We start from the raw sequence: 57,671 nt of genomic DNA on the forward strand, positions 1-57,671 counted from the left end.
TCTCTGCAATCAAAGCCTTGTCTAAAAGCCTTTAAATTCTCACTGAGTGAGCAATAATTTAATGTGATTGGTATTACCCTCAGTCTTTACTGATATCTAATGAACACCTGATTTTTCCCTGTATCCTGCACAGATTAAAGGGGGCTTACGATTGAACAAGTCGTTGTCAAAATTGATTTTTCTATTTTGTACTATACTTGCGGGGTAAAAAATTAATAAACGTTGTTTTATCGCTGTTTTCATATCCCGATGTTTGGAGTTGTAATATGAAATTGATTAACGTTTTCAGGATTTGCCTATTAACGCTGTTGGTCGTATTCAGCTCTGGTACTTTGGCGGAGCTCGTACAACTTGTTGACTTCAAAAAGTTGGCAAACCAACGCATCCTTATAAGTAATTCTCAAAACTTTTCCCTACCGTTAGATATTATCGAACCTGGACTGAGTCTTAGTATTGATAATCCCGCTAATTTTCAAGAATTGCTCGACCCTGCTAATGGTTTACTGGTTTGCAAAGGCAACCGTGGTTGTAGCAATGAGCCTATGGACATTCTTGGGATCGGTGAATTTTTACAATTTACCTTCCTCTATCAAGGTGAAGAATTGGACATTACAGGGCTGGAGTATCAGGTCAAGCACGCGGAGCAGGGCGGCACCCTATTTATAATTGGCAATAACGCCGATGCCAACCCGTTAACTATCGCCCCATATCTGGAAGTAAACTTTGATTACTCAGGCGCCGCAAGCGAAGCAGAAGTCTTTATTACCTCGATTTATACCCGAGTTCCCGATGGTAGTGGCGGCGACTTGACCGGACCGACTATTCCGGGTGGCGGTGATGGTGGTAATCCGGACGGAAATGGTCCAGGTGAAACCGGGCCTCCAACACAGTCGGTGCCAGAGCCAGGCAGCATAGTGTTATTTGCGATAGGGGCTTTATTTGCCGCGAGTCGTTACAGGCGAGTTAACAAGAGGGATTAATACCAATCACATTAAGTTTGTGCACAACTCAGAGTTAGGGTATAAGCCTTAGCAACCATACGCTATAAAGGCGTTCTGCCCGCTAGAGGAGTGATTGTTAAACGAGTTTCGCAGCTTCTATGACCTGCTGCCTGAGCCAGATATGGCTTGGCTCGTGATGAATAAGTGGACTCCAAATCATTTTCAATTCGATGTCAGGTATTGAAAAGGGCGGGTTTTGTACTCTGTAGTTGGGATGCGATGCATGAATGTTTGCCGCTTTGCTAGGCAAGGTAGCTAATAACCGGTCATCGTGGGCTAGTTGCATCGCAACCTGATAATTTCGGGTAAACAGTTTTATTTTACGTTTATGGCCAATCTTCGCCAAAGCTTCATCAACCCAGCCGAGTTTTTGCACATCTTTGGGATTCATACCAACACCGACTCCAAACCCAGTTTTTGACACCCAGACATGCTGCGCTTTAAGGTAGTTTTCAAGGGTAAGCGGTGAGGTAAGAGGGGTGTCGCAATGGGTGATACAGGAAAAGCTGTCTTGCCAAAGCACTTTTTGGTGAAACGACTGAGGCAGCTTTTCGAAGTGATTAATGGCCATATCTATCTTACCATTTTCCACATCAACAAAATCTACATCACTAGGCGTCATGATATCCAGAGTGATCCCGGGGGCAAGTTCATTGAGTTGATTGAGTAATGATGGCAACAGGGTTGAAGCGGCATAGTCACTGGCCATAATACGAAACAACCGCTGACTTGCCTGCGGATCAAAACTATCCACCTTTTGCAGAGCGTCGGTTAAATCGAGCAGGATTTTTCGAAGTTTTGGGGCTAGCTTTCGCGCCCTTTCGGTCGGCTGCATTCCCTCGGACGTTCTCACCAGAACCGGATCATTGAGAAGTTTGCGCAAGCGTTTAAGGTTGCTGCTCATTGCCGGTTGGGTAATATTGAGTTGTGCTGCTGCGCGGCTGACGTTTTTTTCTCGCAGTAAGATATCGAAGGCAACGAGCAGGTTTAAATCGATGTCGGCTAAATTCATGAAATACCCTTGCTCGTTGTGAGATTACCTTGTGCGCTTCTAAATACTATAAACCAATGTAAGTGATGTTTCGGTTCTGGTTTTTTGGATGTTTCCCTGAACTTTACTATTGTAATCCACGGTAAATGCAAACTTGAGTGCTAATGCATCAATCAACTGAGTACTGAATGCCGTTATCGATTTATATTTACTGCTTTCGCCAGCTCTTGGCGCGAATTCCGCACTCACAATTTGTTTAAACTGAATCGATTCGAATACGCGGGTTTCGTACGTTGCTGCGGTACGAACAATGAATGCTTTTTGAGTTTTCTCTTCTTCAGGACCTGGGTTGGTCAGTTCATCAATTTTGTAACCCGGACCAATTTCCGCATCAAAATATGAAATATCGTCTTCAAACCAACGGCGACCCCAACCGGCAGCGACGGAACTTTGATATTCGAAACCATTGAAACGGTCATCTTCGTATGAACCAAATCCGAAACCATAGTTTTTACCACCTCGTTCAAAGGTGTAATTACTTTGAACGGTCGAGGACCATTTTTGGTCAGTGGTTTCATAATCAGTTTCGTTGGTCTGTGAATCGGTTTGCTCTGTTTTACGAATAAATAAATCAAGACGCACATTGGTTCTTAATTTTCCACGTTCATGATCCAAATCTAATCCGGTTTTTGCAAACGCAGAATTTCTGACATCGGTCTTGAAAAAAGCACCAATTTCAAAAGCGCCGCTAAATGACGAAGGAATATTGTTACACTCGGGCAGCGCGATATATTTTTCTGGTGGAATTTCATCGGTGAAGTTATAACACGTTGGCTCTTTTTCATTGTAGAGCGAGCGAACCAATGCTTCATTGGCTTCGGATATGGCTTCAGAATCCTGAGCAGCCAATAATGGTAAAGAAAGGGCGTATAAGCCAATTAAAGTTATTATTTTGTTCATAGCCTTTAACTGATGTTAACCACCAGCCTTTTGGTTTTGTTATTTGGGGGTTAGCGCCATTATATCGAAAAAAAACGAGCAGTCGTCAATTAATTGACGACTGCTCGCGGTTTTTTCGGATTGAGCTAAAAAGTATTAGCGCTAACGAACGTTCAAAGTTCGTTTACTTGATCAGTGCGTTTAACTCACCTTTGCCGTATTTTAAAGCCATGTCATCTAATGAAACTGGCTTGATCTTACTGGCTTGTCCTGCCGTGTTGAACGCTTCGTAGCGCGCTTTACAGATCTCATACATTGCCTGAGTGCTGACTGTCAGGTACTTACGCGGATCAAATTCACTCGGATTTTCAGCCAAAAAACGTCGGATAGCGCCGGTGGAAGCCAAACGTAGATCGGTATCGATATTTACTTTACGGACGCCATTTTTAATACCTTCCTGGATTTGTTCAACCGGAACGCCGTACGTTTCCGGGATGGCACCACCAAATTCATTGATAATGGCCAACCAATCCTGAGGGACCGACGACGAACCGTGCATAACCAAATGGGTGTTTGGAATACGACGATTGATTTCTTTTATGCGGTCAATGGCGAGAATGTCGCCTGTCGGTGGGCGGGTAAATTTATACGCGCCATGGGATGTACCACATGCGATTGCTAAGGCGTCTACCTGGGTCTTTGCGACAAAATCTGCCGCTTCTTCAGGATCGGTTAACAACTGGTCATGGCTAAGCACACCCTCGGCACCAACACCATCTTCTTCACCCGCCATACCGGTTTCCAGAGAACCAAGGCACCCGAGCTCTCCCTCGACACTGACACCACAGGCGTGCGCCATGGCAACGGTTTGCTGGGTGACTTCCAGGTTATATTCATAGCTGGACGGGGTTTTACCATCATCCATTAAAGAGCCATCCATCATCACAGACGAAAAGCCTAACTGAATTGAGCGTTGACAAACCGCTGGTGATGTTCCGTGATCCTGATGCATTACCACAGGGATCTCGGGAAACTCTTCGATAGCGGCTTGAATTAAATGACGCAAAAATGGCGCACCGGCATATTTTCGGGCACCTGCTGACGCTTGTAAAATCGCGGGACTGTTGGTGGCGCTTGCGGCCATCATAATCGCGCGAACCTGCTCCAGGTTGTTTACGTTAAACGCGGGGATACCATAGTCGTGCTCCGCTGCATGATCCAGCATTTGACGCATGGAAATTAAAGGCATAGAAATTCTCCTGCAATAATAAAAGGGCGGTTAAACCGCCACTCGTTTTTCTTTTGTTTTCGCCACACGATTATTTTAATTATTTTAGTTGTGATGCGCGTTCTTCAAGGATGGCTACTGCGGGTAACTTCTTCCCTTCCAGGAATTCAAGAAAGGCACCACCACCGGTTGAAATGTAAGAAACGTTATCGGCAATACCATATTTATCGACAGCGGCTAATGTGTCGCCACCACCGGCTATGGAAAATGCCTTCGATTTAGCAATGGCTTTGGCAACGATTTCGGTGCCTTTACCAAACTGATCAAACTCAAATACGCCAACGGGACCATTCCAAACGATAGTGCCAGCATTTTCCAGGATGTTAGCTAAAGTATTAGCCGAATCCGGGCCAATATCAAAAATCATGTCTTGATCACTGACTTCAGATACGGATTTGGTTGTGGCCGCTGCTGATTCAGAAAATTCACTGGCAACGATAACATCGGTTGGAATTGGAATATCACCACCAGCTTGTTGGGCGGCATCGGTTAAGCGTTTCGCTTCGTCGATTAAGTCGGCTTCGTATAAAGATTTGCCTACGCTGTGCCCTTGAGAAGCAATAAACGTATTGGCGATACCACCGCCGACAATTAATTGATCCACCACACTGGACAAAGAATCTAATACCGTCAGCTTGGTTGATACTTTTGAACCACCAACAATCGCAACCATAGGGCGGGCAGGGTTGTCTAATGCTTTGGTTAATGCTGATAGTTCATTGGCCAATAATGGACCTGCACAAGCAATAGGCGCAAATTGTGCCACACCATAAGTGCTTGCCTGAGCGCGATGAGCGGTACCGAAAGCGTCCATCACAAAGACATCACAAAGGGCTGCCAGTTTCTTGGAAAGCTGGGCATCGTTGTTTTTCTCGCCTTGATTAAAGCGAATGTTTTCGAACAGCAGTACTTCGTCTTGTTGTTGCTCAATACCGTCTAAATAGTCTGTCACGAGACGCACTGGAACATTTAGCGCGTTTTGCAAATATTCGGCAACAGGTTGCAAGGAAAACTGGGCATCGTACTCACCTTCAACCGGGCGGCCGAGGTGCGACATCACCATAACGTTTGCGCCCTTTTCCAAAGCAAGTTTAATTGTTGGCAAAGCGGCCTTTAATCTGGCATCCGAGGTGATCTTTCCATCTTTTACCGGAACGTTTAAATCTTCACGGATAAGTACCCGTTGGTTCGCTAAGTCAAGTTCAGTCATTTTGATGACAGACATGAGTTTTCTCCATTAAGCTACAAATTTTTGATGACACCGATTTACCTGTCGTTGAGCGACGGGCTAATCGGCGATATTAAATATGGCTGATGTTGTATCGAGCATTCGATTGGCAAAGCCCCACTCGTTATCACACCACACCAGTAGTTTAACCAGACGGTTGTGACTGACACGTGTTTGATTACCATCGATAATGCAAGAGTGTGGATCATGATTAAAATCCGAGGAAACTAACGGTTCAGTAGTAAAACCGAGAATGCCTTTTAATACGCCTTGTTGGGCGTTGTTTAGTGCCGCGTTTACGACATCAATATCGACATCGGTATTTAGCGTTACGCTTAAATCCATCGCTGTTACATTGACGGTTGGTACACGTACCGCGATGGCTTCAAATCGACCGGCAAATTTAGGTAAAATTCGCTCGATACCCGCGGCGAGTTTGGTGTTTACCGGAATGATGGATTGGCTTGCGGCTCTGGCGAGTCGTAAATCATCGTGATAGGCATCGATCACCTGTTGGTCATGCATTGATGAATGTATGGTGGTTATCGTGCCTTTTTGAACACCGAAAACGTCATCAAGGACCTGAATAACCGGCACGATACAATTGGTGGTACAAGAACCATTGGAAATTATTTGATCATCATGCTCGAGCGTCTGATGATTTATACCATAGATAATGGTTTTATCGACGTCATTGTATGCAGGCTGCGAATACAATACCTTCTTAGCGCCTTGCTCGATGTGCTTTAGTGCTTCATGTTTGCCTTGATACACACCGGTACAATCCAATACGATATCAACACCCAGCTCTTCCCAGGGAAGGCCGCTAATGTCAGGTTGGTGAATAAGGGCAATGGCATCGGCATCGACATTCAAGTAGCCATGGGATAACGACACGTCAAAAGAGAAACGGCCATGGTTGGTATCATACTTTAATAAATGCGCAATACCTTCAGGCTTTGCTAATTCATTAATCGCGACGATACGAAATTCGTCAGTACGGCCACTTTCATACAAAGCCCGCAAGATAGAGCGACCAATTCGGCCAAAGCCATTTATTGCAATTTTTATTGTCATAATTCAAAGGTCACAGCATCGACCTTTCATTTTAAGTAGAAAAAAATCGGTACGATAGTCTTGTTCAGCATTTAGATGAACTATAGACGAGCCATATCATTTATGCCTATTATCGCTCTTGGTCTGCACATGGGTTCTGTGATGACCTGGTAAAAAATCCGGGGTATTTTCCCTTACCTGGCAGTTAGGTGCAATGAAATTGTGTAGATTTTTTTCATCTATGACTGGTTTGTCCTGTTATAGATTTGTCATCGGCCACCTGTTGCGTGGCAGTTTTAAGGTTTATGACGAGTAAAAACAGGGTGTTGCGTTACTGCATAGTTTTTTGTAGTGGTGGTTGAAAGTTTTCTTTATATTGGTTGGGATGAATCGGATGACGTGTTGTTTTAATCTAGATTGACCGTTTCTCTGAGCTTCACCGCGAATTAACAGTAGGGTGTGTTTATGGCAATCGCATTAATTATTCAGGGCCGGGATGTTGAAGCGTTACGGTCTGGTTTATCGGACGCTTTACCGGGTGTCGAAATTCAGGTTTGGCCTACATTGACGGATTTAGCGGCGATTGAATTCGTTGTTGCCTGGAAGAGTCCGGAAAATTTATTGTCGCAATTACCTAACTTAAAGGCTATCTGTTCGCTAGGCGCTGGGGTCGATGGCATCCTGGCTTTAGCAGATTTACCGGATGTTCCAGTGTGTCGAATTGTTGAAGAGGATCTCACCCGACAAATGTGCGACTACGTGCTGGCTCAGATCTTAAATTTTCAATATCAATTTTCCGCGTATTGCCGTCAACAACATAACAATCAATGGTGTGAACGAGAACCTGTTGCGATCAAATCGGTTGCAATATTGGGAGTAGGGCAGATTGGTCATCAGGTGGCGATGGACCTGTATAGTCGGGGCTATCAAGTTACAGGTTGGAGTAACAGCCCAAAGCCCGATCGGGTTTATTCTTGTGTTTTTGGTATTGAGGCTTTGGCAGAAACTGTTGCAAACGCCGATTGTGTAATCAGTCTGTTACCTGCAACCAAAGAAACTGACAATTTATTTAACCGGAATTTTTTCCAACAGATGCAATCCCATGCGTTATTTATAAATGTCGGGCGGGGCAATTCAGTGGTGGAAGAGGACTTGTACCAAGCGTTACAACATGGTGTTATTCAAAGTGCCTGTCTGGATGTTTTTAAAACGGAACCTTTACCCCAAGAGCATCCATTCTGGGGGCTGCCAAATCTGGTGATTACCCCACATATTGCCGCCGTTACCCGACAACAAAATATTATCAGCCAAATCGTCGAACACTATAAAAAATTGCAATCTGGTCAAACCCTTAATTACATCGTTGATCGCGATAAAGGGTACTAGATAGATGTAATAGCATCCGTTATATGGCTTTTAAACCGACAATCGTTTAACTAGGAGTAGACCAATTTTTTGAATTTACAAATTATTTTGTTAATTAATCAAGTTTCTCCTTGTAACCCGCGATTAAACACGATAAATTGAATCTGCTAATAAATAATTTATCGACTTTTGAAGGCAAACGTAATGAACAAATCGTCTTTAAGGGAAGTCAAGCTGAGTACTGTTTTTATTGCGGTATTGGTATTGGGAGTATCGGCCATGTTTACTTCCTCAAATGCCTCTCAGGATATGGAAGTCAACCTTGTTACCGAACAACAAAAATAAGAAATTGCTTTGAATTTCTTTGAAACCTCACTTTATGTGAGGTTTTTTTTTATACAGGGATGTATTTATCCTCCCGTACCATGGATGGGAGCAAGGGAGGGTTTGCACAGGGATGTATTTAGCCGAGATATTTCCATCCATGATATCTCGACATACCGTAAGTCCATTCACATATCCTCCCGTACCATGGATGGGAGCAAGGGAGGGTTTGCACAGAGATGTATTTAGCCGAGATATTTCCATCCATGATATCTCGACATACCGTAAGTCCTTAACCTAACCAAATTATTGCAGCTGCAGATTTTACGACCTTGCGTTTATTTGGGGTCGCATTGCTTTTAAAAGGCAAGGTTGATGGCGTCCCCTACAGGAATCGAACCTGTATCTAAGACTTAGGAGGTCCTTGTTTTATCCATTAAACTAAGGGGACTGTGTTGGATATTGCAAATATCTAAGCTGAGTAAACGCTTTCCATTAAAGCAATTTATTGTTTAAGTTTCCATTTCAATTTGCACCAGTTAGATCAAAATCGCGACTACCTCTTTATGAAACCCTTATCGATAATAAACCGACGTAAACTCTCTTGGTAACTCATCTTGGTAAATCAATGCTGATGCTCAAAAATTGGAAAGGGGATAGCGAGCGGCAAATCATTGCCGAACCGCGCAAAAACAGCCGATAGAAGCGAGCGGCAATGAATTGCCTCTCAATAAAATATGGATACATGTCTGCAATTATATCCGCCGAAAAACGCTTTTTTTAACTTTTCGCCCTAATGTTATCCACCTATCGTCAATAATATTCGCATGTATTTTGAACATGCGCTTGGGTTACGCAGGGAATTTTGTTTTGTTTGGTTGTTTTTTATCCGAAAGGACTCTGTTTAGGTGATTTTGACGTTTTTTTGGCACGTTAATTGTATGTAAATTTAGAAGGATATATTAAGCGATTATGCTGTGTTCTTATTGAATACGTATTACCGATTGAATTCACCAGGAACAACCAAGCTGTTAATCCAATATGACTATAAATAAAAATATAAATATAAAAATAACAAAGGCAGGATGCCCCTAGATGGCTAGAATTGAACCGTCATTTATAACCTCTATTACCACTGTCATTCGAATCGGTGATTTACTCTCGCGTATTTTGCCAATGCCAAAAGTCGAAGCTGAAGACGATCCGTTAGATATTAAATCTGGCGTTGCTCAGATGCTTGCTGATACGGGTGGCAGACTTAACAATCTTAATCATCAGCATATGCAGGGTTGCGGTAATGCTCTGGCAAAATTTTCATCTTCCAGTGCTGCACTTCAAGCCAGCGCTTTGGTGGGACGTTACCTATTAGCTCAGCAAAACGAAGTGGAGCTGGACGATGCCATGGACGTACATGGACAGATAGAGCTACCGGCAAAAGGTCGGCATATATTGGTTTATGTACAAAATGCTAGCGGTGATATTGTTAAAATGATACCGCTCGGAGATCTACCAAAAGGGAAGGCACTTTTCCGTTGGCAAGGAGATGACAGATTCGGAAAACCGGTAGAGCCTGGTGCTTATCGTTTTATTGTGTCTTCAATTCTCGGTCAGGAATTGCATGCTCTGGCGGTAAGCACGTTTCAAAAAATAATTCGTGTCGCCACCCATCCGGAATCTAACAGGCTACAATTAGTCTTAGAAAATAACACGCAAGTGGATTTTTCGTTAAATCTGTTGATAAGGGATGACAGCATTTAATTTGTCTGAGAATGTCTTGCAAGGCCTTTACAATGTATAGTCCGCCGGGACAATACTCACGAACGATAGGCGCGTTTCCATATGCCGGCATGCTGACCAACGGCTAAGCTGCCGGGCTGAGCGATTTGGTTATAATAATATTCATAGCCCATTCAATTCAAACCATAATCTCTTACCATCGAAGCTAAATTCGGGCGTAGTGCCTGTTTTGCCTAATCTAAAGATATTCCTTTTGCTGATCTTCTATTTACCCTATGATGGTGTTTTGTAGTGAGCAAATCGATTTGCATTTGCATCTGCTAACGTGAACTTTTATTCTTGGTTTGCGAGACAATAATAAATAAAAAATAATTGCAGAGGTACCTTATGGCCGGGGCGGAGCAAGAATTGTCGCAAGCCAACAGCCCAGAGCGCGCAATTGGCGATCAATCTGACGTCAGCTTAAATAGCGAGTCCATTGATTTGAGTGCATTGATGCTTGAATCCAATCAGTTGAATCAATTGTTTGATATTATGCCCGCAGGCGTTGTGATAATCGATGGTGACGGCAAAGTGGTTAAGGCCAATAAAGCCGCACGAAAACTGCTTGATTGCGATTTGCATGCAAAGAATTGGATTGACGTGATCCAAACCGTATTTCACCCTCGCGCAGATGATGGTCATGAAGTTTCCTTAAAAAATGGACGCCGGGTAAAGCTTGATATATCTTCCTTTGATTCCCAAACTGGGCAATTAATCCAAATCACTGATCTAACCGAAACTCGGGTTTTGCAGGAAAAGATCTCTCAGATGCAGAGGCTATCGTCCCTTGGCCGAATGGTGTCAACCTTGGCTCATCAAATTCGCACGCCTTTATCGTCAGCCATGTTGTATTGCGCCAATTTAAAAGCAAAAAATATGACGGTTGCAAAACAGCAGCTGTTCCAGGAAAAGTTACACGCCCGATTACAAGAACTTGAGCAACAGGTAAACGATATGCTGTTGTATGCCAAAAGCGGCGGTAAGCAGGTTGTTGAAGTAGTTGAGGTAAAAAACATCATAGATGATGCCATCGCCGGCGTGGAAGCGCAGCTGGATGAAGCTGGCGCAACCTATAATATTCATTATGCGCAGGTCCACGGTGAGCCGTTAAAATTACTTGCCAATAAAAGTGCACTCGAAGGGGCAATTCAAAACCTGGTGCAGAACGCTTTAGAAGTCATCGAAGAACAACCCCATATTGATATTCGTATCGAAGCCCAAGGGGATTGGGTTAAGGTTCGGGTCAAAGATAATGGCAATGGTATCAGCGCAGAAGACCACGACAAAATATTCGAACCGTTCTATACCTCAAAAATGCAGGGTACCGGTCTGGGGCTTGCTGTAGTAAAATCTGTCGCCAAAGCCCACCATGGTGATGTAGAGCTGAGCTCTGAAGCCTCAGGCGGTGCAGAATTTTGTTTGAAACTTCCGCAGTTTAAAACTGAGCACCAGGAAATTGAAAAATAAGTAAGGGATGACATGAAGCAGAGTCTGGTATTGGTGGTTGAGGATGATCCTGGCTTAAGAGAAGCGGTTGTCGACACCTTGATGTTATCCGATTACCAATGCGTCGAAGCCGACAGTGGGGAATCCGCTTTGTTGGTGCTTAAAAAGCACGCTGTGGACATCGTCGTTACGGATGTACAAATGGGCGGCATGTCAGGTTTAGATCTGCTGCGCAACATCAAACACCATTATGCCGAGTTACCGGTACTTATTATGACCGCTTATGCGACGATTGATGATGCCGTTCAAGCCATGAAAGATGGCGCCAGTAATTACATGGCAAAACCTTTCGCGCCGGAAGTTCTGGTCAATATGATCAGTCAATACTTGCCGGAACCGGAACAGCTAACCGATCAACCGGTTGCTCACGATCAAAAAAGCGTCAACTTATTAGCCCTGGCAAAAAAGGTTGCCTTATCTGATGCCTCAGTAATGGTGCTTGGCCCAAGTGGCTCAGGCAAGGAAGTCTTGTCGCAATATATTCATAATCAGTCTCACCGAGCCGATCAGCCGTTTGTTGCTATCAATTGTGCCGCCATCCCTGAAAATATGTTGGAAGCAACACTGTTTGGCTATGAAAAAGGCGCATTTACCGGCGCGGTTAATGCATGTCCGGGTAAATTTGAACAAGCGCAAAATGGCACGATTTTGTTGGATGAAATTACCGAAATGGATTTGGCACTACAGGCAAAAATACTTCGGGTAATCCAGGAAAGGCAGGTTGAGAGGTTAGGCGGACGTAAGACCATCAGCCTTGATGTGAGAGTGATTGCAACATCAAACCGGGATCTGAAACAAGCGGTCAATGAAGGAATATTCCGGGAAGATTTGTACTATCGTCTCAATGTATTTCCGTTGACTTGGCCACCGCTTAGTGAACGGTGTGATGATATTATCCCTTTGACGGAACATCTGTTGCGTAAATACCATCCACAACATCCGGTACAGATTTCCGATGCCGCGAAACACAAAATGCTTAGTTATGATTGGCCAGGTAATGTCAGGGAGTTGGACAATGTCGTGCAAAGGGCGTTGATTCTCAACCAAGACAATATGATTCATGCTGATGATTTAATGATTGAAGAGATTTGTGTCAGTGATATGCCTGCACCTATAGCGCAAAGCGCTGTCAGCTTAAACAATCCGTCGGCAGATTTGGAGTCTGGCTTGAAGCAACAGGAATTTCAGATAATTCTCGACGCTCTTAAAGCCTGCAATGGTTCGCGCAAAGACGTGGCTGAAAGGCTCGGTGTTAGTGCGCGAACGTTGCGCTATAAGCTTGCGAAAATGCGCGAGCATGGCATAGAGTTTGAGCGCTAGATGCTATCCTATCAGGTTATTTTGCAAGTTTTTTGCGAGATTGACTATCTAGCTTATTACGAAGCAGGTTATAATCCGCAGTTAATTAAGTTTTCGTAGGTATTTCAGGCGACTAGGATGAAATTTTCCCTATTTTCTTTTGCTAAATCTGTTCTGGTGTGTGCCACCCTGGGTTTAACGGCTTGTTCAACAACTAATTCTGGTGACGGTGAATACTCTGACCCGCTTGAACCCGTGAATCGGGCTATCTGGACATTTAACTGGGATTATGCCGATAAATATGTGTTAAAGCCCGCCTCAAAAACTTACGTAACCTATGTGCCGCGACCACTGAGAACTGGCGTTTATAATATTGTGCTTAATATTAATGAGCCGTTTAGCGCAGTGAATAGTCTGTTGCAATTAAAAGTCAATCGAGCTGCACAGACAACTGGACGATTCGTGCTTAACTCCACCGTAGGCTTGCTGGGTTTTTTTGATGTGGCATCTTATGCTGGTCTGGACCGACAGGAAGAAGAGTTTGGTGAGGTGCTAGGTTACTATGGGGTACCCGATGGACCCTATTTAATGTTACCGTTGCTTGGTCCTTCTTCGGTTCGCGATGAAACCGGAGATCTTATCGATGGCCTGTATTGGCCAATGGCGGTTATTGATTTTTGGCCTAATGTCGCTCGCTATATGATTATTGGTCTGGAAACACGGGCACAACTGGAAGAACAGGAAGCATTACTCGAAGACTCTTCCGATCCTTATGAGTTTGTCAAAACGGTCTATTTCCAAAACATTACTTTCCGATTATATGATGGTAATCCGCCGCTTATTATTGACGAAGATGAAGAAGCGGAACTGGATGAAGATCTCGAAGATTTGTTGGATGACCTATAGTGATGCAGTGCTCCTAAGCGGATTTATCGTTGCGATTAATTCCGTTGACCAGGAGCACGCTCAATCCGCATTTATGCTTGTTGCTGGCGCTTAAAGTCGCGTATCGCCTTGTCGATATATTGATTGGCGAAATACAGCGAAAAAGGTCGAAGCACGATAAAATATCCCACCATAACGAATATCAGTGGCAAGATGAACATCCAGGAATCCACTTTGGCCAGCATCATAAATGGTGGTATCAAAATGGCCAGTTTTATCAGGTTTAACACGAATTTCTGAGTCGGCTTAATTTTGTTACCGGCAATGTCGATGATTTGCTTACGATCATGCAGGTTAAATGCTTGTAAAGCCTCGATTTGGTTGCTGGAAAAATAGAATTTCATAGGGTTTGAACTAGACTTTGGAAAGTTTCAGGGTTGAAAAAGAAGGCTATTCTAGCAAATAAACCGATTGTTTACGAAATCTGTCCGTTAAATTCATCACTTAAACATACTATAGGTAAACAAATCGATACCTTATTGATAAAGCTTTTGCTAAAATTGCCGACAATTTTTTTATAGACAGGTTGATAAAAATGAACGTTATTGAAGGATCTTTTGCTGCGCAGGGTAAAAAGTTCGCTATCGTAGTTTCGCGCTTTAACAGTTTTATTGTTGAAAGCTTACTTGAAGGTGCGGTTGATGCATTGAAACGTCAGGGTCAGGTAAACGATGAAGACATTACCGTCGTTCGCGTTCCTGGTGCATACGAGCTGCCGGTTGCGGCGAAGCGCCTGGCGAAAAAAGGTGACTTTGACGCGATTATTGCCATCGGTGCTGTGATCCGAGGTGGTACACCTCATTTCGATTTCGTTGCTGGTGAATGTAACAAAGGACTGGCCCAGGTTGCGATGGAATTCGATACACCTGTTGCTTTCGGTGTTATCACCACCGACACCATTGAACAAGCCATTGAGCGTGCTGGTACAAAAGCTGGCAATAAAGGTGCAGAAGCAGCTTTAAGCGCGATTGAAATGGTCAATGTTCTTGAACAACTATAGGCGGACCCTTAAGTGAAACCATCCCCACGTCGTAAAGCCAGAGAAATTGCTGTACAAGCGGTTTATTCCTGGCAGTTGACCAATAACGATATCAGCGAAATCGAAGCAAATTTTCTTGCCGATAACGCCAAACGTCGTCTTGATACGGATTACTTTTCAGCCTTGTTGCGCGGCGTAGCTGCGAATGTATCAGGGTTGGATGAAGCGATTCGTCCCCATGTTGACCGTCCATTGGAAGACATTGACCACGTTGAAAAAGCGATTTTGCGTGTTGCCGTATATGAACTCAGTCAGGACGATGTGCCGTATAAGGTCGTGATCAACGAGGCGATTGAATTAGCGAAATCTTTCGCCGCAGATGACAGCCACAAATTTGTGAATGGTGTCTTAGACAAAACGGTAAAAACCCTTAGATCATAAGGCTACTCTTAATTTATGAAAGAGTTTGAAGTTATTAAGGAGTTCTTTACGGCTCAACCTGTGAATCGTAAAGACGTAGCCATGGGGATCGGTGACGATTGTGCGCTGATCCACGCCAGCGATCACAAATATATCGCGATCACCACTGACACCTTGGTTAGTGGCGTCCATTTTCCTGAAGATACTCCGGCTCGTGCGATCGGTCATAAAGCTGTTTCGGTGAATCTGAGCGATCTCGCTGCGATGGGCGCAGAGCCTTGTTGGATCAGTGTTGCGATAACCCTGCCAAGTGTTGACAGTGAGTGGTTAGCCGAATTTACGGCGGGTATTTTCGAATTGACGGAATACTTTAATGTACAACTGATTGGTGGCGATACGACCAGCGGTCCCTTAAGCGTTACCATAACTGCGCAAGGCACCGTCCCTAAAGGTAAAGCTCTGTGTCGACATGGTGCTACCAATGGTGATTGGGTTTATGTCACCGGCGAAATTGGTGAAGCGGGTCTTGCATTGCAAGCATTGCGGGAGCAAGTGGTATTGTCGCCCCGGGAAATGCAGCATGCGATGGAAGCGCTCAACTACCCAAAGCCTCAGGTATTGGCGGGTCAGATAATTCGTGAATATGCGTCTTCAGCTATCGATATTTCTGATGGGTTGTTGGCGGATGTGACCCACCTTTGTCGGGCATCGACGCTGGGGGTGAATATTGACGTTAACGATATTCCCATCGCACCTGTGTTAATCGACAGATTAGGGGAAGAAGATGCCGCACGTTTGGCATTGACGGCGGGTGATGATTATCAACTGATTTTTACCGTACCCGATACCAATCGAGTTGCGTTAGAAACCGAACTCAATCATGCCAATATTAAAACGTCCTGTATTGGTCAAATGAACACGTCACAGGAAATCAATATCTCTCGGGGTGACAAGCTATTGTCTTTCGCCGAATCGGGATTTGAGCACTTTAGTTAATAATGAAAAAAAATATTCCCGCTCACAAGTTATTTAAGCTTTCCGATCCTGTCCATTTTCTCGCCGTAGGATTTGGCTCAGGTCTCATCCCTAAAGCCCCTGGGACCTTTGGTACGTTGGCGGCAATTCCGTTGTTATTGCTGGCGTCCTATTTGCCCTTGTATGCCCTTATTATATTGACTATCGCGATGGCAATATTCGGTATCTATGTGTGTGATAAAGCGGCAGCGGATGCCGGTGTCCATGATCATGGCGCTATAGTCTGGGATGAAATCGTTGGTTTTTTTATTTGTATGCTGGGCATCACCATAAGTTGGCAATCCATCTTAGTGGGGTTTTTACTGTTTCGGTTCTTCGATATCCTAAAACCCTGGCCGATAAAATGGATTGATGTCAGAGTAAGAGGTGGCTTTGGCATTATGCTTGATGATGTTGTTGCCGCCTTTATGGCACTGGCAATTATGCATCTCATTTTTTAATTTTTTAATTACGAATTAAGTTTCTAATTATGAAATGCTAAGGTGCTGAAGTTAAACCTTTACTCATGCTGTTCATGTAGCGATGCACGGCATCTAGGTTTGCCTTTTAAAGCTCCTTAAACCTTTTCTGTAATCGCCTGATTACGTTCTTTTAGTCAGGCTTTCCACAGCATTAACCGCTTTGTTTATCGGATATCCCAGCCTATCATCAAATCCCCATTAAACCGTTTTCATTGGTATAATTGCTGTGCCACTCATACCCTAGTCACTCCTAGCTAGAACTATCGAAATCTAACCGATCTCGACAAACACGAATACTAAGTCGTTCAGGGCATATGTCTTTCATACGATGCAATGGTTTTTGTTTTATCAAAACAAGAAGAGGGTGAAGAAATAGGGGATTGGCTAGATGGATGTGCGAAGACGAAGCGATAAAAAATCGTTATGCATAAAAAAGGCAGCGAATGCTGCCTTTTCGAAATTTACGTTATGGAATTACCCAGTTACTAGTCTTTGTCGTCAGTAACTTTCAATTCCTCTTCAATTTTTTCAGTCATCGTCTGAGGTTTGCTATCTTCAGCACCATGCATCCAGTCGACCAGTTTATCGCTTAGAAGCCACAGGATGATACCTGCAACAAAAGCCATAATGGCAACGCCAGAGAATGCTTGAAGCGGTCCGGTTTCACCAACCATTTGACCAACCCAGGCTGCAAGGTAGTTACCCACACCAGAGAAGAAGAACCACATACCCATTAACAATGATGTGTATTTCAGTGGCGCAAGTTTAGTCACCATAGATAAGCCAATCGGAGACAAACATAATTCGCCCATGGTATGGAATAGATACGCTAACACTAACCAAATGACATGTGCCTTAGCCGTATCGGAATCACCAATTTGCAATGCGGCCATAACCATCGAAATAAAACCTAGGCCTAAGAAGAACATACCCAACCCGAATTTCTTCGGCGAGTTTGGTTCCGCAGCACCCATTTTAAGCCAGGTCGCGGCAAAAATCGGGGCAAGGATGATGACAAAGATCGGGTTTACGGTTTGTAACCAGGACGCTGGCATTTCCCAACCAAAGAACACAAGATCGGTCTTATATTTTGCGAACAGGTTCATCGAACCGGCAGCTTGCTCAAAACCTAACCAGAAAATGATGGTAAAGAAACTCATGATCAGAATGACTTTAACGCGATCACGCTCTTCCGGCGTTAATGGTTCATCGGGTTTCGCATTTGCGCCATTGGCTTGTTTGGCTGATGGCTCAACACCAACATTGCCTAAATATTTGTTAGAAAGGGCAAGTTGTAAAAGAACACCAATTAACATCCCCACACCAGCGGTTAGGAAACCATATTGGTAGTTAATTTTCTCACCTATGGTACCAACAACCAGATAACCTAAAATGGAACCTAAGTTAATACCCATGTAGAAAATCGTGAATGCCGCGTCACGACGTTTGTCACCTTCTTCATAAAGGTCACCCACCATGGTCGAGATATTCGGTTTGAAAAAGCCATTACCGATGATCAAAAAGACTAAACCAATCCAAAGGAATGTCGTCTCCATACCCGGGATGATGGCATGCGGTGTACCCAATGCAAATTGTCCGAGCATCATTGAGATACCACCGACAATGATTGATTTACGCTGGCCCCACACATTGTCGGCCATCCAACCACCGATAACCGGCGTTACATAAACAAAAAACGCGTAGATTCCAAGAATACCAAGCGCTTTTGATTGAATGGCTGTGTTGAATAGTTTTTCGGCACCCTCGGCTGAAGGGTCGATCCCAAAGTAGGCCATATCCCAGCCGAAATTACTGGCAAATGCTACTAGGTACAATACAAAGATACCACGCATGCCGTAGTAGCTCATTCGTTCCCACATCTCTGTACCGAACAGCAGGAACAAGCCTTTCGGATGACCTAATAAGGTATCCGTTTTTACGTTAGACATTTAAACTTCCTTAAATTACTTTTAATACCCATTCCACCAGGAGTTTGTCAGAAGCCCATTTGCGGCCTTAGATGTCAATAATATAGAACGACTATATCAATGAAATCTATGTTGCAAATGGACCTCAGTGCTAACTCTGAGCTGTGTAAAAACTTAATGGAATTGGTATGAGTTTATTTTTTTGCCACTCGTTTATACCTAGCGGCCTGAGTAAATGCAAGATGTTCTGATTTTCGTCAGGTTAGTTGCACACTTATTCACCGCCAATTCAGCCAATATTATAGAAGTTGTTGGCCGCAGCGTAAGGGATTAGGCACAATTATCTATGTTTGGTACAGCAAAAAAGCAGAAAAAGTCATAAGATTTTGAATAGCTGTTCCGGGTGTCAATAAATCGAAACAAACCGTGGTTTTGTCGAAGGTGTTGATTAAAAAGACGTTACATGGAAATTCAGGGGCAGATGGGTTAAAAATATTGTTCATTTTTTGTCTTATTCACAAATTGTTGAATATACTGAAGCGTACTATGCAAAGAATTTGTTCAGAATTTAGGGTGAGACGGAGCTTGGCTGAAAACTAAACGCTGTCAAATTTATGCCCATAATCGACGCCTGAGCTGATAATTTGGAACATTTGGTGGCAGGTCTCGTATACGATTGAGCGATAACTATGCCTGAGTGGTTGACCTTGAGTTTTCAGGTCTTAACGTCATTTGTTTTTGCATTTGCCGCAATTAAAGTATTTAAGCCAGTAGCTCTGGATATCGGGCTAGTGGATCGTCCCAGTGCCCGTAAACTTCATCAGGGTAACATTCCTCTTATTGGCGGTCTGTCAATCTTCGCTGCCGTACTGTTTGCCGCCATTATCTGGCTTCCCAATACCCAGGAATTGCGCTTGTACCTTATCGCATCGGCAATGACGGTCTTTATCGGAGCACTTGATGATAAGTATGATTTAAGCGTCCGGGTTAGATTAGTGGGGCAAATGATCATTGCTAGTTTGATGATTTATGGGGTTGGCGCGTATTTTAGTAATTTAGGGGACCTGTTTAACCTCGGGGATGTTGATATTGGCTGGCTGGGGATCCCGTTTACCTATTTCGTGATCATCGTAGCGATTAACGCCTTTAATATGATTGATGGTATTGATGGTCTGATAGGCGCTTTGAGTATCAACACATTTACAGCAATTGCCATTTTATTTTTGCTCTCGGATCAAAGCAGTTATCTCAGTGTCGCGCTGATACTGGCGACGGCGTTGTTGCCATTTTTGCTTTTCAATCTGAAGGTTGGAAAGCATATGCAGTCAAAAATATTTATGGGGGATTCCGGGAGTATGTTCATCGGCCTGAGTGTGGTCTGGTTGTTGGCATGCGGAACCCAGGGGGAGCAACATGCCTTTAGTCCGGTAACCGCATTATGGCTTACCGCCGTGCCTTTGATGGATATGCTTTCAATTGTGATCAGACGATTCAGGCAAGGTTTATCACCGCTTAAACCGGACAGAGATCATATTCATCATATCTTGATGCGCATCGGCAACAGCCCAAAGAAAGCTTTATTGTCGATTTCACTGGCCGCGGTTGTGATGTCGGCGATTGGAATTTTGGGTGAGTTTTTTGGTATTCCACAAAGTGTGATGTTTGCATTGTTTATTGCCGTCTTCGGTGTTTACCATTGGGCTTTGACCGACACGGCCGTTCTAAAACAGTTTCTGCGAGAGCCAAAACATAATAAGCCTGAGTATCACGAAGAAATTTAATCGCCTAAATGACATGCTCTTGCTGATATGGACTAAAATAATAAGTTAACTCCATAGAAAAACGATAAAATCTAATAAGTTAATGGGCGAAAGCGGCAGCTGTAGTTACATTTTTCTCTGTGCTAATCAAGGTTTACGGCGGATTCAGATAATCTGGCCGGACGCTTTTCGTGCATCTCAAACTCCTTTCTATCTCGGTTTCATAACCTCATTTGTGTTCACGGTTTGTTGTTTTGTTATGGGTAACGTATCGGCACAGTCGACCACCCCTTTAGCTGCCGAATTAGACATTAAAGAAAACTATCGGAGTAATCGTTTTCGACCCTTAATGGAAAGCCTGGGCAACTCGGATAAGGGAATTATTCTGCCTTTTGGTTATTCATTGTTCGATAATCGCGGCGAACTTGAGTCAAATAGTGCAATTCAACCCGAGTATGTATTGCGTAATGGGGATGTGATCAGTGTCTGGATTTGGGGCGCGTTTGAATATCAACAACAACATAAAGTCGATTCCCGAGGCCAGATATTTTTGGAGCAACTTGGGCCCGTTAAAGTTGCGGGTGTTTCGGTTACCAACTTAAGTGACTACCTGCGCGATAAGTTAGCCAAGGTGTATCATCAAGGGGTCGAACTGTATGCAAACTTATATCAGGTTGCGCCCATTCCACTTCTGGTCAGTGGCGCAGTGAACGCCCCGGGTCAATACCTTGGTTCCAGCGGTGACGGTATTTTGTATTACCTGAGCAAAGCTCAGGGGATCGATATTCGTCAGGGAAGCTATCGACGTATTCAAGTGCGTCGTGCGGGTAAAACGGTGGCTAACATCGATTTGTATCCTTTCTTGCAAAGCGGAGAGTTGCCGAGTATCTCCTTGCAGGATTTTGATGTCATTTTTGTATCCCAATCTGGTGTTCGCGTGACGGCCATTTTACCCGGAAAAATCCCGCTAAGTTATGAATTGATCCAACAGCCGTATCAAGGTCAGGAATTATTGTCTTTGCTGACAGTACCTAAATATATTATCCAGGTAAAACTGGTTAGTGAAACTCCATCGGGTAACGTTGAACAAACCTATTCCCTTGAGGAGTTTAGAAGGCTGACCCTAAACGACGGAGATCGTGTATTTTTCACGGAAACCCTGAATCAGGGCTCACTGGGACGTCCACAAAAACGAAAAATAAGTAATGTATTACCTAAGGGTGAACGACATGGCCCAGGTTAAAACGAGACTGGCTTACCAGGTATGGCAAGATGTTGTCTTTGCCATTTTTATACGAGAGATCCGTAGTAAGTTTGACGATAAAGTTGGGATCAGCTGGGCCGTAATCCAACCCGTATCGTTCATATTTATCCTGTCTTTTATTCGCGGTCGCATGGATGGCGGTTTAACCCATACGATGCCTACCTTTATGTTTATGATGTATGGCATGTTGATGATTCAACTGTTTCTGTCTACGTTGTCATCCACGGCCAATTCTATACATCGCAACAAAGCCTTATTTTCCTTTCGTCAGGTTCAGCCCTTAAGCGCGGTGATGGCAAATGCCTTGTTTGAAATTTTGGTGAAGGTGGCCGTTATTTTCGTTCTTTGGTTAGCGGTATATTTCATGGGCATTGAAATGCGCTTAGATGACTCCCTGATGGTCTTATTGATGTTGTTTAACGTCTGGATGATTGCAACAAGTCTTGGCTTGATTATGGCGTTAGCCAAAGCATTCATCGTTGAAGTGGATAAGATTCGTAACCTGATCACCCGTCCCATGTTTTTTATCTCCGGGGTGTTTTTTAGCTTGCAGGATATCTCAGAGCAATACTGGCCATTTCTTAACTGGAATCCGTTGCTGCATAGTATTGAGTTGTCTCGCCAGGCCGCCTATGCAGGATATCAGGCACAGGGGGTATCGTTAACCTATGTAAATCTGACAACACTGACATTGATGTTTAGTGCTCTGGTTTTCTATCAACTCACTTGGCGCCAGGTGATTAGTCGATGATTAAATTAGATAGCGTTAGCAAATACTATCCATCAAAACTGGGTCGCCAGTATGTATTTAATGATCTGAATTTTACCATTCCCGGAGGGCATAATATTGCCTTGCTGGGGAAAAATGGCGCGGGTAAATCGACGCTGTTTCGACTTCTGGCTGGCAGTGAGTATCCAAATGAGGGGAAAATACGAACCTCTTATAATATTTCCTGGCCGGTGGCACTGGCGACTGGCGTGCATCCGAAAATGACTGGCCGGGAAAATACCCGTTTCATCGGCCGTGTTAATGGCGTCCAGGACTTAGAACTGTATGAAGAGAAGGTAAAGCAGTTTGCGGAATTAAAGCAAAAGTATGATTTACCGGTTCGGACCTATTCATCGGGGATGCGTTCCAGACTTGCGTTTGCGTGTTGTATTGCGATCGATTTTGATATTTATCTGATTGATGAGGCCATCTCTGTTGGTGACCCTAAATTTCGTAGAAAGACCAAAGATGCGCTGCTTCGAAAAAGTAAGACCTCGAACGTGATCATGGTCAGTCATGAATTGGACGATGTACGGTTGTTTTGTGACAGCGCCATTTTAATTCAGCAAGGTCAGCTAAGCTTTTATAATGACCTTGAACAAGCCATTGATATTTATGAGGCTAATTAAAAAATGAGCCAGACGGATATTGATAATCTCGAACAAAGATTTAACGCGCTGGAAAGTGCCTGGACACAAGAGCAGTGGCAGGATGCGGACTTTCTGCGTGAGGAAGCTCTGAAACTTGAAGAAACGGATTTAGAGTTGGCATACCGCATTATGCAACGCGCCCACAATCTTCGTCCTGTCGGTCCAGTGATCAAAAATAAATTACAGGAATATCGACAACTGCTGATGGAAGAAGAGTCGCCGATTTTAATTCTTTCCTCGGCTGATAATCAGGCTGAGGAAAGTCTGATTGATAACACAATAGAAAAACACCGGCAGCCTTGGCATCAGCGCCTCGTGTTTTGGCTGCGTCAGCCATTTACCTTGTTTGTGGTTTTGCCCTGGATTGTTATCGCTACCTACTTTTTATTGTGGGCCAGCCCTAGATTTGAAAGTCATGCTCAGGTGATTATTCGCAAACCGAATGCGCAGCTGGGCGACAATGCATCAGCACCATTGTTAGGCAATCGGGCAGGGACCGCCGCAGGAGATACCCAGCTGATTAGCGCATTTATCTTATCCCGGGATATGCTCAATCATTTACAAAGCGAACTGTCACTATTTGAGCACTATACATCGAACCAACGGGACGTGATTTCCCGCTTAAGTGGTGCTGCCAGTAATGATCAATTCCTGTCATATTATCAGCGGCATATCGTTGTCGATGTTGATGAAGCCTCGTCTGTGGTGAGCATTAAAAGTCAAGCCTATAGTGGTGCTTATGCACAGCAGCTAAATCAACAAATTATCGCCAAATCGGAAGATTACATTAACAGTATTGGTCAGTCTCTGGCACGTAAACGCTTAACCTTTATCGAAGCTGAGCATCGCTTGATTGAAGACCGACTACGTAAGGCGAAAACCGATTTATTGAGGTTTCAGCAAAAATACCGCTTGTTTGATCCGCAACAAGAGGCTCAGGCAGTTCAACAAATCGCTTTTAAACTTGAAGAAGTTCTGTCCGATAAGAAAACACAGCTGTTGGCGTTACGGGAGTACATGCAAGATTCATCACCTAAGATCCGTTCATTACAACGTGAAATTAATGCACTTGAAAAGCAATTGATGAGTGAAAAACAACGATTGATCTCCCAAAAAGGACAACAGGATATTTCCTTTGGAGAAGTCCTTGCACGTTACTCCGCTTTTCAAATCAAAGTAGATTTGGCGATGCAGGCCTATACGTCGTCTTTGGTGTCTTTAGAGCGCTCGAGAATCGAAGCGTATCGACAATTGCAATATATGGTGGTGGTCGAGAGTCCGACGTTGCCAGAGGATAATACATATCCAGATAAACTATACAGTTTATCACTGGCTGCGGTTGTACTTATCATATTGTTTGGTATAGGAAAAATTCTGATTGCGACAATCAGGGAACTGGCGTAGAGCTTTGAAGTAAGCGAATAACAAGATTTTTGCTAAGCTCATTATTATGGTGTGCCGATCGGGTATTACGGCTTAAATTCAAGGTTTGGTAAAGCTGCTCGATGATTAATACCTTATATATTCATGCGGGATCCCATAAAACAGGATCGACCTCAATTCAGAGGTTTCTTCGAATCAATCAGGATGCACTACGCGAGGATGGCATTGCCATACCAGGCTTGAAAGGCATTTTGAAACCGACGCCAGATCTAACCAATTATGGTTTGTATCCTCAGGCTTTTCATGCGCTTGCACGTGTGCGTCAACCCATCGCCATAATCTCCCGAGAAAACTTTTCCTGGGTGGATGACATCAACAAGTTGATGGCATTACGCGATGTTCTTTATAAACACGCCCATAAAGTCAAAATCATCTTTTACCTGCGTCGTCAGGATAGCCTGGCGATCTCGCAAAAGCAGGAAGGTACCAAGTGGTTTGATTGCTCGGTTGCTTATGGCCACGAGCCAACGGCGTTACCCAGTAAGCTGTCTGAAGTCGCGAGACGATATCTGGACTTTGAACAGAAAGTATCCATGTGGGCGAAAGTCTTCGCCAAAGACAACATCATTTTGAGGGTGTTTGAACCTCAACATCTGGTGGAATGTGACGTTGTTAAAGATTTCTGTTATGTACTGGGCTTACAGCCCGACTATTATCAGTTTCCTGAAAAAGCCAACGAGTCATTGGGGCGCATAAGTCAGCTATTTTTGCACCAGAGCCAACCCGCATTTGCCGATGGCAGTATCGCCAGGCACCGGCTGATTCGCGCGGTACGCGATTTTGATCGGCGCAATAACAATAATGATGACAAGCTGTTACCGGATAAGGATGAAGCGATAGCATTCTATCAACAATTTAAGGCAGCAAATGCTCGACTCAATCAGGATTATAAACTCACGGATTCTGAACATTTGTTTAACGAAGACTTTTCTCAATACCCGGAATTAGGCAACGGCCGTATGTTAACCCTGGGTGAGATAAACGAAATTTATGCGGATCTATTTGCCGATTTCAGCTTTGTTGATAGTGACGAGGATGGTCAATGGAAGCGCAAACAAAGTGCGCAGCTGCGAGACATTGCGCTGAGTTTACCGCCGCAATGTCTGAGTCAAAAAATACAATTGCTGACGTTGGCATTACAGCTTAATCCTAATGGCCAATATATACGTCAACAGCTAACTCAACTGACTGCTCAAACCATGGTGGAACAATAATGTTTTCAAATCTATTCAAGCCGAAGATTGTTCAATGCGATGATATCGAGCTGTTTGTGATTTTTGGAGCAATGCGCTCTGGCTCCAATTTGCTTCAGGAGAAGTTGAATTACTTTGACGATCTAATTTGTCTGGGGGAATTATATAACCCTTCTTTTGTCGGTGTCGATCGACCTCATATCAATAAATTCTCCTATGGCGGTTACGGCAGAAATGATCCCGACTCCCGTAAAAAAAGACAGCAGGACCCATTTTTACTGATTCAAAAAGTCCAGGAACAAGCCTTAAAAGAAGGCAAGATCCCGGGATTTCGCCTGTTTGATGGCCACAATAAAGATGTTCGCAGGGTGCTATTGAATAATCCCAGGGTTAGAAAAGTCTTATTGCAGAGAAATCTAGTTGATTCATTTATCTCGCTGGAGCTGGCCAGAGAGTCCGGGCAATGGGTAAAACGGGATGAAAAAGCGCCAAAAATCACCCAGGTACATTTTGATATTAATGAATTTGAGCAATACGTAAACAAAACTCAAAAGTACTTCGGTGCCATAAAGCAGCGTTTGGACGAAACTCGCCAAGCATACAAAGTCATCGACTACAATGATGTTCTCAATGATCAACAGGTCGAAGACATTGCCCATTTTGTCGGTTCCAAACAATCGATGCAAAAACAGCAAACCACCTTAAAGAAACAAAACAAAGGCAGTATCGAGGATAAGGTCATAAATTTTGATCAGGTTAAGGATTATCTGCACAGCTTTAATAAATCTGCACTCGGTTAACCGGAGAGCTTATGCACCCATTGCTAAATCAACTTCTGCGCCCCTGGCGAATGCTAAAGCATGGTACTCAGTTGGTTGTTTATGGCGCTAAAGCAACGTTTTTTGGGCGCCAGCTAACGTTATCTCAAGACAAGCTCCAACACATCAATGATGGAGACCTACTGCTGTTTGCAACGCTTCGTAATGAAGCGCATCGGATGGAGTATTTTCTCGAATATTACCGTAATCTCGGTATTAATCACTTCATTCTGGTTGATAATGGTTCGGATGATGGCTTTAGTTATTGGATTAAGGAGCATGAGGATGTGTCAGTCTTTTACACAACACATTCTTATAAAGCCTCCAACTTTGGCATGCATTGGCTTAATTATTTACTGCGCCACTATGGTTCGAACCATTGGTGTATGACATGCGATCCCGATGAATTTTTAGTGTTTCCCAAACAAGAAGATCTGAGCTTACAGCAGCTGTGTCAGTACCTCGAGCAAACGCATCGGCCCAGTTTTTATACCAATATGGTGGATATGTATGGCAAAGGGGCGTTACGAGAATGTATATACAAACCGGGAACCGACCCGCTGCTAAGTCATCCTTATTTTGATCGCAGCGGCTATTTTTACCATGAAAATAAACCCTATACCTCCATATGGGCGCAAGGGGGGGTTCGGCTCAGAACCTTGTTTAAGAACAATCCCGTGCAAGCACCTGCCTTGAACAAAACGCCGCTGATCAAGTGGAAATGGTATTATGCCTATATATCCTCGATGCATATGGCGATCCCACGTAAATTAAACAAAGGCTACCAACAAGGTCTTACAGGTGCCTTGCTGCACTTTAAATTTATTGCTGATTTTGAGGAAAAAATTATCGAAGAAATGGAACGCAAAGAGCACTATGGTGATTCGCTAGAGTACAAAAAATATCAGGATTTTTTGCAAAATTCGATGCACTTTGAACCTGGGGTATCGATCAAATATCAAGGATGGAAACAACTTCAGCAACTAGGCCTTATCGTTAATCAGGAGTTAAACTGATGCGTCTTGCCTATGCCATTCTCGCCCATGAACCATTCGAGCAAATTCGACCTCTATTACAATGCCTGACCGATAATGGCGATATCATTGCTTTGCATTATGATCTTGCCACCCAGCATCGGCACGATATAGAGCTTATCAAATGCCATTTTCCCAATGTCATTCTGGCATCCCAAGTCGCGGTTGAGTGGGGCGAGTCGTCAATCGTTATGGCGACGTTAAATTGTCTTAAGGCGTTGCTCCACCGCGATGAGCAAGCGGACTACGTTACCTTGCTAAGTGGAAGCTGTTTTCCCGTCAAATCGAGTACGCATCTGGCAAACTACCTTGCACAATCGCCTGGGTGTGAATACATTGAAGCCGTCAACGTTGAGCATCATCGCTGGATCACCGAGGGGATCCAGCAACAGAGGTGGGAATTGCCCCATTGGTGCAACTGGCGCAAACACCCAAAACTGTTTTCATGGTCGATAAAGTTGTTGACGCTGCTTGGCGTTAAACGAAAATTCCCCCTCGACTTCCCGGTGCATATGGGTTCACAGTGGTGGACCTTAAGTTGGTTGATGGTCACGAAAGTCGTTGCCCTGTGTGAGCAACAACCAAGATTGCTCAGTTTTTTAACAAAAACCTGGATCCCCGATGAGTTCTTTTTTCAGACCTTAGTCGCTTATTTAATCGATAACAAATCTCAGATAAAACCGCCGTTAATGAATTACCAGTTTAACTGCAAAGGTATTCCAAAAATTTTTTCGTTAAACGATATTCATCAGTTGCAGGCATTACCTGACAATAAATGCTTTACCCGGAAAATTCAAAGCAGGGATCTCAAATTTGTATCCTTACTCAGCGGTGTATACTTAAACAAGGCTCAGCTCCCGACGGAGGTCAATATCATCGACTATGGGAAAATACCTGATAATTTGCGTTGGTATAAACGCAGTTGCCTGTTTGATGAAGACTTGGATCAATTACCAGTCCCATGCTCGATCATAATCTGGCACAAAGGCAGTGAAAAAAGTACTAGCTTGCTCGCGGAAAAACTGACAGAGCATCTCGTTGAAACGGGGGTTTATGGTAATCTTTTTGCTCAGGAGCGAATTGATTATGGGTCACAGAAGCCGCTTGTCGGTTATCAACCTGATGATACGCGGCTGCGTGACTATGATAGGTTAGAGTTTATTCAGCAACTATGTCTGCAGCATCCCAAAGGCGTGGTCTTCTTTTATCAATTTTGTGCTGAAGATGAGCTGTTGAAAGTGCTCAGCAGTGCCCGTCAGGTACAGATGCTGGAAGTGTTTGATATGTCTGTTTGTCAGGCATCGCAATTGCATTTGCTGGCATTGGAGCAACAAGCCAGCTGGAAAAGCAACTCTGTACCGCAGTTCACGGTGGAAAATACCTCACGGATCTGCGCCTGCATATCTGCTCATCAGCAACGATCGCCGTTTCATCAGGCGTTAATGAATTCCTGCCATCCAGACAATCAACCGGCATATAATCTTCTCCTGGATGGAGAGCGCAATCAGTCTCCTTAAGGGGTAAGCCATGAATCGCTTTTTTACCCGGTTGTTAAGTTTCCTTTTTGCCCCTCGTGCCTTGTTTGAGCAGGTTTTTGCGTTGTATCTTGCGGCTCGTTTCGAAAAACAGCTGACCCTTAAGCAAGATAATCTCGATGCCATTAATAAAGATGACATTCTGTTATTTGCCACGCTCTATAATGAAGCGCATTTGCTCCCGCAATTTCTCGATCATTATCGCAAGCTGGGGGTGAATCACTTTATTTTCATTGATAATAATTCCACGGACCAAGGAGCTGCATTCGTCGCGATGGACTATGATGCCAGCGTTTTCCATACCCCTGACAGTTATAAAACTGCCAATTTTGGTATGCATTGGGTTAATGCCTTATTGCGGCGCTATGGCAGTAATCACTGGTGTCTAGTGTGTGATATCGATGAACATCTGATTTTTCACCATGAAACAGCCGCAGGCGAAACTATACAGGGGCATGATTCACCGTTAGGCAACCTTTGTCAGCGTCTGGAGCAACAGCAGCAGCAAGCGTTTTACACGATGATGTTGGACATGTATCCAAAACAAGATAATCAGCAACTCGCGGCTGACAAAGCAGAGGATAAGCTTACCTCTTTGCTTGATATTTGCCCTTATTTTGACAAGACAAATTACCAGTTCAACTACAACAAAAAATATTCATCACAAATGATACGTGGTGGTGTCAGGCAGCGACTGCTCTATCAGAAAACCCCTAATAAGGCACCAGCTTTACAGAAGATCCCTTTGGTTAAATGGCGTCCTTATTATGCCTACTTGTCTTCGATGCACACCATTAGCCCGCGTCGATTGAACACTTGTTATCGCCAACCTGAAACCGGCGCATTGTTGCACTTCAAATTTTCGCCCGGATATATAACCAAAGTCATTCAGGAACAAACCCGACGCCAACACTATGACAACTCCAGTGAGTATTCTCGTTATCAGCAACTGCTATCTACTTCTGCGTTTTACAATGAAGCGCTATCCGTTGCCTATCGCTCTCCGCAACAATTAATGACTCTGGGCTTTATTAAATGCCAGCAAGGCTCAGATGTTCCTACGGTCAATTATTTAAGTCGTGAAGATAGATTTGCTTCCTGTGCGGACAAGGATGGTAAAACTAAGGCGATGAAAAATGGTTGAGCCGCTAAATGCAATGTCAGCTAATGGCGGCGAATCGGTGGATAGGGCTGCTGCACTTAACGCAAAAGTACCCAAGGTCAGTGTGATCATGCCTGTCTATAATGCCGGTGCCTATTTATATGATTCGGTTTCCAGTATTTTGCAACAAACGTTTCAGGACTTCGAGTTACTGATCCTTGATGATGGCTCTACCGATAACAGTGCAGAAATATTACTGGAATTTGCTGCCAGTGATCCGCGAGTTCGGGTATTTCTCAGGGCTAACCATGGATTGATTGCATCGCTCAATTATCTAGTAAATAAAGCCCGCGCGAATTTGATTGCCAGAATGGACGCGGACGATATCAGCGTGCCGACTCGCATTGAGCGTCAGGTTCGATTTTTCAAAGGGCACCCGGATATTGCTATCCTTGGCACTGGATACGAGTATATTGATCGACAGGGAAATCGTTTGGGCGAACGCAAAACCCAGACAGAGCACGAAGATATCGTTGCGAGTTTTTTCTTTGGCAATGCCATTGCTCACCCGTCGGTTATGTTTCATCGAAACCGTTTACCCAAGGGCTGGCTCTATGATAACACTTTTGAAGGGGCGGAAGATCTCGCATTGTGGCTGGTATTAAGTGACGATGTAAAATTGGCAAATTTGCCAGAGCCCTTATTGCGATATCGAATCAGTGGACAGTCAGAATCCGATACTAAACATACCTTACAACAGCAAAATGCTTGTCGCGCCATTTATCTCAATACACATCTTTGTCGGCATAAAAATGGCGAATCAATTAGCCGGGCCATCTATAATCGCCGCGGCGGAATCGTTCAGTATCCGCGATTCTTATATGCCTGTATCCAGTTAATGATAAGCAATGCTACCTCAGGTAATGTTCCGGTATGGCCCTTATTCAAAAGAACCATGATGGCGCAATTAACATTTTTCAAACGCTCGTTGCGTCAGCTACCTAAATTAGAGGAAACGCCAGTTGAATAGGACGAACGCTAAGCCACCATTGATTACATTAGGATTTTCGACCATGACCGGGCGAATGTCGAGTCTTATCAGTATGCTTGAAGTGTTAGGTGAAACCCCTGGGGTCGAAATTCTTGTCGTGATCCAGGGGGAGGAAGAATCGTTTCCTGCTGCTTTGGATTTCGTCACCAGAATTTTTGATCCCATAACCGGGTTAAGCCACAGCCGAAACCTGGTAATTGAAAATAGCAGCGGTAATTACATCTGGTTTCTCGATGACGATGTGGTTATAACTCAACACAACCTCGACTGTCTGTTAAACGCCCTGGCAGCAGAGCCGCGTTCACAAGTGTACCGAGCGCAGATAGGCTGTATTGAAAATCGTGACAAATCTTATAAAACATACGCAACTAATAAAATCTTAAGTCGTTTGCAATTGCTTCAGGTCAGTTCAATCGAATTGATTGTAGAGCGCCAATTTATTCTCGAACACCACATTCGCTTTAATGAAAAACTCGGTCTGGGCACATCATTTCCTGCCACTGAGGAAGTGAATTTTTTGCTGGATATCGTCGAACTTGAAGGGCAGGTAATCAACCTTAATCATAGGCTTGTTTATCATACCTGTTGTGAACAAGGCAGATTGCTTGCCTGTGACGGTATTTTCACCGCTCGTGGTGCTACGGCTTCAAGATACGGGCCTCTGGGACCTCTGTTATTGTTGCGCTGGGGAGGGCGATATTTTCTCCGGTATCGGCAATTAAGTTATGTGAAGAGTCTTATCCAGGGCTATTATCAAGGGTATACAAGATTAACTTAGGCGGGTAAACATCGGATTTTTGATCTGGTTAAGAAGGGATGCCGCAACCATCAAGCCCGGATATGGAGGTATAGACGGGCAGACACATATTCGATTTATCTGTCATAGTGTTTAGCAAGAGTGATATAGCAGAGCAATATGACTGAGAAATTTGATAAAGTTTCGATTATAATGTCGACCTTCAATTCATTGGCGTATGTCGGTGAAGCGATAGAAAGTGTGCTGACGCAATCTTATCCAAATTGGGAATTACTGATAACCGACGACGCATCGACAGACAATACCTGGCAGCTACTGACTTTTTATGCTCAACGATATGATAATATTCATATTTTTCTCAATGAGCAGAACCTTGGAGCGGCCTTGTCACGAAATCGTGGTATTGACCAGTCAAGTGGCCGCTACCTGGCATTTCTTGATGCTGATGATAGTTGGCAAAAAGACAAGCTCATGGAGCAGGTCGCATTTATGCGTCGCCATCAAATTCCACTAACCTGTACGAGTTATCAAGTGGTGGATGAACAAGGCAACAATCTTGGATTGGTGGATCGATTACCGCGAGGAGAGATTGGTTATGATGACCTGTTGAAAAAGCGCGTGACATTTGGTTGCTCTACCGTGGTTGTGGATAAGAACAAAACCGGTTATTTTTTGATGCCGGATTTACGTACGGGTCAGGATTATGCGACTTGGTTGAACATTATCAAACGCGTCGGATACGCGTATCATTACCCGCAACCGTTAACAAATTACCGAATTACGCCGGGTTCCATTTCGCGTAATAAGCTGAACAAAGCACAGCGTCAATGGCAAATTTATCGCCAACAGGAGCAGCTTGGCATCATGCGTTCGATGATTTGTTTTATCCACTATGCCTACAGGGCGACGTTTCGCAGCTAGTCATTCCGGGTGAAGATGTAAAAAATTAAGGTGTTTACACCAAGATTCATGATATTTAAAGGGAATAAAAACAATGCATTATGATGTGTTCAATGGTGATGCCGACGGTATCCTGGCGTTATTACAATTGCGCCTGGCAGAGCCTAAAGACTCGACTCTAATCACGGGTGTTAAACGTGATATCTCACTGCTTAAACAAGTTGATCCAGCCAAAGCAACATCCGTAACGGTTCTGGATGTGTCCATGGAAAAGAATATCGATGCGCTACAACCATTGCTTGATAAGCAAATACCGGTGTTTTATGTGGATCATCATCGAGCGGGAGACATCCCCGAAAGCCCGTTTCTAAAAACTATGGTGAACACCTCGGCTGAGGTTTGTACCAGTTTACTGGTCAATGATCATTTGCAGGGCAAATATTACCTTTGGGCTATTGCAGCGGCCTTTGGTGATAACTTACAGGCAACGGCGCATCGCCATGCACAGCGACTCGGTTTGTCCTCAGCACTGACGAAACAGCTTGAACAGTTAGGTGTTTATATCAACTATAACGGTTATGGACGCAGCGTTGAAGATCTACATTTTCATCCTGCAGCCTTGTTTGAGGAACTGCTAAATTTTGCAAGCCCGGAGCCTTTATTTGCCAACCAAGGTTCGTTATTTTATCAACTGCAACAGGCATATAATGATGATATGGCTAAAGCGTCGTCGGCTGAAATATTATTTGATGTCGATCATTGTAAAGTGGTATGTCTTGAAGATGCGGCATGGTCGAGAAGGGTAAGTGGCGTTTTTGGCAATGATTTGGCAAATCAGATGCCGGATAAAGCGCACGCGGTGTTTACCCGAAATGTCGATGCCAGCTATACGGTTTCGGTGCGGGCTCCGCTGAGCAATAAACAAGGTGCCGATGAAATTTGTGTACAATTTCCAACGGGTGGTGGACGAGCAGGTGCCGCTGGTGTCAATGCTTTACCTGAATCTCAAGTTCAGCAGTTTATTCAGGTTTTTTCAGAATACTATAAATAATATCGAAAGAAGGAAGGGAAATGAGTTTACTAATTACCGGTGGTACGGGCTATATTGGCAGTCATACCGTGGTCGAGTTAATTAACGCTAATCGCGATGTTGTCATTGTTGACAATCTGAGCAATTCATCCACGTTAGTGCTTGATCGGATTGAACAAATCAGTGGTGTGAAACCGACGTTTATCAAAGCCGATATCTGTGATGAAGCAGCAATGCGTCAGATTTTTACTGACCATGATATTGATGGTGTCATTCATTTTGCCGGTCTCAAAGCGGTAGGAGAATCCAATGAAATTCCTCTTTCCTATTATCAGAATAACGTAGCTGGAACCTTAGTTTTACTACAGGTTATGGCCGAGTTTAACGTCAAGAATATGGTGTTTAGCTCCTCCGCGACCGTTTACGGTGAGCACAATGTATCACCATTGTTGGAAACCATGCCAACTTCTGCAACCAATCCTTATGGTCAGACTAAGCTAATGATCGAACATATTTTGTTTGATTTGGCAAAAAGTGACCCTCAGTGGTCGATTATCTCATTGCGCTATTTCAATCCAATTGGAGCCCATGAAAGCGGCTTGATTGGCGAAAACCCAAATGGCATCCCGAATAATTTGTTGCCTTATGTTGCTCAGGTTGCCGTTGGACGTCTTAAGCAATTGCAGGTGTTTGGCGATGATTACGATACGATAGATGGCACTGGCGTGCGCGATTATATCCACGTAGTTGATTTGGCCTTAGGTCATCTCAAAGCGGTTGAAGCCTTAGCTAAAAACCCGGGCTGTACAGCAATTAATTTAGGGACAGGTAACGGAACTTCGGTATTACAGATTGTTGAGCAATTTAAAGCGATATCTGGTGTTGATATTCCTTATCAAATCGTTACTCGTCGCCCGGGGGATATTGCCACAGTATTTGCGAACGCTAACCTGGCGGCTGAAAAGCTTGAATGGCAAGCGGAACGCGGTTTGAAAGAAATGATTGCCGATACCTGGAACTGGCAATCCAAAAATCCAAATGGCTTCGAATAAGATGGATACAAAATAAAGGGGCCTTTTGGCCCCTTTTTTATCGCATGAATTTTCTGTTGGTTATTGTTTTAATGTGATTGTTTTAACGCCTTAAACATTTGTGTTTCAGGGGCATTGTCACGGTAGGTTAGTTTGGATACCAGGAAGCCAGCCAATAGGGCCAGAATAAACCCTGGGATCATTTCATACAGTGCAAAGATACCACCTAAATGCTTAAGCTCGCCCCAGATAATAACCACCAAGGCACCGGTTACGATCGAAGCCATTGCGCCAAATCGCGTATAATGTTGCCAATATAAAGCCAGAATGATGGTTGGCCCAAATGCGCTGCCAAATCCAGCCCACGCATAGCTAACCAAGCCCAAAACCGTACTTTGTGGATTTAATGCGATGATAGTCGCTAAAATGGCAATGGCCAATAAGGAAAACCTTGTTAACCACACTAATTGCGCTTCTGTAGCGGTTTTCTTACTGTATTTTTTGTAAAAATCTTCAACAATCACAGATGAACAAACAATCAGTTGTGAATCGATAGTACTCATGATTGCCGATAAAATAGCGGCAATGATCACACCTGCGACCCAAGGATTGAGAATTGCTTTGGCCAGAAAAATAAATACCGTTTCACTGTTTTCCAGCGGACTTTCAGCATAATAAGCAATGCCAACTAATCCTACTGCCAGGGCGCCGATTAAAGATAATACCATCCAAACCATGGCAATATTGCGCGATGTGGGGATATCTTCGACCGAACGAATGGCCATAAATCGTGACAATATATGGGGTTGACCAAAATAGCCAAGTCCCCAGGCCATCAAGGAAATAAAACCTATCCAGGAAAAGTTTGTAAACAACTCAGCATATTGCGGGTTTACGGCCATCAATGTTTGTTCGGTTTGCTGCCAACCACCTAATTCCTGAATGGCCACGATAGGCAAAATAATCAGGGCAATTAACATTAAGCACCCTTGAAAAAAGTCGGTCCAACTGACCGCCAAAAAGCCGCCGAGAAAGGTATAGGAAACGATGATCACGGCACCGATGATTAACGCCTGTAAATAGTCCAGCCCAAACACCTTCTCAAACAAGATAGCACCACCAACCAGGCCAGAGGAAACGTAGAAAGTGAAGAAAACCAGAATTGTTACGGCAGATGCCAAACGTAAAACGCCAGATTTATCTTGAAAACGATTTTCGAAAAATTCGGGAATTGTCAGCGCATTGCCGGCTTTTTCGGTAAAACCCCGTAATCTTGGCGCGACAATAATCCAATTAAAGAATGCGCCGATCACCAGACCCACACCGATCCAGATCTCACCGATGCCGGATAAGTAGATCGCGCCGGGCAGGCCCAGTAAAAGCCAGCCACTCATATCTGACGCGCCGACACTTAATGCGGTTACCGCCGGACCTAGTTGACGACCTCCAAGGATGTAGTCGCTTAACGTATTTGTTGCTTTGTAGGCAAAAAAGCCGATTAGCAAGGTCGTAAGAAGGTAACCGATAAAAGTTACAATTAAAGGAAGTTCCAATGTCATAGTTATCATTGTAGTGTTGGAATAATGCTTTGCATCCTAGCAAGTTAAAACAGTCTCTTCCAGAGCAATTCGATGGATGGTATTTTTTGTGGCATAAAAAAGCCTGACACAGTCAGGCGTTTTAAAGATGACAGTCGAATTTACATAACGCTTTAGATTGACCACTCGATGGTTGCATCGATTTTTTGTTGCCATATGTCCAACGGTTCCCGTTTGTCGCCAAGAATGATCACTTCACCTTGCTGATATTCCTGACTGCGGCCGTGAATGTTGCTGTCTGCGAATTGTTGAGTTTGCGCTAAATGCTGAGCTTTGGGGATCACAAAGACCGTAATGTTGTCGTATTTTCCTTCGATGACTAAATGCACGCTATCCATGCCGTCAAAATAACAATCTTTTACTGCGACTATCTTGCCAATTTCACCATTGAAACTTGCATTTACATCACGCATTTTGTCATTCAATGAAATGAGGTTGATACTACCATCGGCTTTATGGTCAAATTTACCTTCCTCGTGGTAGTAGTGCGCCAAAGAGTAGTCTGCAACCGACGTGTAAACCGGTGATGCATTAAAATAATTTACCCCCAAACCGACCATGAAGGCGACTGATGCGGCTACCGCTAAATGCCAGCGTTTTCGGCTGGATTGTTTGCGATGACTATCCATCGTTTGTTTCAAAATCAGGTTATTGCGCAGATTTTCTGGCACGTCGACGTGCAACGCATTATCAATGCGCTTATTTAATTGCTGCATTTCCGCATAAAACCGGGCATTTGCCGGGTTTTCTTTAATGCTCTTACGGATGTCGGAACCATTATCGGTAGGGTCAGCATAAAGCCGACGCCGAAATTCTAATTCATCCATTATTACGCCCCTTAACTGTCTGTTCGGCTTCAATTGCATCTTTTAATTGATTCCGGGCACGGAATAACCGTGTCATTACCGTGTTTTTATTTAAATTCAGCATGCTTGCGATTTCTTCACCACTAAAGCCGCCAATTACCTGAAGAACCAGTGGTTCCCGATAATCTGCCGGCAACCGGGCTATCTTTTCTCTTAACCAGTGATCTTCCAACTGTTGTTCAGTACTGGTACTGATGTTATCAACAATGCTGGGCTCTTCGTATTCGGACATATCCAGTTGCTTACGTTCGAAACGACGAGCATTCTCTCTGCGAAGAATGGTTATCAACCATGACTTGGCTGCCTTTTCATCTTTTAAAGAATCAAGGGCTCTCCAAGCTCTGAGGAATGTCTCCTGAACCAGGTCTTCTGCTACATGCTGGTCGTGTACTAGCCAGAAAGCGTAACGATATAAATCGGCATGCAACGCATTTACCAACGCTTCGTATCTTGTTTGTTTATTCGCCATATCTGTAGAGACCTGAGCGGGTGAAGATTTCTTTCGAAAAATTTTCTGGATCATAGGGTTAGCACACTTTTAACTCTTCATTTACATTAAGGCGTAATCGTCCATAAAACGCAACAGACCCTAAGTAATACGTTGTAAACGTGCTTTTTGATCTGTGCGTTACCAAAAGTGGGCAAGGCCCTTTTAAGTCGTAATTTTAACGCTGTAAAGAACCAAATTATCTTTATGGATTCATTTTCATCGGCATTTCCGATTTCGGTTTAGTTTTGTTCAAGTCCATGATTTTCTGAAGCAGTGCGTTACCTTTCCAGCTCGCGTCATTGTTGCCGAAATAACATCCCTGCAATTCATTTAACAAGGTTGCTAATGCCTGATCATTAAAAGCATTATTCACTTGATTTATGCTGGTAATTTGTGGGTCGTCACAAACGATTGCTGCCCATTCAGGTAAAAGCGAGATTACCCTTTGTCCGTCATTGGCTTTACAGGCGGCCATAAGTTGTAAATATGCCGTGTTTGACACTATCGTTGATGGTGAGAAATTCCCACCCGATTTCAATTTAAGCTTGCCACGTTTATGCAAAGTTGTCATCAGCCAGGCGAGGGCGGTTAGCATCCAGCCTGCGAGAAAGAACCACTGTAGCGTCGTTTGCTGCGGTTTAATTATCGGTACGGGTACACTCGTTTGCGATTGCGGTGGTATCGCTGCGTTGGCAGTGCCATCGATGGTGAATGTACGCTGTGGCAACGTCGCATACTGGACCTGATTGGTTTTGGTGTTCCACCAGGGAATTTGTACTTCAGGAATTGTGTAAGTACCAGGCTTGCTCGGCACAATGGCAAAATCCTGTACTTTCTGTGATATCAATAACCCGGATTGTACGTTGGACTGCGACTGTTGTTGGTCTGGATAGACTTTTATCCCCTCAGGCACCCGAAAATTCACTTGTGGCAATTGCTCTTCAGATAAAGCTGCCGCCGTAATGGTAACCCGTCGGGTGATAGGCTCTCCTAGCGCAAAGCTATCCTCTTGAGGCCACTCATCTTCAATGGTTAAGATCTCGCTTGGTAGCCAGTCACCAACAAACTCTGCAGGTTTCGGTTTAACGTCAATCGCGATTTGTTTCCCTGAAACCCTGACCGGTTTTCCCTGATCAAAATTGGAAAATAAGGCACGACGCTGTCCAGAAACTATCTCACCGGCAAAAACCGGTGTATGCAAGGTGAACTCGCCACTGGTAGTTGGTTTAATCGAATAAGAGCGCTCGATGGTACGATAGCGAATGCCATTGATGATTTCCATCGACTCACTATCTTCACCGATTTGTTTAATTTCCGCTCCGGTCATTTTCGGCTCAGTTAATGTGCCGGTTTTTAACTCCTGAGCAAGGTGAAGTTTCACTTTTAGGGTAAATTGCTGTTGCACGTATACACGGGTATCGGATGCTTTGGCGCTAATAAAAACATCTTTGTTTTGCTTTGCCCGACTATCATTTTCGGCAACAATTTCTACCTCTATTGGTTGAGAACTTGCCCCTTCAATAGTGAATGCCGGGATTGTATATTTACCTGGTTTTTGTGGCACCAGCACGGTTGTCCAACGTGTCATCCGCGTCGTTTTAAAGTTTACCATGCTGGTTTGGCTACTGACCGAAGTGCGGCCAACAATAAAGTCCTTGTTTAATGCCGACGGGTCAAATGCATCGGCGTCCATGGAATCATTGGCAACAACCGTTAGTACCAGTGATTCGTTAACCGTTGCAGGGTTTTTATCGATACTGGCGGTTAACGTGTCCAGAGCATAGCTTATCGGTGCCAGCAGACACATCATGACTACCCCAAGAATTGATTTTAGTTTTACCACTTTTCTTTTACTCCGATACTGCTGCGGTTCTGACGACGTTTGCGATATTCAAGGCGCATTTTATTCCTGAGCAATAAGTTGGGATCATCCGTGACCTTTTTCAAAATTTGTTGATGCTTTTGTTGTTGCTCAAGTTCTTGCTCGGTTAGTTGTGCCTGAGATTCCTTTGCCTGTCCAGGTTGCTCTGATTCTTCTTGCTGCTCTTGTTGTTCAGTCTGATTGGCACCTTCCGGCTCTGGCTCTTTATGGTCGGATTCAGATTGTTCAGAATTTTGTTGGTCCCGGTTTTGTTGGTCCCGGTTTTGCTGGTCCTGGTTTTGTTGGTCCTGGTTTTGTTGGTCCTGATTTTGTTGGTTCTGGTTTTGCTGGTCCTGGTTTTGCTGGTCCTGGTTTTGCTGGTCCTGGTTTTGCTGGTCCTGGTTTTGTTGGTCCTGGTTTTGCTGGTCCTGGTTTTGTTGGTCCTGGTTTTGCTGGTCCTGGTTTTGCTGGTCCTGGTTTTGTTGGTCCTGATTTTGCTGGTCCTGATTTTGCTGGTCCTGGTTTTGCTGGTCCTGGTTTTGCTGGTCCTGCTGGTTTAGCAATTTTTCAACTAACGCCTTGTTCGCGATAGCATCCTGATGATTAGGAGCTTGTTGCAAAACGTTATCGTAAGCTTTTATCGCTTCTTCGAATCGCTGCATTTTAGCCAAAGTATTTGCACGGTTATACGTGGCATCCAAACCATCTAATTCATTAAAGGCCTGTAGTGCGTTTTCATAATCACCGGCTTTATATAAGGCTGACGCTTTCCATTCAGGTTGTTTAAATTGGGCTGCTGCCTGGTCAAAATCCTGTTGATTAAATTTATCCTGAGCCTGTTGGTCTTTGCGTTTCCATAAATCATCCCAGACGGATGCCTGTACAGGTGCAGAGGTAAGTAAAGATGCGCTCATCAGCACTGGCACCATAACCGATAATAATACTCCTTTACGACAGTAAAATAGGATCAGGGGCAGCGCGGCGAGTAATAGGTAGGGGCCAAATTCCTGCCATTGATCACCTTGCATTTCTTGCTGCTGATTTTCAGAAACCGCTAAAACATTCCCGGAACGGGTTAAATCATTGATATCTTCATCATCATTTCGAATGGTCTGGTAGTTACCGTCATTGCGTTCACTGATCTCCGCCAACATCCGTGCATTGAGTTTAGGGATAACAATATTACCGCCCCGATCGCGCATAAGTTCGCCATTATCGAGTGTGATCGGTGCTCCTTGTTCGGTACCGACCCCAAGAATATTGATGCTATGCTCATGCTCGCGACCAAACTCGTTTACATCCTGTAATTCGTCACGGGTAATACCGTCGGTGAGCCAGTAAATATCGCCTTTTTGATAACCGGCGTTAATTAACATGTCATTGGCGAGCGTCAACGCGGGATACGGATTAGAGCCTAGCTCTGGCATGATTTGTGGTGACAGAGAAGGCAGCAGTAAGCGAATATTATTGATATCTTCGGTAAGTGGACTGATAACAAATGCATCACCGGCATAGGCGATTAAACCGACATCACCATCGGCGACTTTCTCAAGGAGGTCCAGAGCTTTAAAACGTGCCCTGGTTAGTCGGTTAGGTTTGGTGTCTGTGGCCAGCATGGAAAATGACATGTCCATTACGATCACCGAAGCCTTGTCGGTTTGATAGACCGGTTGTGGCAGCTTCTGCCAGGTTGGACCGGCCAGAGCCAGAATCATAAGTGTGCCTAATAGGAAAATGGGTAATAAGGCCAAAGGCTTTCCCGTTTCATTATTGGCTAACAGTACTTTGTTTAAATGTTTTGGGACAACACGCTGCCAGGCGGAATTGGCCAAACGCAATTTTTTTAGTTGCCAAACAATAAATAACAAGGCAAAAAATGCCAATAGCCAAAATGGTCGCAGAAAATGAAAGTTATCCAACATGACTTTCTCCTCGCACATTATCACGTAATGATTGGTACAAACTGGTCAGCCAAGGCAGCACGCAAAGCGCAACTATGATAGCCATCAATAATGCCAGTGGGTAATAATACAGGGCTGTCAGCGGGCGCATTTGCTGTTGCTCCTGTTCAACCGGTTCCAGTTGATCCAGCATTTCATAAATGTTACTCATGGTGACACTGTCTGTTGCGCGAAAGTAGCTCCCCTGGGTTTGCTTGGCGATATGCTTTAAGCTGGTTTCATCCAGATCTCTGGATGGGTTTACTTTGCGATTACCAAATAGCGATCGCTCCATCATAACTTCGGCGCCGATGCCTATGGTGTAAATCGTCACATTGTTAGCAACGGCCACTTCCAAAGCTTGCTCTGGGGAAACTTTGCCAGCGGTGTTTTGGCCATCGGTTAACAAAACCAATACCCGATTGGAGTCTTTTTTATTTAAAAAGCGCTTTACCGATAGTGCGATGGCATCACCGATGGCGGTTTTTTGTCCTACCAGACCTATCACCGCTTCATCCAACATCTGTTTAACCGTTTGTCGGTCATAGGTCATAGGAGTTTGCATATAGGCATCGTCAGCAAATAAAATTAAACCCAGTCGGTCTCCCTGGCGACGCTCAATGAACTCTCCTAGCAATTGTTTTAGCATAGCCAGACGGTTAACCTGACGGCCATTCAATTCCATATCTTCTATTTGCATACTGCCGGATAAATCAACTGCAATCATCATTTCCCGACTTTCGCTGGCAATAGGCGCGGGATCCCCAAGCCATTGCGGGCGAGTAAGTGCCAATACAAACAGGCACCATAAAATAATGAAAACGGGTAAGGGGAGGTTACGATTATTAGCGATTAACGCATTCGAACGCACAGCTCCGAGTGTGAATGGCACTTTTAATGCGGCGTTAGATTGCGCGCGTGCAGGTAAAAACTTGGCCAATAGGAAAGGTAATGGCAAGCACAGAGCCAGCCAAGGCCAGGCAAATGTGATCATGACTTACCTCCGCGTGTTGCATCTTCATTCCGGTTTGGCAGTTGTACATGCTGACACCATAAGATAGCGGCTTTGTGCATTTCCGGCGCATAGATATCGTGTTGATTTTTTCGATAATGATCAACAATGGCGTTTTGCGCTAATACTTTGAATTTTGGTTGGGTATCGGTTGGCAACTTGGTTAAAAAGAAACGTAACAATGTTTCTCCATGCAGTTTGGCGACCTGTTGTCGTTCAAAATAATGCAGGCATATCCATTTTAAGGTATTGAGAGTTTGCTCGCTGCTCAATGAATCGTTGCCTGACAGGAACTTTAAGCCTTGATTTTTCACCCGCAAATAACGCAACTGCTGGCGCCAGCGATTCGCAACGTAGACGATTAGGCCAATAATAATGGCAATGATGATCCACCAACCTGGCGCAAGTGGCCAGATGGAAATCGCGTCAGGTAAATGGATATCCTTCAATTCTGCTAAGGGATCCACGATGCAACTCCTGATTTTAATTGTTGTTCGATACTTTCTCCGGCTGAAAATGACAAACAGCGAGCACCGGCTTTTCGGAATAACCCCTGCAATTGCTCAACTCTATTATCGGCCTGCAGTTGGTATCTTCTGGCGGTTTTTTTATCACCAAGGGTCAGTTGTAATTGCTCCTTACCATTGGTCAACGCTACCGAGGTTTTTTGAGGAAAGCTCGGGAGCTCAAGCTCCATTGGGTCATGAATATGGCAAATTACCAGTTCACAATGGCGGCTTATTTGGTTTAACGGCTTAATTGCCTGTTCGTCGAAATGGTAGCCATCGGTAATGAGATAGACCAAGGCACCGGGTTTGGCGATTTGTTTTAAGCGCAAACAATTATCGTAGAAATATTGGTTGTCGGTATTTTCCCTGGTTTGTACCTTGTGCAATTCTTCCAATGCATGAAGATAATGCAGCACTCCTTTTTGTCTGCTTTTGGGTTTTAGCTCCATGTGCTGACGTTGGTTAAATACTAAACCTCCTAACCGGTCACCACGTTTGCTGGTATGCCAGGCAAGCAAAGATGCGACATGGGCAGCTTGCACCGATTTAAACAACAACCGCGAACCAAAATACATAGAGTTTCCGAAATCTGTCGCGATCAGCACTGGCCGTTCTACTTCTTCGCGAAATAGCTTGGTATGGGTTTTTCCGGTTCGGGCGGTTACGCGCCAGTCGATAGCCCGGATGTCGTCACCATTTTGATAATGCCGTACTTCGTCAAATTCCATGCCGCGGCCTTTGGTACGAGCCAGGTAATTGCCGGCTAGCTGGCCATGCAGTGCTTTCTTCGGCGCCAGATCAATGAGCGATACCTTGCCCTGATAAAACAGCAGCTCATTAATCGAAAGGTGCACACCGTCGCTGGCAAGAATCGCCAGTTGACGGTCGATATCGGCATGGTTCAGGGGATCAGTTGCCTTGTTAAACCACATTAATTATTCACCATTTTCCCTATAATTGGATTAACCGACAGCGACCAGATTAAGGATATGGTCTAGTACCTTATTGGTCGTGATCCCTTCCGCTTCTGCCTGATAGGTGAGTAATAACCGGTGTCTTAATACGTTATGGAATACAGCCTGAACATCTTCAGGGCTGACAAAATCACGGCCATTTAGCCAGGCGCGCGCTCGGGCGCAGCGATCTAATGCTATGGTTGCTCGTGGGCTGGCACCATAGGCTAACCAGTTGCCCAATTGTTCGTCATATTTTTCCGGTTGGCGAGTCGCGATAATGAGGTCGACGATGTATTGTTCGAGAACCGGCGCTAAATAAATTTCCAAAACCTCGCGTCGGGCAGCAAAAATCGTTTCCTGGGCAATAATGTTATCGGGCTGAGATTTTTGCTGAAGGGCTTCGCCACGATTTAAGCGCAATATATCAAGTTCACTGGCAGCATCTGGATAATCGATTTCAAGATGCATCAGAAAACGATCCAGCTGTGCTTCTGGCAGCGGGTAGGTGCCTTCCTGCTCTAATGGATTTTGTGTTGCCATAACCAAAAACAGCTCTGGCAGCTGATACGTGGTTTTTCCTACCGTGACCTGACCCTCTGCCATCGCTTCGAGTAATGCCGATTGCACTTTTGCCGGTGCCCGGTTGATTTCATCGGCAAGAACCAAATTTTGAAACAAGGGGCCTTGTTGAAACACAAAACTGCCATCTTCCGGACGATAAATGTCGGTACCGGTTAAATCTGCGGGTAATAGATCTGGGGTAAATTGAATGCGATGAAAATCGGCATCCAACCCTTGTGCTAACGCATTTACCGCACGCGTTTTTGCCAGACCAGGCGGGCCTTCTACTATCAAATGACCGTCGGCCAATAGGGCGATTAGTAAGTTCTCAACGAGATCCCGTTGGCCAATAATTTGTTCACTTAAATGTTCTTTTAAAGAGGAAAAGTATTCAACTGTCATAATAATAATTATTTTCCTGAACGTTGAGAGGGCACAGCCAAAATGCAGGAATTTCAGCATCGCCTATTATTTGTTTAAATTATTTCCAATCCGCATAGATAAACTGCCATTTGGCAAAACGTTAAACGCTTGCCGGCGGGAAGCTCCCTGAGCTACTTTTACGCCGTTGTGATATATGAAATGGATGAACATTGGTCAATATCAACGTCGATTTTAACAATCTCAGGCCGTATTCCTAAGTGGATTACATAGCCATGCGGATTGGTACTAGTGAATATATGGTTACAGCTAATTCGAAATCAAGACTTTTCATTCTTTTATTTAATCGATAGAATCAAATGATGATCAGGTCAGACCTCTTTAGATAAGGAATTATAATGACATCAATGCAAAGCTTGAAAACAGCAGGCGGAGACCGGGTGGCAATTGTCGCAGGACTGAGAACGCCTTTTGCAAAACAGGCGACTGCCTTTCATGGCGTGCCAGCAGTGGATTTGGGGAAAATGGTAGTAAATGAACTTATTGCCAAGCACGATTTAGATCCGCAGTTAGTTGAACAGCTTGTTTTTGGTCAGGTCGTGCAAATGCCAGAAGCACCAAACATTGCCCGCGAAATCGTACTGGGTACGCAAATGCAAGTAAATACTGATGCTTATAGTGTGTCTCGGGCTTGTGCTACCAGCTTTCAGTCGACAGTAAATGTCGCTGAATCGATTTTGGTAGGGAATATTGATGTCGGGATTGCCGGTGGCGCAGATTCAACGTCCGTCACCCCAATCGGCGTTTCAAAAACATTCGCTCGCACCTTATTGGATTTATCGAAAGCGAAAACCCTGTCACAACGAATGAAACTAATCTCAGCGTTGAAATTCAAAGATATTCTTCCGGTACCACCGGCAGTCGCGGAATATTCTACTGGCTTGTCAATGGGGCAAACGGCTGAACAGATGGCAAAGACTCATGGCATCAGTCGTCAGGCTCAGGATGAACTTGCCCATCGTTCACACACTCTGGCAGCGCAAACCTGGGCTTCTGGCGTGTTGGCTGATGAAGTTATGACTGCGCACCCGGAACCGTATAAATCTTTTATCGACAAAGATAACTGTTTTCGAGATAACTCCGAACTTTCTGGGTATGCTCGGTTGCGTCCCGTATTTGATCGCAAACACGGCACCGTAACGGCAGCTAATTCAACGCCATTAACCGATGGGGCCGCAGCCGTTTTGTTGATGCGTGAAAGTCGGGCAAAAGAACTGGGTTATGACATTTTGGGCTACATTCGCTCTTATGCCTTTAGTGCGATTGATGTCTGGGAAGATATGTTGATGGGGCCATCCTACGCAACACCACTTGCGCTAAAACGTGCCGGCTTGAATTTATCTGATCTCGATTTAATTGAAATGCACGAAGCCTTCGCTGCACAGGCGCTTGCCAATATGAAGATGTTTGGCAGTACTAAGTTTGCCCGGGAGAAGCTGGGTCAGGATAAGGCTATCGGAGAAATCGATATGGATAAGTTCAATGTGCTTGGCGGTTCACTGGCGTATGGTCATCCTTTTGCCGCGACCGGCGCAAGATTAATTACGCAGACATTGAACGAGCTAAAACGCCGAGGCGGTGGTCTTGGTTTAACAACCGCTTGTGCCGCGGGTGGTCTTGGTGCCGCTATGATTCTTGAAGTGGAGTAATGACAATGGAAAATAACTCAACATTTACCCTGGAACGTCAGGATAACGGCATCGCGTTTTTGAAAATGGACGTGGTGGGTGAAACCATGAATACCCTGCGTGCAGAATTTGCCGAGGAATTCTCTACCGTTCTTGCAGAAATCAAAGGCGATGCCGCTATCAAGGGGCTTGTGGTTTATAGCGGCAAGGATAATTCCTTCATTGCAGGTGCCGATATTACGATGTTGGATGCGTGTGATACCGCCGAACAGGCGACTGAAATTGCCACCCAAGGTCAGGCTATTTTTGATCAAATTGAAGGCTTGTCAATTCCTGTCATCGCTGCCATTCATGGTCCGTGTCTGGGTGGAGGGTTAGAGCTGGCGATGGCTTGTCATCAGCGCGTATGTAGTGATGATAACAAGACCGTGTTAGGTTTACCGGAAGTGCAATTGGGCTTGTTGCCCGGTAGTGGCGGTACTCAACGATTACCCGCCATTGTCGGGTTACAGAAGTCTCTGGATATGATGCTTACGGGAAAACATCTACGTCCTAAGCAAGCGCTAAAAGCGGGCTTGGTAAGTGATGTTGTACCAAAATCTGTATTATTAAAGGTTGCCGAAGAGCTTGCATTAAGTGGTAAAAAAGCCAAGCAGCGCAAAGCGCCATTTGTTGAAAAAGCTCTGGACTCTAATCCTTGGGGACGCAAATTAGTCTTTGATCAGGCAACCAAAACGGTTCTGGCAAAAACGAAAGGTAATTATCCGGCCCCGCTGAAAATTATTGATGCCATTCGGGTTGGGATCGAAAAAGGTCGTGCAAAAGGATTAGCCCGCGAAGCTGAACATTTTGGTCGCTTGGTGAAAACCGGGGAATCTAAGCAGTTACGCAACTTGTTCTTTGCAACAACCGAGATGAAAAAAGAAACGGGTGTGGAGGGCGTAGAGCCTGCTGCTATTGCTCATGTTGGCGTTTTAGGCGGCGGCTTAATGGGCGGCGGTATTTCTTATGTCACCGCAAATAACGCCAAATTACCGGTACGAATTAAAGATATCAATCACACTGGTATTGGTAATGCTTTAAAGTACAGCTTTGATTTGTTGAATAAAAAAGTCAAACGTCGATTTATCAAAAAGAGTGAAATGCAAAAGCAGCTCAACATGGTAAGCGGAACTACGGATTACACTGGCTTTAAACAGGCAGATGTGATCATTGAAGCGGTGTTTGAAGATTTGGCCCTTAAACAACAAATGGTTGCAGACATCGAAGCAAACTGTAAACCAGGGGTGATTTTTGCCTCGAATACGTCATCGTTACCTATCCATCAAATTGCGGCGAAAGCGAAAGCGCCAGAAAATGTGATTGGATTGCATTATTTCTCACCAGTGGACAAAATGCCACTCGCTGAAATTATTGCTCATGAGAAAACGTCCGATAAAACCATTTCCACTACCGTTGCCCTTGCCAAGAAGCAAGGCAAGACGCCAATTGTCGTCAAAGACAAAGCCGGATTTTATGTAAATCGCATCTTGGCACCTTATGTCAATGAAGCGGCGAATATACTATTGTCTGGCGAGCCCATCGAAAACATTGATCGAGCTTTGGTTAATTTCGGATTCCCGGTTGGCCCAATAAAGCTGCTGGATGAAGTGGGAATTGATATCGGTGCGAAAATCAGCCCGATTCTTGAAGCTGAGCTTGGGGAACGATTCAAAGCGCCTGAGGCGTTTAATAAGTTGATCGATGACAATCGAAAAGGCAAGAAGACCCAAAAAGGCTTTTATCTATATAGCGGTAAAAAAGCCAAACAAGGTAAGGCGGTTGATGAACAGGTATATAGCCTGCTCGGCGTTTCACCTCAATCGAGATTGACTGAGCAGGAAATCAGCGAACGTTGTGTACTGTTGATGGTTAACGAAGCGGTACGTTGTTTAGACGAAGGTATCATTCGTAACTGTCGCGATGGTGATATTGGTACAATTTTCGGGATTGGCTTCCCACCATTCCTTGGTGGACCGTTCCGCTACCTGGATAGTATCGGGGCGAAAAGTGTTGTAGAAAAATTACAAACGTTCCAATCACAATACGGTGATCACTTCGCGCCTTGTGATGCATTAATTAAGATGGCTGATGACGAGCAGACTTGCTACTAATCAGGAATAAATCGTCCGGGCGGAAGGAAATTGCCGCCCATTCTTATCAAAGGGGCAATCTATTGCCCTTTTTTATTTTGGGCTAACGGTTTCTAAACAAATAGTGTTGTAAATGGTAAATGTTGATGGGTAAAGGGAAAGGGGTAGCAGAGCGTTTTCTCGATAATACGCACAAAGATATCTTATTTTCCTAACGCCTGCCTTATAGCTAAAAATTACATTCTTTAACCAAATGTTAATAGAGCTAATTGGACGTTTTTGCTACAATGCCGCTCTCTTCAACGATGACCCGTTTTCGATTATATAGGTGCGCTAAATGACTCTGATGCTTATTTTACTCTCATTATTAAGCGGATTGTTTTTCTATTGTCAGGCAATTAAGTCAGGTTTAGGTTATAAGCGCTGGACGACTGCTGGTTTAATCTTCGGGCCAATTGTGTGGCCAATGTTTGCCATGGAAAAGCGCATGGTTGTTTACAGGCAACATGGTACCTTGTTCAGCTTGATCTACGTGTAGCCCTGTAGATTCAGGGTACACGCATATCTGTGCTTAGTTCTTACAGGCAGTGTGTCTACCTTAGATTATGACCACCAGTCATTGGCGGGCATTTCCATCATCTCTATATTGGCGAAAGATGGCTTTTTTGATTTAGGGTTAAGGATAGCTTTAATCATATTAAACATGGTTGTACTCCTTATGACCACCAGTTATTGGCAGACATTTCCATCATCTCTATGTTGGCGATAGATGACTTTTTTGCTCTAGGGGTAAGGATAGCTTTAATCATATTAATCATGGTTGTACTCCTTATGACCACCAGTGGTTAGCTGGCATCTCTTTAATTTCAATTCCTGCGATTACTTTCGCTGCTTGGCGTTTGTTGCTCAGTAATGTTTTTATTTTGGCAATCATGAGCATCTCCTTAGGCTTTTACGCGATTTCTAGTAGCTATTGCCGGCTTTATACGAATACGGGTATCAATCGCAGGCTTTATACGAATACGGGTATCAATCGCGGGTTTGATACGAATACGGGTATCAATTGCAGGTTTGATACGAATACGGGTATCAATCGCAGGTTTGATACGAATACGGGTATCAATCGCAGGTTTGATACGAATGCGGGTATCAATCGCAGGTTTGATACGAATGCGGGTATCAATCGCAGGTTTAATACGAATGCGGGTATCAATCGCAGGTTTAATACGAATGCGGGTATCAATCGCAGGTTTAATACGAATACGGGTATCAATTGAAGGTTTTATACGTATGCGTGTATCAATTGAGTTTTCAACCGCTGGCATTGGAGCTGTCGTTAATAAAGCAGATAAAATAAGTGAACTAAGCATTTTTATTCCTAATTATTTTTATAAGTAAAATTCAACTGCTAAATACAATGCTAGTAGCGTGCCAACTTTTTAATTTTGTTGGAAAATTAAAATTAATTTTAACTAAATGGGGATGTTTTAAGTTTTCAGAATTTACAGGCAGAAAAATAAACCATTGTTTTTGTTTGAACGGTAACGAATGGTAGCGTTTTAATTTAGAGGTGATTGTAAACCTGGATTGTGGCGTCAACCTTTCAAGCCGGTGGGATGATAATTTTTATCAGCAATAAAAAAGCGAGGTTGTTAGCCTCGCTTTTTTTACTTATTAAAATGACCTATCAGGTAGCTGAATAGGGGGCCGATTCCCGGGTAATAATATGAGAAAGTAAATAGCGACTAAAATCTTCCTCGCTCAGAGGTTTGGAATACAAGTAACCCTGAAGTTGCTCACACTGTTTCGATTTTAAATAATCCAGTTGATTTTGATTTTCAACCCCTTCGGCTACCACATCAAGCCCCAGGTTGTGGGCGATAGTGATAATGGTTGCAACCATGTTTTTCCCTTGTTCTGAAGTTTCAATATCATCGACAAAGGCTTTGTCAATTTTCAAAGTGTTGAGCGGGAACTTTTTCAAGTAAGCCAACGAAGAATAACCGGTACCAAAATCATCCAGGGATAAACTAATTCCCATACTTCTTAATCGATGCATGGTTTCTATGGCTTCCTGTGGAGAGTTCATGACAGTACCTTCGGTAATTTCTAATTCGAGATACTGTGCCGGAAGTCGACTTTCAGCCAATATAGATTCGATCATATAAACCAGGTTTGGTTGTCTGAACTGTACCGCAGATAAGTTCACGGCGATTCGGCCATCAAATATGCCTTTGTCGACCCAATCCTTGGTTGCATGACAAGCTTTACGCAGCACGTTTTCGCCGATTTCTATGATTTGCCCGGTTTCCTCTGAAATAGGGATAAAGATATCTGGGCGAATCAAGCCTTTCGCACCCGCTTCAAATCGAACCAAAGCTTCCATACCACTAACTTTACCGGTAGTGATATTAATTTTGGGCTGATAATAAACACTGAACAGGTCTTCTTTGAGACCGTGGCGGATTAAGTTTTCTACTTGAAGCCTTTTCACCGCCTGAGTATTCATCGAGTCGTTAAAGAACTGATAACAGTCTCCACCTTTATCTTTGGCGTGGTACATAGCAGTGTCAGCATTTTTGAGCAGTTCATGAGAATTCAGCCCATCTTCCGGGAACAACGCAATACCAATACTGCACGACAGGGCAATTTCCTGATTGCGGATATTGTATGGCTCTGCGACGGCTTTAAGGATTTCATCGGCGATGGTTGTTATCTCATGAAGATCATTGGTACCTTCAATGATTAAACTAAACTCATCTCCGCCAAGGCGATAACAGGTATCTTTAAGATTACCCACGGTAGCAATTCGTTCTGTGACTTTACATAGTAAGACATCACCGATTTGGTGGCCTAATGAATCGTTAATTTTCTTAAAGTTGTCTAAATCAAAGACCAGTAACGCATGCACGGTTTCCTGATTAACCAATATGGTGTGATTAGTCTGAAAGTAAGAGCGATTAGGCAAACCCGTCAATGTGTCGGTATTGGCCAGCTTACGTAATTCTTTTTCCGTTTCTTTACGTTTGGTAATATCCGAGAATACACCGACATAATGGGTGATTTTCTGGTTATCATCACGAATAACGTCCATAGTGATATCAATAAGGTATCGTTGTCCATTTAGACGTTTACTTTCAATCTCCCCTTGCCAGGAACCATGATGAATCAGGTTTTTTTTCAGATTCTGTAAAAAGCTTTGAGGATAGGATCTAAATTCTAAATGCCTGCCGATGGCTTCTGAACGAGTCTGGCCAGTGATCCTTTGGAACGAGGGGTTACAATCTACGGTTCTAAATTCGTCATCGTAGACAACAACAGCGTCGGAAATGTTGGCAATACATTTAGCGAACAGCTTTAAACTTTCTTCCGTTTGCTTTATTTTCGAAATATCCTTGATGGTACCCGTCATTCGCGACGGTGCATTATTGATATCTCGCTCTACCACTTTTCCTCGGTCCAACACCCAGGTCCATTGACCTTCTTTGTTTTTAACTCGATATGCAGCTTCGAAATGATCGCTTTGTTCTGAAAAATGAGCATCGAGTGCCTTATTCACACGAGTAGAATCCTGTGGATGGATATTCCCCTTATTTGAGCTATCCTGCTTATTGCGCTGGCCATCCTGAGGGAAATCAAGGATACCCCAGATATTAGAACGAAACATTTGACCGGTCTTTATATTCCAGTCCCACATTTCATCGCCTGACCCCCAAAGCGCCAGTTTTAATCGCTCTTCACTTTCTTTGATTTGGTAATTGACTAGTTGTTTCTGCTTGGCCTGACGGTAAAAATAAAATACAAAGCACAGAAACAGTAAGCCATAAGCGGCCCGAGCCCAATTGGTTAACCACCATGGTGGAAGTATGGTTACTGTTAATGGCGGCGCATTTTTAAAGCCTTCTGACTTAGAGCTAAATGCCTGTACATGAAAATCATAACTTCCTGGGCTAAGTTTTGTGTAAGTGGCTCGTTTGTTCTTTGAATTTGCATAAACCCAAGAATCGTCGATTCCTTCTAACTTGTATCGATATTTTACATCACCTGAAAATGTTGAGTTTGGTGAAATAAACTCTATGCTAAATGGCGATTTATCATAAGATAGTGTTAGTTCATCAGAAAGATATAATTGCGAAACCCCCTCAGAAAAGGAAATCTCTGTCTCATTGAGTTCATCGCTGCGTACCAATTTATTGGCGACATAGAGGTACATATTAATAGGAGGGTTCACAATTTCAGAATCAAGTTTTATATCATAGGGATAAAAGCTATTAAATCCATTTACGCCGCCAAAAAACATTTTATTGTCTTGACTCTTATAGAATGAAAACGCAAAAAACTCATCAGCTTGAACACCTTGTTTAGTGTTAAAGCTTTCAATGTTTCTGGTTTGAGGATTTAGACTCGAAATACCTCTGTCAGTGCTAACCCAGGCTCTATTTTCGTCATCAATTAGCAAGCCGGCAATATGGTTGTTCGGTAAACCTGAGTTGATATCAAAAGGGATATAACTTGTTGTAGCTTTATCGTATGCTAATGCCCCTCTGTCACGGAAGCCGAACCAGATGTATTTATCAGATTCCTGTATTACGGTTAGGGAGTCATCAATCCACCGGTCTGAATTTGGAAAATTCAATTTCTTGGAGTTTAGGCTTTGAGCATCGAACAGGTAAATATCTTTATTGGCGCTTTGGACCCAAATACTACCAGACTGGTCTTTATTAATTAGTATTACATCTGTATTTTTAGGTAAATTTAAAGCATGAGTTTGAGTACTATTTGTCTCGGGATTGTACTCGTAAATCAAAGAAGCTGATGAACCAAACCAAAACTTTCCGGCCGCATATATATAATCTAGCCTTCCATGTTTATGAATATAGCTATTCAACCAGTCGTCGAATCTCGTTAATTGCTCAGTTTCAGAATTGAATGTAAAAAGTTCTTCGGTATCGGTTATTATCCAAAGAATATTAGACATTCTATGATCAGCATGTATAGACGAAATTTTTAAGTCGAGACTTAACTCTACTTGCTCCACATCATTTGATTTTGGAGTCATGTAAAACAAACCGCCTTGTTCCGAGGCAATCCAAACTAATCCATCTTTGGTTTCCGCGAATGCTTTTATATATCTCTCTTGGCCCAAACGACCTGCCAAATTGTGGGTAAATAATGAAGATCTTGTGTTATATTTGAAGGCGCCTTTGTAAAATGTGGCTAGCCAGATTGAATTTGTGCTGTCGGCAAAGATGTTGTACAAGAAACTTTGGTTTTGAATGTTAAATCCTTGAGTGAAAATAGGTTTTTCAGTCAAACTATTGTTTACTAAATCTAATTGGAATAGTCCTCCTTCGGTGGCGAACCAAATAAATTGTTCGTTTAATTTGATTAAATTTCTCACTCGATTTGAGTCTGGTATTCCAGTCATCAACTCAGGTTGATAGACCTTATGAAGGTTGTAGCTCCGGTCCACAACGAAAACACCCACATCAGAAGCAATCCAAATACTTTCATCAACTTCGTTAATCGCATAAATACCCTTGGCGTTGATATTTAATTGCCAAATATTTTCCCCATTAACAGGGGACACAAAATCTAATTCTTTGCTAAGAATATATAGTCCATTGTCAAACGTACCTAACCAAAAGTTACCATTGTAATCTTGGTAGATCGATTTGATGTCCTTAATATCGCTGTCGTAACTACGAAAATTCACTCTGGTAAAATTATTTTCATCTTTATTATATTTATGCAGTCCTGTAGCGGTCGCTACCCAAATATTTTGATGATTGTCTTCGTATATGCTCCAAATGGTATTATCTTTGAGTGAGTTTATTGACTCGCTTTCATGGAAGTAGTTCGTAAACCTATCTTTTTTGGTTTCGTATTTGCTAAGACCGTTACCTGTTCCCACCCAAAGGATATTTTGTGAATCTACGAATACTACTCTCACCAAATTGCTAGCTAAAGAAAACGGATTGTCAGATTCATTTTTGTAGTGTGTGATTTCATAACCGTCATAACGGTTTAAGCCATCCTGAGTTGCCATCCATATTAGCCCGTGTTTATCTTGTGCAATGGAATAAACCGTACTTTGAGACAAACCTTGTTTTACCGACAGCTGCTGAAACTTTAGAGGAGGTTGCTCTGCGGTTGCAAAAAAGCTGAGGCATAGACCGATAAACAGAAAAATGCGATGGAAAAGCGGCACATGGCTAGCATGCTTTTTGTTATTATTAATAAAGTGCACAATTAAACCCTGAAAGCTACAACTCAGTTATTAGTAACATTACATTAACTAAGGGATTTTATTATTCGTCGAATAATTTATTCGATTTTTTGACGTCAAAATTCATCTTAAAACAAATGGCCGGCAATTTAAAGAGATGTAGGTGTTCGCGTTAAATAACTTGCTAATTTTTCAGTGGATATTTACTGTGAAAAGAATGGATGTTAGTAAAGACTAAAGGTTGGTTTTTACCATGACCAATCTGGGCTTCAGGTTTGTCACTACAGATAATGACCGGCTGTATGGCTGATGGGCCGGTTAACTGATTTTTTACAAACTCAACAACTTTGGCTTCGGTCAATTTACCAATTTCCGCTTTGAGCATCTCTCGATTGTTAAATTCGTAATCGTGGTTGGTTATGCTATGCCAGAAACGTTGACTGCGGATCCTCGGGCCAGAATCCTTAGCATCGAGTTGATTAATGATGCCTTGCTGCAACTTTTCCCAACCTTCAATCTGTGCTTTTTGCGCAAATTCCGATAGAAAATTAGATATTTCGGATTCAAGAGCGGAACTCGTTACATTGGGAGACTGCACAAAACAGGCAATTCCAGGATAACGATTCATCGGCATATAATTTACCCCCAGCAAATATCCCAGTTGCTTGACGGTCCGTAGTTGATGAAAAAATTGCGGTGCAATGACCTGACTGGCAATAATAGCCATGGCTTTGCTGGCAAAATCTTTGTCGGGCAAAGGAAAGTAAATTACACAAGCGTTATCATTATCGGCGACAGGCACGGGGACATGTGCAGGCGTCTTTTCCTGAAAATTTACGATGTCCGGTTGCACCAACGCCGTTTCGCGCATGGAGGCACCAAGATGTTGCTCAATACTTTTTGCAATCGCTAAAGCATCGTCTTTTCGCCAGTTACCGTATGCAAAAGCTTCAATACTCAGTTTTTGAAAAAGCTCCGCACAAAAACCTGTAAAGTCATCAAATCCGACATTGCTCAAAGAGCTGGCAAGTTGCAATGCATGCGGACTATGAGGTTTGAACAATCCGTTTAAAACGGCAAACAGTTGCGATACTGATTTACCTTGTCTGATGTCCTGCCAATTGCTTATTAGTTGTTTTTTAAATAGTTGAAACCGCTCTAACGGCAAAGCATGGTCGCAAATCGCCATCAACAAGTTTTCCAGAAGTAACGGTTGTTTCTCGCTTATCCCCGATAGTTGTAATGTAATCCCACCTTGATGAGCGTAAATTTGATAATGGATCCCAGCTAGTTCAGCCTGGTAGTTTTGTTCCTGTACCGATTCGCTGAATAATTCAACAAACAGGCGTGTCATCGCAATGTGTTTGTCAGATTTAGTGGTAAATCCTGATTCGAGGCTGACAAACATTTGTCCTTTTGGAGAGCTAAATGTTTTGTCTTGTTTGAACCAAAAGTTAAACCCGGGCTGCTCGTATATTTTTATCGGAACAGCCGTCGTTTCGTTTTCAAATAATTCTGGATTTGCAACGATAAATGGATTGGCATCAGGTAGCTTTAATTCTTGGTGTATTGACGTATCTTGCCAACGTTTAAGCTGATTATCTGCAATGCGATTAACATCATAAGGGGTTTGATACCAACGACTGATTTTGCTGGTGTTGACACCTTTGCGGATTTCCATAACCCGCATATTCTCAGGCGTGAAATAGGTAAGAAAATGCTCAAGTAGCTCAGGATTAAATGCTTTTATCTTATAGTCACCATAAACATAATCTTTTGGTGGATAGTGTTGCATATTGATCGCCAGCTGGTTGACGTTATCGATAGGTTTGCTGGTTTCTTTGTAGTTGAATGCGAATTCAGTCAACGCCTGTTTCTCATCAAAATACCGTGCCTGAATACCTCGTTCTTTTAATAGACGAAGGTAGGAAAATAGCAGTTCAATGATGTCATTTTGATAACGCTCTCCTTTTTCCGTCAAAGCAATACTGATATTAAAGTCTTTAAAATTTGAACCATTAATGCCGCCACCAGAGGTCAGTGCCATCGCCCATTGTCGCTTTTTCAAGATGGATAAAATGCTACCAGGTCCTTCGTGCCCTAGTAAATAACTCAGATAGCTTACCGGTTTATATTCGTAGTAATCATCCAGACCTGGCAAAGCAAAGGTAATGATCAATTTACGCTGTGATTGTTGTGGGGGGATCGACAAGGTGATTGCGAGGTGTTCTGGCTGATAAAGCGGCTCGGTAATTGCTGCTTTGGGCGTTGATGCGGCCCTGATCGCGTTAAATTCAGTCTCAACCCATTCTTGTACCTTAGCAATAGCATAGGGGGTTTCAACGGCTAATGTCATCGCTGTCGCATGGTAATAACGTTGAAAAAACTGTTGCAACGCTTGCTGCAACGTTTCCTCTGGTTGATCTATTAAAGTTGTTAAATTGCCGACGGAAAATTTGCTGAACGGGTGCTGTGGGTTGACGGTTTCTTTTTGAGCGTCATAGATGCGGCGTGCGTCTTCCTTTAGTTTCATCTGGAATTCGGCATCAACGTTATTTCGTTCCGTC

At 43.6% G+C, this 57,671-nt stretch carries 48 protein-coding genes and 1 tRNA gene (1 of these 49 running past the window's edge); 29 read left to right on the forward strand and 20 right to left on the reverse strand.

Translation table 11 applies throughout. The features are described 5' to 3' along the window. The first annotated feature begins 266 nt into the window (after positions 1-266). Entirely contained in the window at positions 267-980 is a 714-nt protein-coding gene (locus tag ACHUFQ_RS08955; protein ID WP_394174866.1) for a PEP-CTERM sorting domain-containing protein, read from the forward strand. 97 nt (positions 981-1,077) lie between these two features. On the opposite strand, the gene ACHUFQ_RS08960 is transcribed toward ACHUFQ_RS08955, so the two are convergent. The 5 genes from ACHUFQ_RS08960 to epd all read right to left on the reverse strand — a co-directional run bounded on the left by ACHUFQ_RS08960 (position 1,078) and on the right by epd (position 6,524). Beyond that, a complete protein-coding gene (locus ACHUFQ_RS08960; RefSeq protein WP_394174868.1) occupies positions 1,078-2,013 on the reverse strand; it encodes a LysR substrate-binding domain-containing protein in 936 nt (311 codons plus the stop codon). A 39-nt stretch (positions 2,014-2,052) separates the two neighbouring features. Beyond that, positions 2,053-2,952 (reverse strand): DUF481 domain-containing protein, encoded by a 900-nt coding sequence (locus tag ACHUFQ_RS08965; protein ID WP_394174870.1) that lies wholly within the window; start codon positions 2,950-2,952, stop codon positions 2,053-2,055. Between the two features lie 163 nt (positions 2,953-3,115). Beyond that, complete coding sequence (gene fba, locus ACHUFQ_RS08970; protein ID WP_394174871.1) at positions 3,116-4,180, reverse strand: class II fructose-bisphosphate aldolase; 1,065 nt, start codon at positions 4,178-4,180, stop codon at positions 3,116-3,118. Between the two features lie 79 nt (positions 4,181-4,259). Continuing rightward, positions 4,260-5,444, reverse strand: coding sequence for a phosphoglycerate kinase (locus ACHUFQ_RS08975; RefSeq protein ID WP_394174873.1), 1,185 nt, complete (start codon positions 5,442-5,444; stop codon positions 4,260-4,262). Positions 5,445-5,507: 63 nt separating this feature from the next. Beyond that, positions 5,508-6,524, reverse strand: coding sequence for an erythrose-4-phosphate dehydrogenase (epd, locus tag ACHUFQ_RS08980; RefSeq protein ID WP_394174875.1), 1,017 nt, complete (start codon positions 6,522-6,524; stop codon positions 5,508-5,510). 444 nt (positions 6,525-6,968) lie between these two features. Between epd and ACHUFQ_RS08985 the strand changes: the two genes are divergently transcribed. Together ACHUFQ_RS08985 and ACHUFQ_RS08990 are read left to right on the forward strand one after the other, a co-directional pair. Then, positions 6,969-7,889 (forward strand): 2-hydroxyacid dehydrogenase, encoded by a 921-nt coding sequence (locus ACHUFQ_RS08985; RefSeq protein WP_394174876.1) that lies wholly within the window; start codon positions 6,969-6,971, stop codon positions 7,887-7,889. Between the two features lie 183 nt (positions 7,890-8,072). After that, a complete protein-coding gene (locus ACHUFQ_RS08990) occupies positions 8,073-8,213 on the forward strand; it encodes a hypothetical protein (protein ID WP_394174878.1) in 141 nt (46 codons plus the stop codon). A gap of 355 nt (positions 8,214-8,568) precedes the next feature. Here ACHUFQ_RS08990 and ACHUFQ_RS08995 read toward each other — a convergent pair. Beyond that, positions 8,569-8,643, reverse strand: a tRNA-Arg gene (locus ACHUFQ_RS08995). 644 nt (positions 8,644-9,287) lie between these two features. Here ACHUFQ_RS08995 and ACHUFQ_RS09000 point away from each other — a divergent pair. The 4 genes from ACHUFQ_RS09000 (at position 9,288) to ACHUFQ_RS09015 (ending at position 13,682) form a co-directional block, all read left to right on the forward strand. Next, the gene (locus ACHUFQ_RS09000) at positions 9,288-9,950 is read left to right on the forward strand and encodes a flagellar hook assembly protein FlgD (protein ID WP_394174880.1); all 663 of its coding nucleotides are present in this window, start codon (positions 9,288-9,290) and stop codon (positions 9,948-9,950) included. Positions 9,951-10,316: 366 nt separating this feature from the next. Beyond that, positions 10,317-11,438, forward strand: a complete 1,122-nt coding sequence (locus tag ACHUFQ_RS09005; protein ID WP_394174882.1) for a sensor histidine kinase — start codon at positions 10,317-10,319, stop codon at positions 11,436-11,438. A gap of 12 nt (positions 11,439-11,450) precedes the next feature. Beyond that, positions 11,451-12,797 (forward strand): sigma-54-dependent transcriptional regulator, encoded by a 1,347-nt coding sequence (locus ACHUFQ_RS09010; protein WP_394174883.1) that lies wholly within the window; start codon positions 11,451-11,453, stop codon positions 12,795-12,797. Between the two features lie 117 nt (positions 12,798-12,914). Then, a complete protein-coding gene (locus ACHUFQ_RS09015; RefSeq protein WP_394174885.1) occupies positions 12,915-13,682 on the forward strand; it encodes an MlaA family lipoprotein in 768 nt (255 codons plus the stop codon). Between the two features lie 71 nt (positions 13,683-13,753). Here the strand turns inward: ACHUFQ_RS09015 and ACHUFQ_RS09020 are convergent, their stop codons facing one another. Continuing rightward, on the reverse strand, positions 13,754-14,065 hold the full coding sequence (locus ACHUFQ_RS09020) for a DUF6170 family protein (protein ID WP_394174886.1): 312 nt from the start codon (positions 14,063-14,065) through the stop codon (positions 13,754-13,756). Between the two features lie 191 nt (positions 14,066-14,256). Here ACHUFQ_RS09020 and ribH point away from each other — a divergent pair, with 191 nt between their 5' ends. From ribH to ACHUFQ_RS09040, 4 genes are read left to right on the forward strand one after another with little or no spacing between them, the layout of a single operon-like run. Continuing rightward, complete coding sequence (gene ribH, locus ACHUFQ_RS09025) at positions 14,257-14,721, forward strand: 6,7-dimethyl-8-ribityllumazine synthase (RefSeq protein ID WP_394174888.1); 465 nt, start codon at positions 14,257-14,259, stop codon at positions 14,719-14,721. Positions 14,722-14,733: 12 nt separating this feature from the next. Continuing rightward, a complete protein-coding gene (gene nusB / locus ACHUFQ_RS09030; protein WP_394174889.1) occupies positions 14,734-15,141 on the forward strand; it encodes a transcription antitermination factor NusB in 408 nt (135 codons plus the stop codon). A 15-nt stretch (positions 15,142-15,156) separates the two neighbouring features. Then, complete coding sequence (thiL, locus tag ACHUFQ_RS09035; protein ID WP_394174891.1) at positions 15,157-16,116, forward strand: thiamine-phosphate kinase; 960 nt, start codon at positions 15,157-15,159, stop codon at positions 16,114-16,116. 2 nt (positions 16,117-16,118) lie between these two features. Next, the gene (locus ACHUFQ_RS09040) at positions 16,119-16,595 is read left to right on the forward strand and encodes a phosphatidylglycerophosphatase A family protein (protein ID WP_394174892.1); all 477 of its coding nucleotides are present in this window, start codon (positions 16,119-16,121) and stop codon (positions 16,593-16,595) included. A gap of 506 nt (positions 16,596-17,101) precedes the next feature. Here ACHUFQ_RS09040 and ACHUFQ_RS09045 read toward each other — a convergent pair. Continuing rightward, positions 17,102-18,565, reverse strand: a complete 1,464-nt coding sequence (locus ACHUFQ_RS09045) for a peptide MFS transporter (protein WP_394174893.1) — start codon at positions 18,563-18,565, stop codon at positions 17,102-17,104. 668 nt (positions 18,566-19,233) lie between these two features. On the opposite strand from ACHUFQ_RS09045, the gene wecA reads away from it, so the two are divergent. From wecA to galE, 15 genes are all read left to right on the forward strand, one after another. Continuing rightward, complete coding sequence (gene wecA / locus ACHUFQ_RS09050; RefSeq protein ID WP_394174895.1) at positions 19,234-20,325, forward strand: UDP-N-acetylglucosamine--undecaprenyl-phosphate N-acetylglucosaminephosphotransferase; 1,092 nt, start codon at positions 19,234-19,236, stop codon at positions 20,323-20,325. A gap of 238 nt (positions 20,326-20,563) precedes the next feature. Then, positions 20,564-21,547 (forward strand): polysaccharide biosynthesis/export family protein, encoded by a 984-nt coding sequence (locus ACHUFQ_RS09055; RefSeq protein ID WP_394174897.1) that lies wholly within the window; start codon positions 20,564-20,566, stop codon positions 21,545-21,547. Continuing rightward, positions 21,534-22,319, forward strand: coding sequence for an ABC transporter permease (locus tag ACHUFQ_RS09060; RefSeq protein ID WP_394174899.1), 786 nt, complete (start codon positions 21,534-21,536; stop codon positions 22,317-22,319). Before ACHUFQ_RS09055 ends, ACHUFQ_RS09060 begins: the two co-directional genes overlap by 14 nt. Further along, the gene (locus ACHUFQ_RS09065) at positions 22,316-22,966 is read left to right on the forward strand and encodes an ABC transporter ATP-binding protein (protein ID WP_394174901.1); all 651 of its coding nucleotides are present in this window, start codon (positions 22,316-22,318) and stop codon (positions 22,964-22,966) included. Before ACHUFQ_RS09060 ends, ACHUFQ_RS09065 begins: the two co-directional genes overlap by 4 nt. Positions 22,967-22,969: 3 nt before the next feature. Further along, positions 22,970-24,391: a hypothetical protein gene (locus tag ACHUFQ_RS09070; RefSeq protein ID WP_394174902.1), complete on the forward strand. Its 1,422-nt coding sequence runs from the start codon at positions 22,970-22,972 to the stop codon at positions 24,389-24,391. 101 nt (positions 24,392-24,492) lie between these two features. Next, a complete protein-coding gene (locus ACHUFQ_RS09075; RefSeq protein WP_394174904.1) occupies positions 24,493-25,644 on the forward strand; it encodes a hypothetical protein in 1,152 nt (383 codons plus the stop codon). Then, a complete protein-coding gene (locus tag ACHUFQ_RS09080) occupies positions 25,644-26,423 on the forward strand; it encodes a hypothetical protein (RefSeq protein WP_394174906.1) in 780 nt (259 codons plus the stop codon). Before ACHUFQ_RS09075 ends, ACHUFQ_RS09080 begins: the two co-directional genes overlap by 1 nt. An 11-nt stretch (positions 26,424-26,434) precedes the next feature. Then, positions 26,435-27,457: a glycosyltransferase family 2 protein gene (locus ACHUFQ_RS09085; protein WP_394174908.1), complete on the forward strand. Its 1,023-nt coding sequence runs from the start codon at positions 26,435-26,437 to the stop codon at positions 27,455-27,457. Next, positions 27,457-28,992, forward strand: a complete 1,536-nt coding sequence (locus tag ACHUFQ_RS09090) for a beta-1,6-N-acetylglucosaminyltransferase (RefSeq protein WP_394174909.1) — start codon at positions 27,457-27,459, stop codon at positions 28,990-28,992. Before ACHUFQ_RS09085 ends, ACHUFQ_RS09090 begins: the two co-directional genes overlap by 1 nt. A gap of 10 nt (positions 28,993-29,002) precedes the next feature. Beyond that, positions 29,003-30,154 (forward strand): glycosyltransferase family 2 protein, encoded by a 1,152-nt coding sequence (locus ACHUFQ_RS09095; RefSeq protein ID WP_394174911.1) that lies wholly within the window; start codon positions 29,003-29,005, stop codon positions 30,152-30,154. Then, positions 30,147-31,142, forward strand: a complete 996-nt coding sequence (locus ACHUFQ_RS09100) for a glycosyltransferase family 2 protein (protein WP_394174913.1) — start codon at positions 30,147-30,149, stop codon at positions 31,140-31,142. The genes ACHUFQ_RS09095 and ACHUFQ_RS09100 overlap by 8 nt, the downstream gene beginning before the upstream one ends. Then, complete coding sequence (locus ACHUFQ_RS09105) at positions 31,135-31,941, forward strand: glycosyltransferase family A protein (protein WP_394174915.1); 807 nt, start codon at positions 31,135-31,137, stop codon at positions 31,939-31,941. The genes ACHUFQ_RS09100 and ACHUFQ_RS09105 overlap by 8 nt, the downstream gene beginning before the upstream one ends. A gap of 138 nt (positions 31,942-32,079) precedes the next feature. Beyond that, positions 32,080-32,841: a glycosyltransferase family 2 protein gene (locus ACHUFQ_RS09110; protein ID WP_394174916.1), complete on the forward strand. Its 762-nt coding sequence runs from the start codon at positions 32,080-32,082 to the stop codon at positions 32,839-32,841. 73 nt (positions 32,842-32,914) lie between these two features. Continuing rightward, positions 32,915-33,871 carry a DHHA1 domain-containing protein gene (locus tag ACHUFQ_RS09115; RefSeq protein ID WP_394174917.1) on the forward strand — a complete coding sequence of 319 codons (957 nt, stop codon included), beginning with the start codon at positions 32,915-32,917 and terminating at the stop codon, positions 33,869-33,871. 20 nt (positions 33,872-33,891) lie between these two features. Further along, positions 33,892-34,902, forward strand: a complete 1,011-nt coding sequence (galE, locus tag ACHUFQ_RS09120; protein WP_394174918.1) for a UDP-glucose 4-epimerase GalE — start codon at positions 33,892-33,894, stop codon at positions 34,900-34,902. A 68-nt stretch (positions 34,903-34,970) separates the two neighbouring features. Here galE and putP read toward each other — a convergent pair whose 3' ends face one another. The 9 genes from putP to ACHUFQ_RS09165 all read right to left on the reverse strand — a co-directional run bounded on the left by putP (position 34,971) and on the right by ACHUFQ_RS09165 (position 45,076). Beyond that, entirely contained in the window at positions 34,971-36,440 is a 1,470-nt protein-coding gene (putP, locus tag ACHUFQ_RS09125) for a sodium/proline symporter PutP (protein ID WP_394174919.1), read from the reverse strand. A 152-nt stretch (positions 36,441-36,592) separates the two neighbouring features. Further along, entirely contained in the window at positions 36,593-37,306 is a 714-nt protein-coding gene (locus ACHUFQ_RS09130; RefSeq protein WP_394174920.1) for a DUF3379 family protein, read from the reverse strand. After that, entirely contained in the window at positions 37,299-37,814 is a 516-nt protein-coding gene (locus ACHUFQ_RS09135; protein WP_394174922.1) for a sigma-70 family RNA polymerase sigma factor, read from the reverse strand. Before ACHUFQ_RS09135 ends, ACHUFQ_RS09130 begins: the two co-directional genes overlap by 8 nt. Before the next feature lie 223 nt (positions 37,815-38,037). After that, complete coding sequence (locus ACHUFQ_RS09140; RefSeq protein WP_394174924.1) at positions 38,038-39,678, reverse strand: BatD family protein; 1,641 nt, start codon at positions 39,676-39,678, stop codon at positions 38,038-38,040. Then, positions 39,672-41,618: a vWA domain-containing protein gene (locus tag ACHUFQ_RS09145; RefSeq protein WP_394174925.1), complete on the reverse strand. Its 1,947-nt coding sequence runs from the start codon at positions 41,616-41,618 to the stop codon at positions 39,672-39,674. Before ACHUFQ_RS09145 ends, ACHUFQ_RS09140 begins: the two co-directional genes overlap by 7 nt. Beyond that, complete coding sequence (locus ACHUFQ_RS09150) at positions 41,608-42,630, reverse strand: vWA domain-containing protein (RefSeq protein ID WP_394174927.1); 1,023 nt, start codon at positions 42,628-42,630, stop codon at positions 41,608-41,610. Before ACHUFQ_RS09150 ends, ACHUFQ_RS09145 begins: the two co-directional genes overlap by 11 nt. After that, positions 42,627-43,115, reverse strand: coding sequence for a DUF4381 domain-containing protein (locus ACHUFQ_RS09155; protein ID WP_394174929.1), 489 nt, complete (start codon positions 43,113-43,115; stop codon positions 42,627-42,629). The genes ACHUFQ_RS09150 and ACHUFQ_RS09155 overlap by 4 nt, the downstream gene beginning before the upstream one ends. Beyond that, a complete protein-coding gene (locus ACHUFQ_RS09160) occupies positions 43,103-44,089 on the reverse strand; it encodes a DUF58 domain-containing protein (RefSeq protein ID WP_394174930.1) in 987 nt (328 codons plus the stop codon). The genes ACHUFQ_RS09155 and ACHUFQ_RS09160 overlap by 13 nt, the downstream gene beginning before the upstream one ends. Positions 44,090-44,119: 30 nt before the next feature. Continuing rightward, positions 44,120-45,076, reverse strand: a complete 957-nt coding sequence (locus ACHUFQ_RS09165) for an AAA family ATPase (RefSeq protein ID WP_394174932.1) — start codon at positions 45,074-45,076, stop codon at positions 44,120-44,122. 377 nt (positions 45,077-45,453) lie between these two features. On the opposite strand from ACHUFQ_RS09165, the gene fadI reads away from it, so the two are divergent. The 3 genes from fadI (at position 45,454) to ACHUFQ_RS09180 (ending at position 49,413) form a co-directional block, all read left to right on the forward strand. After that, on the forward strand, positions 45,454-46,764 hold the full coding sequence (fadI, locus tag ACHUFQ_RS09170) for an acetyl-CoA C-acyltransferase FadI (RefSeq protein ID WP_394174933.1): 1,311 nt from the start codon (positions 45,454-45,456) through the stop codon (positions 46,762-46,764). Further along, on the forward strand, positions 46,764-48,896 hold the full coding sequence (fadJ, locus tag ACHUFQ_RS09175; protein WP_394174934.1) for a fatty acid oxidation complex subunit alpha FadJ: 2,133 nt from the start codon (positions 46,764-46,766) through the stop codon (positions 48,894-48,896). Before fadI ends, fadJ begins: the two co-directional genes overlap by 1 nt. Positions 48,897-49,212: 316 nt before the next feature. Then, positions 49,213-49,413, forward strand: coding sequence for a hypothetical protein (locus tag ACHUFQ_RS09180; RefSeq protein ID WP_394174936.1), 201 nt, complete (start codon positions 49,213-49,215; stop codon positions 49,411-49,413). Positions 49,414-49,819: 406 nt separating this feature from the next. Here the strand turns inward: ACHUFQ_RS09180 and ACHUFQ_RS09185 are convergent, their stop codons facing one another. From ACHUFQ_RS09185 to ACHUFQ_RS09195, 3 genes are all read right to left on the reverse strand, one after another. Next, positions 49,820-50,245: a hypothetical protein gene (locus ACHUFQ_RS09185; protein ID WP_394174938.1), complete on the reverse strand. Its 426-nt coding sequence runs from the start codon at positions 50,243-50,245 to the stop codon at positions 49,820-49,822. 317 nt (positions 50,246-50,562) lie between these two features. Beyond that, a complete protein-coding gene (locus ACHUFQ_RS09190; protein ID WP_394174940.1) occupies positions 50,563-55,125 on the reverse strand; it encodes an EAL domain-containing protein in 4,563 nt (1,520 codons plus the stop codon). A gap of 163 nt (positions 55,126-55,288) precedes the next feature. Beyond that, on the reverse strand, positions 55,289-57,671 hold the 3' portion of the coding sequence (locus tag ACHUFQ_RS09195; RefSeq protein WP_394174942.1) for an insulinase family protein. Its footprint extends 380 nt past the window's final position; 2,383 of the gene's 2,763 nt are visible here — the last part of the coding sequence; its start codon lies beyond the right edge, outside the window; its stop codon occupies positions 55,289-55,291.

This window comes from Thalassotalea litorea (assembly GCF_043642205.1).
Classification (GTDB): domain Bacteria; phylum Pseudomonadota; class Gammaproteobacteria; order Enterobacterales; family Alteromonadaceae; genus Thalassotalea_A; species Thalassotalea_A litorea.

Bases quoted from the DNA above. Each gene is read 5' to 3' on its own strand.
- fadI (WP_394174933.1), top strand. From the start codon at position 45,454: ATGACATCAATGCAAAGCTTGAAAACAGCAGGCGGAGACCGGGTGGCA.
- fba (WP_394174871.1), bottom strand. From the start codon at position 4,180: ATGCCTTTAATTTCCATGCGTCAAATGCTGGATCATGCAGCGGAGCAC.
- epd (WP_394174875.1), bottom strand. From the start codon at position 6,524: ATGACAATAAAAATTGCAATAAATGGCTTTGGCCGAATTGGTCGCTCT.
- putP (WP_394174919.1), bottom strand. From the start codon at position 36,440: ATGACATTGGAACTTCCTTTAATTGTAACTTTTATCGGTTACCTTCTT.
- ACHUFQ_RS09020 (WP_394174886.1), bottom strand. From the start codon at position 14,065: ATGAAATTCTATTTTTCCAGCAACCAAATCGAGGCTTTACAAGCATTT.
- ACHUFQ_RS09010 (WP_394174883.1), top strand. From the start codon at position 11,451: ATGAAGCAGAGTCTGGTATTGGTGGTTGAGGATGATCCTGGCTTAAGA.
- wecA (WP_394174895.1), top strand. From the start codon at position 19,234: ATGCCTGAGTGGTTGACCTTGAGTTTTCAGGTCTTAACGTCATTTGTT.
- galE (WP_394174918.1), top strand. From the start codon at position 33,892: ATGAGTTTACTAATTACCGGTGGTACGGGCTATATTGGCAGTCATACC.
- ACHUFQ_RS08990 (WP_394174878.1), top strand. From the start codon at position 8,073: ATGAACAAATCGTCTTTAAGGGAAGTCAAGCTGAGTACTGTTTTTATT.
- ACHUFQ_RS09015 (WP_394174885.1), top strand. From the start codon at position 12,915: ATGAAATTTTCCCTATTTTCTTTTGCTAAATCTGTTCTGGTGTGTGCC.
- ACHUFQ_RS09150 (WP_394174927.1), bottom strand. From the start codon at position 42,630: ATGATCACATTTGCCTGGCCTTGGCTGGCTCTGTGCTTGCCATTACCT.
- ACHUFQ_RS09110 (WP_394174916.1), top strand. From the start codon at position 32,080: ATGACTGAGAAATTTGATAAAGTTTCGATTATAATGTCGACCTTCAAT.
- ribH (WP_394174888.1), top strand. From the start codon at position 14,257: ATGAACGTTATTGAAGGATCTTTTGCTGCGCAGGGTAAAAAGTTCGCT.
- ACHUFQ_RS09085 (WP_394174908.1), top strand. From the start codon at position 26,435: ATGCACCCATTGCTAAATCAACTTCTGCGCCCCTGGCGAATGCTAAAG.
- ACHUFQ_RS09065 (WP_394174901.1), top strand. From the start codon at position 22,316: ATGATTAAATTAGATAGCGTTAGCAAATACTATCCATCAAAACTGGGT.
- ACHUFQ_RS09055 (WP_394174897.1), top strand. From the start codon at position 20,564: ATGGGTAACGTATCGGCACAGTCGACCACCCCTTTAGCTGCCGAATTA.
- ACHUFQ_RS08960 (WP_394174868.1), bottom strand. From the start codon at position 2,013: ATGAATTTAGCCGACATCGATTTAAACCTGCTCGTTGCCTTCGATATC.
- ACHUFQ_RS09160 (WP_394174930.1), bottom strand. From the start codon at position 44,089: ATGTGGTTTAACAAGGCAACTGATCCCCTGAACCATGCCGATATCGAC.
- ACHUFQ_RS09005 (WP_394174882.1), top strand. From the start codon at position 10,317: ATGGCCGGGGCGGAGCAAGAATTGTCGCAAGCCAACAGCCCAGAGCGC.
- ACHUFQ_RS09180 (WP_394174936.1), top strand. From the start codon at position 49,213: ATGACTCTGATGCTTATTTTACTCTCATTATTAAGCGGATTGTTTTTC.
- ACHUFQ_RS09075 (WP_394174904.1), top strand. From the start codon at position 24,493: ATGATTAATACCTTATATATTCATGCGGGATCCCATAAAACAGGATCG.
- ACHUFQ_RS09080 (WP_394174906.1), top strand. From the start codon at position 25,644: ATGTTTTCAAATCTATTCAAGCCGAAGATTGTTCAATGCGATGATATC.
- ACHUFQ_RS09090 (WP_394174909.1), top strand. From the start codon at position 27,457: ATGCGTCTTGCCTATGCCATTCTCGCCCATGAACCATTCGAGCAAATT.
- ACHUFQ_RS09135 (WP_394174922.1), bottom strand. From the start codon at position 37,814: ATGGCGAATAAACAAACAAGATACGAAGCGTTGGTAAATGCGTTGCAT.
- ACHUFQ_RS09115 (WP_394174917.1), top strand. From the start codon at position 32,915: ATGCATTATGATGTGTTCAATGGTGATGCCGACGGTATCCTGGCGTTA.
- ACHUFQ_RS09060 (WP_394174899.1), top strand. From the start codon at position 21,534: ATGGCCCAGGTTAAAACGAGACTGGCTTACCAGGTATGGCAAGATGTT.
- ACHUFQ_RS09145 (WP_394174925.1), bottom strand. From the start codon at position 41,618: ATGTTGGATAACTTTCATTTTCTGCGACCATTTTGGCTATTGGCATTT.
- ACHUFQ_RS09185 (WP_394174938.1), bottom strand. From the start codon at position 50,245: ATGCTTAGTTCACTTATTTTATCTGCTTTATTAACGACAGCTCCAATG.
- ACHUFQ_RS09070 (WP_394174902.1), top strand. From the start codon at position 22,970: ATGAGCCAGACGGATATTGATAATCTCGAACAAAGATTTAACGCGCTG.
- ACHUFQ_RS08955 (WP_394174866.1), top strand. From the start codon at position 267: ATGAAATTGATTAACGTTTTCAGGATTTGCCTATTAACGCTGTTGGTC.
- ACHUFQ_RS09000 (WP_394174880.1), top strand. From the start codon at position 9,288: ATGGCTAGAATTGAACCGTCATTTATAACCTCTATTACCACTGTCATT.
- thiL (WP_394174891.1), top strand. From the start codon at position 15,157: ATGAAAGAGTTTGAAGTTATTAAGGAGTTCTTTACGGCTCAACCTGTG.
- ACHUFQ_RS09130 (WP_394174920.1), bottom strand. From the start codon at position 37,306: ATGGATGAATTAGAATTTCGGCGTCGGCTTTATGCTGACCCTACCGAT.
- ACHUFQ_RS09095 (WP_394174911.1), top strand. From the start codon at position 29,003: ATGAATCGCTTTTTTACCCGGTTGTTAAGTTTCCTTTTTGCCCCTCGT.
- ACHUFQ_RS09040 (WP_394174892.1), top strand. From the start codon at position 16,119: ATGAAAAAAAATATTCCCGCTCACAAGTTATTTAAGCTTTCCGATCCT.
- ACHUFQ_RS08975 (WP_394174873.1), bottom strand. From the start codon at position 5,444: ATGTCTGTCATCAAAATGACTGAACTTGACTTAGCGAACCAACGGGTA.
- ACHUFQ_RS08985 (WP_394174876.1), top strand. From the start codon at position 6,969: ATGGCAATCGCATTAATTATTCAGGGCCGGGATGTTGAAGCGTTACGG.
- ACHUFQ_RS09045 (WP_394174893.1), bottom strand. From the start codon at position 18,565: ATGTCTAACGTAAAAACGGATACCTTATTAGGTCATCCGAAAGGCTTG.
- ACHUFQ_RS08965 (WP_394174870.1), bottom strand. From the start codon at position 2,952: ATGAACAAAATAATAACTTTAATTGGCTTATACGCCCTTTCTTTACCA.
- ACHUFQ_RS09165 (WP_394174932.1), bottom strand. From the start codon at position 45,076: ATGACAGTTGAATACTTTTCCTCTTTAAAAGAACATTTAAGTGAACAA.
- fadJ (WP_394174934.1), top strand. From the start codon at position 46,764: ATGACAATGGAAAATAACTCAACATTTACCCTGGAACGTCAGGATAAC.
- ACHUFQ_RS09100 (WP_394174913.1), top strand. From the start codon at position 30,147: ATGGTTGAGCCGCTAAATGCAATGTCAGCTAATGGCGGCGAATCGGTG.